At 71.1% G+C, this 55,399-nt stretch carries 58 protein-coding genes and 1 pseudogene (2 of these 59 only partly in view); 27 read left to right on the forward strand and 32 right to left on the reverse strand.

The window, feature by feature from the left end; all coding sequences use genetic code 11:
• On the reverse strand, positions 1-617 hold the 5' portion of the coding sequence (locus BMZ92_RS06245) for a LysR family transcriptional regulator (protein ID WP_091504737.1). It extends 328 nt beyond the left edge of the window; only the first 617 of its 945 coding nucleotides appear in the window; it begins with the start codon at positions 615-617; its stop codon lies off the left edge, out of view.
• Between the two features lie 22 nt (positions 618-639).
• Complete coding sequence (locus BMZ92_RS06250) at positions 640-1,338, reverse strand: AAA family ATPase (protein WP_091504738.1); 699 nt, start codon at positions 1,336-1,338, stop codon at positions 640-642.
• Between the two features lie 15 nt (positions 1,339-1,353).
• Here BMZ92_RS06250 and BMZ92_RS38650 point away from each other — a divergent pair, with 15 nt between their 5' ends.
• Positions 1,354-1,530, forward strand: coding sequence for an alpha/beta fold hydrolase (locus BMZ92_RS38650; RefSeq protein ID WP_342743467.1), 177 nt, complete (start codon positions 1,354-1,356; stop codon positions 1,528-1,530).
• Between the two features lie 74 nt (positions 1,531-1,604).
• The gene (locus BMZ92_RS06255; RefSeq protein WP_342743468.1) at positions 1,605-2,189 is read left to right on the forward strand and encodes an alpha/beta fold hydrolase; all 585 of its coding nucleotides are present in this window, start codon (positions 1,605-1,607) and stop codon (positions 2,187-2,189) included.
• Here BMZ92_RS06255 and BMZ92_RS06260 read toward each other — a convergent pair.
• From BMZ92_RS06260 to BMZ92_RS06280, 5 genes are read right to left on the reverse strand one after another with little or no spacing between them, the layout of a single operon-like run.
• Complete coding sequence (locus BMZ92_RS06260) at positions 2,186-3,154, reverse strand: amidohydrolase family protein (protein ID WP_091504739.1); 969 nt, start codon at positions 3,152-3,154, stop codon at positions 2,186-2,188. The genes BMZ92_RS06255 and BMZ92_RS06260 overlap by 4 nt on opposite strands.
• 25 nt (positions 3,155-3,179) lie before the next feature.
• Complete coding sequence (locus BMZ92_RS06265; protein ID WP_091504740.1) at positions 3,180-4,010, reverse strand: SDR family NAD(P)-dependent oxidoreductase; 831 nt, start codon at positions 4,008-4,010, stop codon at positions 3,180-3,182.
• Entirely contained in the window at positions 4,007-4,237 is a 231-nt protein-coding gene (locus BMZ92_RS06270; RefSeq protein WP_091504741.1) for an ADP-ribosylation factor GTPase-activating family protein, read from the reverse strand. Before BMZ92_RS06270 ends, BMZ92_RS06265 begins: the two co-directional genes overlap by 4 nt.
• Complete coding sequence (locus BMZ92_RS06275; protein ID WP_091504742.1) at positions 4,234-5,277, reverse strand: hypothetical protein; 1,044 nt, start codon at positions 5,275-5,277, stop codon at positions 4,234-4,236. The genes BMZ92_RS06270 and BMZ92_RS06275 overlap by 4 nt, the downstream gene beginning before the upstream one ends.
• Complete coding sequence (locus tag BMZ92_RS06280; RefSeq protein WP_091504743.1) at positions 5,274-5,813, reverse strand: UGSC family (seleno)protein; 540 nt, start codon at positions 5,811-5,813, stop codon at positions 5,274-5,276. The genes BMZ92_RS06275 and BMZ92_RS06280 overlap by 4 nt, the downstream gene beginning before the upstream one ends.
• Before the next feature lie 102 nt (positions 5,814-5,915).
• Between BMZ92_RS06280 and BMZ92_RS06285 the strand changes: the two genes are divergently transcribed.
• The gene (locus BMZ92_RS06285) at positions 5,916-6,308 is read left to right on the forward strand and encodes a DUF2237 family protein (RefSeq protein ID WP_091504744.1); all 393 of its coding nucleotides are present in this window, start codon (positions 5,916-5,918) and stop codon (positions 6,306-6,308) included.
• Here the strand turns inward: BMZ92_RS06285 and BMZ92_RS06290 are convergent.
• On the reverse strand, positions 6,292-6,894 hold the full coding sequence (locus BMZ92_RS06290) for a hypothetical protein (protein WP_091504745.1): 603 nt from the start codon (positions 6,892-6,894) through the stop codon (positions 6,292-6,294). The two genes, BMZ92_RS06285 and BMZ92_RS06290, sit on opposite strands and share 17 nt — an antisense overlap.
• Positions 6,895-6,937: 43 nt before the next feature.
• Here BMZ92_RS06290 and BMZ92_RS06295 point away from each other — a divergent pair, with 43 nt between their 5' ends.
• Positions 6,938-7,981, forward strand: coding sequence for a J domain-containing protein (locus BMZ92_RS06295; protein WP_091504746.1), 1,044 nt, complete (start codon positions 6,938-6,940; stop codon positions 7,979-7,981).
• On the opposite strand, the gene BMZ92_RS06300 is transcribed toward BMZ92_RS06295, so the two are convergent.
• Complete coding sequence (locus BMZ92_RS06300) at positions 7,978-8,586, reverse strand: dihydrofolate reductase family protein (RefSeq protein WP_091504747.1); 609 nt, start codon at positions 8,584-8,586, stop codon at positions 7,978-7,980. The two genes, BMZ92_RS06295 and BMZ92_RS06300, sit on opposite strands and share 4 nt — an antisense overlap.
• A gap of 20 nt (positions 8,587-8,606) precedes the next feature.
• Here BMZ92_RS06300 and BMZ92_RS36775 point away from each other — a divergent pair, with 20 nt between their 5' ends.
• Positions 8,607-8,951 (forward strand): hypothetical protein, encoded by a 345-nt coding sequence (locus tag BMZ92_RS36775; protein ID WP_143249804.1) that lies wholly within the window; start codon positions 8,607-8,609, stop codon positions 8,949-8,951.
• Positions 8,952-9,192: 241 nt separating this feature from the next.
• On the opposite strand, the gene BMZ92_RS06310 is transcribed toward BMZ92_RS36775, so the two are convergent.
• The gene (locus BMZ92_RS06310; RefSeq protein ID WP_091504749.1) at positions 9,193-9,462 is read right to left on the reverse strand and encodes a winged helix-turn-helix domain-containing protein; all 270 of its coding nucleotides are present in this window, start codon (positions 9,460-9,462) and stop codon (positions 9,193-9,195) included.
• Between the two features lie 64 nt (positions 9,463-9,526).
• On the opposite strand from BMZ92_RS06310, the gene BMZ92_RS06315 reads away from it, so the two are divergent.
• Genes BMZ92_RS06315 through BMZ92_RS06325 form a run of 3 tightly spaced genes read left to right on the forward strand, consistent with a single transcriptional unit; the run spans position 9,527 to position 11,695 of the window.
• Positions 9,527-9,811 carry a helix-turn-helix domain-containing protein gene (locus tag BMZ92_RS06315; protein WP_091504750.1) on the forward strand — a complete coding sequence of 95 codons (285 nt, stop codon included), beginning with the start codon at positions 9,527-9,529 and terminating at the stop codon, positions 9,809-9,811.
• Positions 9,812-9,869: 58 nt separating this feature from the next.
• Entirely contained in the window at positions 9,870-10,586 is a 717-nt protein-coding gene (gene pepE / locus BMZ92_RS06320; protein WP_091504859.1) for a dipeptidase PepE, read from the forward strand.
• Entirely contained in the window at positions 10,583-11,695 is a 1,113-nt protein-coding gene (locus BMZ92_RS06325) for a DUF1015 family protein (protein WP_091504751.1), read from the forward strand. Before pepE ends, BMZ92_RS06325 begins: the two co-directional genes overlap by 4 nt.
• Here the strand turns inward: BMZ92_RS06325 and BMZ92_RS06330 are convergent.
• The gene (locus BMZ92_RS06330) at positions 11,692-12,516 is read right to left on the reverse strand and encodes a DUF2127 domain-containing protein (protein ID WP_091504752.1); all 825 of its coding nucleotides are present in this window, start codon (positions 12,514-12,516) and stop codon (positions 11,692-11,694) included. The two genes, BMZ92_RS06325 and BMZ92_RS06330, sit on opposite strands and share 4 nt — an antisense overlap.
• A gap of 477 nt (positions 12,517-12,993) precedes the next feature.
• Here BMZ92_RS06330 and BMZ92_RS06340 point away from each other — a divergent pair, with 477 nt between their 5' ends.
• A complete protein-coding gene (locus tag BMZ92_RS06340) occupies positions 12,994-13,851 on the forward strand; it encodes a PaaX family transcriptional regulator (protein ID WP_091504753.1) in 858 nt (285 codons plus the stop codon).
• Between the two features lie 11 nt (positions 13,852-13,862).
• On the opposite strand, the gene BMZ92_RS06345 is transcribed toward BMZ92_RS06340, so the two are convergent.
• Positions 13,863-14,588, reverse strand: a complete 726-nt coding sequence (locus BMZ92_RS06345) for an IclR family transcriptional regulator (protein ID WP_245782928.1) — start codon at positions 14,586-14,588, stop codon at positions 13,863-13,865.
• A gap of 116 nt (positions 14,589-14,704) precedes the next feature.
• Here BMZ92_RS06345 and styA point away from each other — a divergent pair, with 116 nt between their 5' ends.
• Together styA and BMZ92_RS06355 are read left to right on the forward strand one after the other, a co-directional pair.
• Positions 14,705-15,931 (forward strand): styrene monooxygenase subunit StyA, encoded by a 1,227-nt coding sequence (gene styA, locus BMZ92_RS06350; RefSeq protein ID WP_091504755.1) that lies wholly within the window; start codon positions 14,705-14,707, stop codon positions 15,929-15,931.
• Positions 15,932-15,987: 56 nt separating this feature from the next.
• A complete protein-coding gene (locus tag BMZ92_RS06355; RefSeq protein ID WP_091504861.1) occupies positions 15,988-16,818 on the forward strand; it encodes an alpha/beta fold hydrolase in 831 nt (276 codons plus the stop codon).
• Between the two features lie 36 nt (positions 16,819-16,854).
• Here the strand turns inward: BMZ92_RS06355 and BMZ92_RS06360 are convergent, their stop codons facing one another.
• Complete coding sequence (locus tag BMZ92_RS06360; protein ID WP_091504756.1) at positions 16,855-17,049, reverse strand: DUF2795 domain-containing protein; 195 nt, start codon at positions 17,047-17,049, stop codon at positions 16,855-16,857.
• A 140-nt stretch (positions 17,050-17,189) separates the two neighbouring features.
• On the opposite strand from BMZ92_RS06360, the pseudogene BMZ92_RS38765 reads away from it, so the two are divergent.
• A pseudogene (locus BMZ92_RS38765) lies at positions 17,190-17,285 on the forward strand (VOC family protein); the annotation flags it as partial.
• A 79-nt stretch (positions 17,286-17,364) separates the two neighbouring features.
• The gene (locus BMZ92_RS38770) at positions 17,365-17,610 is read left to right on the forward strand and encodes a VOC family protein (RefSeq protein ID WP_425425791.1); all 246 of its coding nucleotides are present in this window, start codon (positions 17,365-17,367) and stop codon (positions 17,608-17,610) included.
• 4 nt (positions 17,611-17,614) lie between these two features.
• Here the strand turns inward: BMZ92_RS38770 and BMZ92_RS06370 are convergent, their stop codons facing one another.
• The 5 genes from BMZ92_RS06370 to BMZ92_RS06390 all read right to left on the reverse strand — a co-directional run bounded on the left by BMZ92_RS06370 (position 17,615) and on the right by BMZ92_RS06390 (position 22,892).
• Positions 17,615-18,043, reverse strand: coding sequence for a DUF896 domain-containing protein (locus BMZ92_RS06370; RefSeq protein ID WP_091504757.1), 429 nt, complete (start codon positions 18,041-18,043; stop codon positions 17,615-17,617).
• A gap of 74 nt (positions 18,044-18,117) precedes the next feature.
• On the reverse strand, positions 18,118-19,800 hold the full coding sequence (locus tag BMZ92_RS06375; RefSeq protein WP_091504758.1) for an alpha/beta hydrolase: 1,683 nt from the start codon (positions 19,798-19,800) through the stop codon (positions 18,118-18,120).
• A gap of 2 nt (positions 19,801-19,802) precedes the next feature.
• Positions 19,803-20,114 carry a hypothetical protein gene (locus BMZ92_RS06380; protein ID WP_091504759.1) on the reverse strand — a complete coding sequence of 104 codons (312 nt, stop codon included), beginning with the start codon at positions 20,112-20,114 and terminating at the stop codon, positions 19,803-19,805.
• A gap of 89 nt (positions 20,115-20,203) precedes the next feature.
• Positions 20,204-21,838, reverse strand: a complete 1,635-nt coding sequence (locus tag BMZ92_RS06385) for a thiamine pyrophosphate-binding protein (RefSeq protein ID WP_091504760.1) — start codon at positions 21,836-21,838, stop codon at positions 20,204-20,206.
• 52 nt (positions 21,839-21,890) lie between these two features.
• Positions 21,891-22,892: a glutathione S-transferase family protein gene (locus BMZ92_RS06390; RefSeq protein ID WP_091504761.1), complete on the reverse strand. Its 1,002-nt coding sequence runs from the start codon at positions 22,890-22,892 to the stop codon at positions 21,891-21,893.
• An 86-nt stretch (positions 22,893-22,978) separates the two neighbouring features.
• Between BMZ92_RS06390 and BMZ92_RS06395 the strand changes: the two genes are divergently transcribed.
• Positions 22,979-24,337, forward strand: a complete 1,359-nt coding sequence (locus BMZ92_RS06395; protein WP_091504762.1) for a WS/DGAT/MGAT family O-acyltransferase — start codon at positions 22,979-22,981, stop codon at positions 24,335-24,337.
• A 54-nt stretch (positions 24,338-24,391) separates the two neighbouring features.
• Here the strand turns inward: BMZ92_RS06395 and BMZ92_RS06400 are convergent, their stop codons facing one another.
• Positions 24,392-25,600: an MFS transporter gene (locus BMZ92_RS06400; protein ID WP_218153406.1), complete on the reverse strand. Its 1,209-nt coding sequence runs from the start codon at positions 25,598-25,600 to the stop codon at positions 24,392-24,394.
• Positions 25,601-25,658: 58 nt separating this feature from the next.
• On the opposite strand from BMZ92_RS06400, the gene BMZ92_RS06405 reads away from it, so the two are divergent.
• Positions 25,659-26,000 carry an ArsR/SmtB family transcription factor gene (locus BMZ92_RS06405; RefSeq protein WP_091504862.1) on the forward strand — a complete coding sequence of 114 codons (342 nt, stop codon included), beginning with the start codon at positions 25,659-25,661 and terminating at the stop codon, positions 25,998-26,000.
• On the opposite strand, the gene BMZ92_RS06410 is transcribed toward BMZ92_RS06405, so the two are convergent.
• Positions 25,997-26,971, reverse strand: coding sequence for an aldo/keto reductase (locus tag BMZ92_RS06410; protein WP_091504764.1), 975 nt, complete (start codon positions 26,969-26,971; stop codon positions 25,997-25,999). The genes BMZ92_RS06405 and BMZ92_RS06410 overlap by 4 nt on opposite strands.
• Before the next feature lie 80 nt (positions 26,972-27,051).
• On the opposite strand from BMZ92_RS06410, the gene BMZ92_RS06415 reads away from it, so the two are divergent.
• A complete protein-coding gene (locus BMZ92_RS06415) occupies positions 27,052-28,293 on the forward strand; it encodes an MFS transporter (RefSeq protein WP_245782929.1) in 1,242 nt (413 codons plus the stop codon).
• Here the strand turns inward: BMZ92_RS06415 and BMZ92_RS06420 are convergent.
• Together BMZ92_RS06420 and BMZ92_RS06425 are read right to left on the reverse strand one after the other, a co-directional pair.
• Positions 28,271-29,668: an amidase gene (locus tag BMZ92_RS06420; protein ID WP_091504765.1), complete on the reverse strand. Its 1,398-nt coding sequence runs from the start codon at positions 29,666-29,668 to the stop codon at positions 28,271-28,273. The genes BMZ92_RS06415 and BMZ92_RS06420 overlap by 23 nt on opposite strands.
• A 7-nt stretch (positions 29,669-29,675) precedes the next feature.
• Positions 29,676-30,653 carry a D-2-hydroxyacid dehydrogenase gene (locus BMZ92_RS06425; protein WP_091504766.1) on the reverse strand — a complete coding sequence of 326 codons (978 nt, stop codon included), beginning with the start codon at positions 30,651-30,653 and terminating at the stop codon, positions 29,676-29,678.
• Positions 30,654-30,747: 94 nt separating this feature from the next.
• Here BMZ92_RS06425 and BMZ92_RS06430 point away from each other — a divergent pair, with 94 nt between their 5' ends.
• Genes BMZ92_RS06430 through BMZ92_RS06445 form a run of 4 tightly spaced genes read left to right on the forward strand, consistent with a single transcriptional unit; the run spans position 30,748 to position 33,577 of the window.
• Complete coding sequence (locus tag BMZ92_RS06430) at positions 30,748-31,488, forward strand: maleate cis-trans isomerase family protein (protein ID WP_091504767.1); 741 nt, start codon at positions 30,748-30,750, stop codon at positions 31,486-31,488.
• 32 nt (positions 31,489-31,520) lie between these two features.
• Entirely contained in the window at positions 31,521-32,234 is a 714-nt protein-coding gene (locus tag BMZ92_RS06435; RefSeq protein WP_091504768.1) for a maleate cis-trans isomerase family protein, read from the forward strand.
• Complete coding sequence (locus BMZ92_RS06440; protein ID WP_091504769.1) at positions 32,225-32,887, forward strand: GntR family transcriptional regulator; 663 nt, start codon at positions 32,225-32,227, stop codon at positions 32,885-32,887. The genes BMZ92_RS06435 and BMZ92_RS06440 overlap by 10 nt, the downstream gene beginning before the upstream one ends.
• A 30-nt stretch (positions 32,888-32,917) precedes the next feature.
• Positions 32,918-33,577, forward strand: coding sequence for a hypothetical protein (locus tag BMZ92_RS06445; RefSeq protein WP_091504770.1), 660 nt, complete (start codon positions 32,918-32,920; stop codon positions 33,575-33,577).
• Here the strand turns inward: BMZ92_RS06445 and BMZ92_RS06450 are convergent.
• From BMZ92_RS06450 to BMZ92_RS06480, 7 genes are all read right to left on the reverse strand, one after another.
• Positions 33,564-34,457 (reverse strand): UbiA family prenyltransferase, encoded by an 894-nt coding sequence (locus tag BMZ92_RS06450; RefSeq protein WP_091504771.1) that lies wholly within the window; start codon positions 34,455-34,457, stop codon positions 33,564-33,566. The two genes, BMZ92_RS06445 and BMZ92_RS06450, sit on opposite strands and share 14 nt — an antisense overlap.
• Positions 34,448-35,671, reverse strand: coding sequence for an FAD-dependent monooxygenase (locus BMZ92_RS06455; protein ID WP_091504772.1), 1,224 nt, complete (start codon positions 35,669-35,671; stop codon positions 34,448-34,450). The genes BMZ92_RS06450 and BMZ92_RS06455 overlap by 10 nt, the downstream gene beginning before the upstream one ends.
• Entirely contained in the window at positions 35,668-36,246 is a 579-nt protein-coding gene (locus BMZ92_RS06460; RefSeq protein WP_143249805.1) for a hypothetical protein, read from the reverse strand. The genes BMZ92_RS06455 and BMZ92_RS06460 overlap by 4 nt, the downstream gene beginning before the upstream one ends.
• A 72-nt stretch (positions 36,247-36,318) precedes the next feature.
• Positions 36,319-36,564 (reverse strand): hypothetical protein, encoded by a 246-nt coding sequence (locus tag BMZ92_RS06465; RefSeq protein WP_091504774.1) that lies wholly within the window; start codon positions 36,562-36,564, stop codon positions 36,319-36,321.
• A 221-nt stretch (positions 36,565-36,785) separates the two neighbouring features.
• The gene (locus BMZ92_RS06470) at positions 36,786-41,060 is read right to left on the reverse strand and encodes an HAD-IC family P-type ATPase (protein WP_091504864.1); all 4,275 of its coding nucleotides are present in this window, start codon (positions 41,058-41,060) and stop codon (positions 36,786-36,788) included.
• Positions 41,061-41,107: 47 nt separating this feature from the next.
• Positions 41,108-42,169, reverse strand: coding sequence for a tartrate dehydrogenase (locus tag BMZ92_RS06475; protein ID WP_091504775.1), 1,062 nt, complete (start codon positions 42,167-42,169; stop codon positions 41,108-41,110).
• Positions 42,166-43,620 (reverse strand): NAD-dependent succinate-semialdehyde dehydrogenase, encoded by a 1,455-nt coding sequence (locus BMZ92_RS06480; protein ID WP_245782930.1) that lies wholly within the window; start codon positions 43,618-43,620, stop codon positions 42,166-42,168. Before BMZ92_RS06480 ends, BMZ92_RS06475 begins: the two co-directional genes overlap by 4 nt.
• 85 nt (positions 43,621-43,705) lie before the next feature.
• Between BMZ92_RS06480 and BMZ92_RS06485 the strand changes: the two genes are divergently transcribed.
• The 5 genes from BMZ92_RS06485 to BMZ92_RS06505 all read left to right on the forward strand — a co-directional run bounded on the left by BMZ92_RS06485 (position 43,706) and on the right by BMZ92_RS06505 (position 49,866).
• Positions 43,706-44,959 carry an aspartate aminotransferase family protein gene (locus tag BMZ92_RS06485; protein WP_091504777.1) on the forward strand — a complete coding sequence of 418 codons (1,254 nt, stop codon included), beginning with the start codon at positions 43,706-43,708 and terminating at the stop codon, positions 44,957-44,959.
• Positions 44,960-44,968: 9 nt separating this feature from the next.
• Positions 44,969-45,469, forward strand: coding sequence for a DUF3830 family protein (locus tag BMZ92_RS06490; protein ID WP_091504778.1), 501 nt, complete (start codon positions 44,969-44,971; stop codon positions 45,467-45,469).
• A 741-nt stretch (positions 45,470-46,210) separates the two neighbouring features.
• Entirely contained in the window at positions 46,211-47,584 is a 1,374-nt protein-coding gene (locus tag BMZ92_RS06495; RefSeq protein ID WP_091504865.1) for an FAD-binding oxidoreductase, read from the forward strand.
• Between the two features lie 201 nt (positions 47,585-47,785).
• Positions 47,786-49,339, forward strand: coding sequence for an acetolactate synthase large subunit (locus BMZ92_RS06500; RefSeq protein ID WP_091504779.1), 1,554 nt, complete (start codon positions 47,786-47,788; stop codon positions 49,337-49,339).
• 122 nt (positions 49,340-49,461) lie between these two features.
• A complete protein-coding gene (locus BMZ92_RS06505) occupies positions 49,462-49,866 on the forward strand; it encodes a peptidase inhibitor family I36 protein (protein ID WP_143249806.1) in 405 nt (134 codons plus the stop codon).
• Positions 49,867-49,872: 6 nt separating this feature from the next.
• Here the strand turns inward: BMZ92_RS06505 and BMZ92_RS06510 are convergent, their stop codons facing one another.
• Positions 49,873-50,496 (reverse strand): TetR/AcrR family transcriptional regulator, encoded by a 624-nt coding sequence (locus BMZ92_RS06510; RefSeq protein ID WP_091504866.1) that lies wholly within the window; start codon positions 50,494-50,496, stop codon positions 49,873-49,875.
• A gap of 89 nt (positions 50,497-50,585) precedes the next feature.
• On the opposite strand from BMZ92_RS06510, the gene BMZ92_RS06515 reads away from it, so the two are divergent.
• Entirely contained in the window at positions 50,586-51,095 is a 510-nt protein-coding gene (locus BMZ92_RS06515; protein ID WP_091504781.1) for a nitroreductase/quinone reductase family protein, read from the forward strand.
• A 56-nt stretch (positions 51,096-51,151) separates the two neighbouring features.
• Here the strand turns inward: BMZ92_RS06515 and BMZ92_RS06520 are convergent, their stop codons facing one another.
• Together BMZ92_RS06520 and BMZ92_RS06525 are read right to left on the reverse strand one after the other, a co-directional pair.
• Positions 51,152-53,314, reverse strand: a complete 2,163-nt coding sequence (locus BMZ92_RS06520) for a 3-hydroxyacyl-CoA dehydrogenase NAD-binding domain-containing protein (RefSeq protein ID WP_177228555.1) — start codon at positions 53,312-53,314, stop codon at positions 51,152-51,154.
• 2 nt (positions 53,315-53,316) lie between these two features.
• Complete coding sequence (locus BMZ92_RS06525; RefSeq protein WP_091504783.1) at positions 53,317-54,528, reverse strand: acetyl-CoA C-acetyltransferase; 1,212 nt, start codon at positions 54,526-54,528, stop codon at positions 53,317-53,319.
• Between the two features lie 110 nt (positions 54,529-54,638).
• On the opposite strand from BMZ92_RS06525, the gene BMZ92_RS06530 reads away from it, so the two are divergent.
• A protein-coding gene (locus tag BMZ92_RS06530; protein ID WP_091504784.1) for a TetR/AcrR family transcriptional regulator crosses the window boundary here: on the forward strand, positions 54,639-55,399 show its 5' portion. Its footprint extends 424 nt past the window's final position; the window shows 761 of its 1,185 coding nt (coding positions 1-761); the start codon lies at positions 54,639-54,641; its stop codon lies off the right edge, out of view.

Here is a 55,399-nt window from a genome sequence, read left to right on the forward strand (position 1 = left end):
ACCCACGACAGCCGCGAGAGGTCGTCCAGTGTCGGCTCGTCGGTGGTCAGCAGGGCGTTCCCCTCGGCGACCACGCACACCCAGCGGTCGCGGAACAGCTCCGCCGAGCGCAGCCCCGGAAGCCGGAACCGGCCGACGGGCGGGGCGATCATGCCGTCCATGAGGCGGATGTTCTCCTCGACGTCGGCCGCCATCGCCTCGCGGACCAGCCGCAGGTGCAACCGGACGCGCGGCGCCCGCTCGTCGAGCAACCGCGCGAGGTGCTCGCCGAGCACGGCGATCGTGTAGTCCGCGACGAGGAGGGTGAACTCGCGGCGGGACGTGGCGGGTTCGAAGCTCTCCCCCGCGGCGAAGAGCCGTTCGGCGGCGGCGCACACGACCTCGACCTGCTCGGCGAGCTGCGTGGCCAGCGGGGACAGCACGTAACCGCCCTTGCCGCGTACGAGCAGCTCGTCCCCGAAGTGCCGCCGGAGCCGGGACAACGCGGCGCTCGCGGCGGGCTGCGTGACGCCCACCCGTTCGGCGGCACGCGTGACGTTCCGCTCCCGGATCAGCTCGCGCAGGATGACGAGCAGGTTGAGGTCCAGGTTCGCCAGGTGCGCGACGGCTCGTTTCATGACGATCTGGACTTTACGCAGCTCACTCGTCCGCGAGAAGGTGCCGCAGGTAGCGCTCCGGCGCGGCGAGGAAGTCGCGCGTCAACCGCACCGGCAACGCCTGCTTATAGGGGACGGGCACGATCTCGCCCGTCTCGGCGATCTCGTAGATCGTGGCGCCGGGCAGCGCGAGCAGCACCGGGGAGTGGGTGGCCACGACGATCTGGCTGCCCTGTTCCGCGAGTTCGGCGAGACGGGCCATGACGGCCAGGCACCCGCGCACGGAAAGCGCGGCCTCGGGCTCGTCGAGGATGTACAGGCCGCGCGGCCCGAACCGTTGCGTCACGAGGTCCAGGAAGGACTCCCCGTGGGAGCGCTCGTGCGGGGACACGCCACCGTAGGCCGGGAGGAGCGGCGGTCCCGGCTCGCGATCCAGGCGCTCGATCTCCGACGCGACGTTGTAGTAGGACTCGGCGCGGAGGAAGAAACCCGTGCGCGGCTTGGCCACGCCCCAGGTCAGGATCAGCTGATCGCCGAGGGAGGACTCGGTGGCGCGCGTGGCGAACCGGAAGTGCTGGCTGCCGCCCTCCGGGTTGAAGCCCGCGGCGACCGCGAGCGCCTCGATCAGCGTCGACTTCCCGGTACCGTTCTCGCCGACCAGGAACGTCACCCCCGGATCGAGCCGCAGCCCGCCCGAGCGGTCCAGGTGTTTCACCGCGGGCAGGACTGCCGCCACAGCCATGGCAGGATGTCCGTTGTGTCCCCCACTTTCGTGTTCGTCCACGGCTCCAACGGCAACTCCCTCGGCTGGGCCCCGCTCCAGCGCGAACTGGCACTGCGCGGGCACCGCTCGCTCGCCGTCGACCTGCCGGGGCACGGGTTCGGCACCACGTTCCCCGCGCGTACCAGGCGCCGCAGGACCAGGCCGAGCTGAGCAAGACACCCTCCCGGCTGGCCGGCGTCACGTCGGAGGACAACATCGCCCACGTCGTCGACGTCCTGCGCCGGGTGCGCGAACACGGGCCCGCGATCCTCGTCGGGCACAGCCGGGGCGGCTTCACGGTCACCGGCGTCGGCAACGCGGCACCGGACCTGGTCGACCGCCTCGTCTACATCTCCGCGTGGTGCTGCGTCGACGCGACGCCCGCCGAGTACATGACCGGCCCCGAGTACGCGACCAGCGCCCTGCACGAAACCGCGGGCGTGCTCGCGGCCGACCCGGCGGAACTGGGCGCGCTGCGGATGAACTGGCGCACCGCCGACCCGGAACTGCTGACAGCGCTGAAGAACGCCGTGCTCGCCGACGGCACCGAAGACGAGTTCCTGGCGTACCTCAACACGCTGGAGCCCGACGAAATCCTCGACAGCAGCCACAGCCAGGCGCGCGCCGAGACGTGGGGCGCCATCCTCCGCACCTACGTCCGGCTCGCCCAGGACCGGTCGATCCCGTTGGCACTGCAGGACCGCTTCATCCGCGAGGCCGACGCGCTCACCCCCGCGAACCCCTTCACCGTGGAAACACTGGAAAGCAGCCACGCGGGCTTCCTCGTGCACCCCGGCGAGGCGGCGGAGCTGCTCGCCGGAATGGTCTAGGCCAACCGGAGCAGTGCTTCCGCGTTGCCGTGGGCGATGCGCCTGCGGTCGGCCGCTGACAGGGGCAGCGATTCGAGGAACTGCCGCGCCTGCGTCATCGGCTGGTACGGGTGGTCCGCGGAGAACATGATCCGCTCGACACCGACCTGGGTCAGCAGGTTGGTGAAGTTGGGCTCGTAGTTGAAGCCGCTGAACGTGTAGTGCACGTTCTCCCGCAGGTACGCCCCGACCGGGCGGTCCAGCCCCGTGGGCGGCGAGATCTCGTGGCTGCCGAACACCTCCTCCAGCCTCGGCAGCATGAACGACAGCCCCTCGCCCATGTGCCCGATCACCAGCTGCAGCCGCGGGTACCGGTCGAACACGCCGCCCAGCACCATGCGCAGCACGTGGGTGGCGGTCTCGATGTGCCAGCCCCAGCCCGCCGCGGCGAGAGCGAAGGACACCCGCTCCGAGAAGTTCCCCGTGTAGCTCGCTTCGACGACCGGTCCGGGCGGCGGTGTCGGGTGCAGGTAGACCGGCACGCCCAGTTCCTCGGCCTTTCCCAGCACGGGCGCGAAGAACTCGTCGTCCAGGTACCGGCCGCGGATGTGCCCGTTGACGACCGCGCCGACGAAACCGTGCGTCTCGACCATTCGGGACAGTTCGTCCGCCGCGGCCGCCGGATCCGCCATCGGGAGCGCGGCGAAACCGGCGAACCGGTCCGGGTGGCGGCGCACCGCTTCCGCGAGTTCGTCGTTCGTCGTGCGGGCCCAGTCCCGCGCGTCGTCCGCGTCGAGTTGTTCCGTGCCGGGCGCGGTCAGGGACAGGACCTGGACGTCTATCCCGGCCTCGTCCATCTCCGCGAGCCTCAGCTCGTCCAGGTCGCACAACCGGTTGAGGAAATCCCCTTGCCCGACAACGTGCCTGGCCGGCCCTTCGGCGAAGGCACGGGTGGCGAAGTGTTCCTCCAGCGTGATCGTCCGCATGCCCCCATTGTGCTCCCGAAAACGATCACGGGCGCTTCAGCGGGAACGGCGTCAGCCCACCTCCGTCGAGCACGAGCGTTTGCGCCGTGACATAACCGGCGTCTTCGGACGCCAGGTACCGCACCGCGGCCGCGACGTCCTCCGGCTGCCCCACGCGACCGACCGGGATCGCCCGGCCCCGCTGCGCCAGCACCTCCCCCTCGTCCAACGCGGGATCGGGGTTGAGCACCGCACGGCTCGTGCCGACCAGCCCGGGGCAGATCGCGTTCACCGTGACGCCCCAAGGCGCCACGTCCATCGCGAGCGCCCGCGTCAGCCCGATCACCCCGGCCTTCGACGCCGAGTAGGCGGTCGACGACGGCGCCGCCGACAACCCCGCCATGGACGCGATGTTGACGATCCGGCCCCACCGCTGCGCCCGCATCACGGGCACGGCGAACCGCGACATGAGGAACGTGCCACGCAAGTTGACGCGGATGACCTGGTCGAACACGTCCAGCGGGACCTCTTCGACGTCCTGCCGGTCCGGTCCCTGCGGGGCCGCGGCGTTGTTGACCAGCACGTCGAGCCGCCCGTGCCGCTCGACGACCTCGCCGATCATCCGGCGCGCGTCGTCCTCGTCGCCGATGTCGCCGGTGACCGCGGACGCCGTCCCGCCCTCCGCGGTGATCTCCGCGACGAGCGACTCGATGGTCCAGTCGTCGTGGCGGCCCAGGCGTTCCTGCCGCAGGTTCGGGACGCCGCCGGGCACGCGGTCGGACACCACGACGGCCGTCTTCTCCGCCGCCAGCGCCCGCGCGATCGCCTGCCCCATGCCGTCGCGTTTGCCGCAGCCGGTGACGAGTGCGACCTTCATTCGGCGTCGCCCGGGTACGTCAGGTCGATGGACTGCTCGGGCACGCCGAGCGATTTGTGCAGGATGCCGCGCAGGACCGGTTCCGGCGCGAGGCAGTCCGCGCAGGCGTCCGGATCGGCGACGGAGATCCGGACGTCCACCCGCCCGCCGCGTTCGGCGACGTCGAGCGCGTACCCGTCGGCGGCGAGCGTGTCCCGCATCGCCTTGAGCCCGTTCTGGTCGATCATGCCTTTCCTCCCACCGGAACCGCTTTCCCGCGCCAGGCCCCGAAGACCCGCACGACCATCGACATCGCCGCGTTGCGCGCCCCGGCCACCACGACCGGCAGCTGGTCCGGGCTCGACATGAACCGCTCGAACTCCTCGTCGGTGCCGTCGTCCTCGGCCGCGTGACGCACCCAGTTGTCCGTCAGCCCGTTCTTGCCCACGCGCCGCAGGTCGCCGCGCCTGCGGCCGACGTGCTCGACGAGCCACGCCTTGACGTCCGCCTTGCTCATCCCGTCCTTGGCGAACATCTGCGCGTGCTCGGGGCTGAGCACCAGCCCGCACGGTGCTTCGCGGAAGATCACCGCACCCGTGCGCGCCATGGTGTCGGCGATGTCCGCCAGCACCTGCTCCGGGTCCTGCGTGTGCCGGTTGTCGACGTACTCACACGTCCGGAGCAACGTCGCCGACACGGCGCTGACGTCCTCGCCGAGCCCGCACTCCACCGAAAGCGGTTCCCACGGGCTTTCCTCCTCGTTCTCGGCGAGGCAGATCGACCACCGGCCGGGCAGGCCCTGCGTCGCCTGCTCAAGCACGTGCGGCCGGACGCCGAAGGCGTTGCGCACGATGAGCCCGATCGCTCTCGCCACTGTCGCGTTAGGACGGAAGCCGGGGCCGAACACCCCGCCGGTGCTGTTGAAACCCAGCCGCTGCCGCACGGGACCGTTGACGACGATCAACGGCGCCGGACCGCTCGTGCTCTGCCAGCCGCCGCCCGCCGCGGCCCGGTCGGCCATGACCGCCTCGAACGCGGCGAGCACGACCGGGAAGTACTCGGGCTTGCAGCCGGCCATCGCGGCGTTGATCGCGGCCAGTTCCACCGTGCAGTCGCGGCCAAGCTGGGCGAGGCTGCCGAGGACCTCGTCCGGCGCGCGGTCGGTCTCCGCGAGGAACTTGTCGACAAGTGGCTGCGAGGCGGGGACCAGCGGCAGCCCGTCGCTCCAGTCCTGCTCGTAGCAGTACTCGATGGCCGCCTGCGCGACGTCGGGATCGGGCGCCGTCATGACGCTTCCGTCAGGATCGCCACGATCTCCGGCAGCACCTCTTCGGCGCGTTTGCGCACTTCGTCCGGGTTCAGCACCGCGACCGGGTGCGCGGTCTTCGCGTAGTGGTAGCCCTTGGCGCCCCGCAGGTCCGCCATCGCATCGGCGGTGACGACGAACGCGTCGCTGCAGATGACCGCCGCCGGGATGCCACGGCGTTCGAGCGCGACGCCGTCCGCCACGGCCGAAGCGCTGCACGACCCGCAGTCGCCGACGCCCGTGATCACGGCGTCGCAGGTCTCGGCGAGTTCCGACAGCTGTTCCTCGGGCAGCGGCAGGGCGAACGCGGTCTTGACGCTCGGCCGCACGGCCTCGACGCCGTACCGCTCCTGCAGCAGCTTCCCCAGCTCGTCGAGGAACAGCGCCGCGTTCTGCTTGGTGTTGGACAGCAGCCCGACCGTCGCCCCGGCCAGCCGCGCGCGCCGGGGTGTCAGCACGGCCGCGCCCTCCGACACGGCGCGGCGCCCGCCGGTCGGATCCAGGATCGTGTTGGCCATGCCTGGAATCGTCGGCCGCCCGCGCGGGGGAACCAAGAGCGTTTTCGCCTGGCGCAAGCACTGTTACCAGCGCGGCCGCCGGGATCCTGGGAAACTGGGTGCATGGCGAATGATCGCAACGTGCTCGGCGGGGAACTGGAGCCGTGTGGCAGCGACCCCGTCACCGGGTTCTACCGCGAGGGCTGCTGCACCACCGGCCCCGACGATCTCGGCAACCACACCGTCTGCGCGGTCGTCACCAAGGAGTTCCTCGAGTACTCGCTGAAGGTCGGCAACGACCTGCTGACCCCGCGCCCGGAGTACGACTTCCCCGGGCTGCAGGCCGGGGACCGCTGGTGCATCGTCGCGGCGCGCTGGCAGGAGGCCTACGAGGCGGGCGTCGCCCCGCCGGTCGCGCTCGCCTCGACCCACGAGCGGGCGCTGGAGGTCGTGGACCTGGACGCGTTGCGGGAGCACGCGGCGGACGTGCCCGCGGACCCTAGCTCGCTGCTCTGACGCGTGAGCGGGTGAACCGCACGGTCGCGGTCACCAGCGCGACGGCACCGAGGATCGCGACCAGCTCGAAGTACAGGTTGTGCCTGCTCGCGAAGTCGGGTTCGAGGAGGCCGCCGGGATCGTCGAGCACGGCGACCCGCGCGCCCTCCTCCTGGCGGTCCGTGGAGTCGGTGCGGAGGGTGAACGTGCCGCCGCTGGGGCAGTTCAGGGTGTGCACGAAGCCGTAGTGGCGGTAGCGGGAGCTGGTGTCGACCTCCTCGCGGTGCACCACGTCGCACGTCTCCGCCGTGCCGAACACGTGGAGCGCGAGGCCCCGGCCACCGACGGTGAGCGCGGCGAACAGCAGGGCGCCGGACAGCAGCGCGGCGATCAGCGCCCACCACGGACCGCCCGCGTACCGCACCATGCCGAGCCCGAACGCCGCCACCCCGGCGATGCCGAGGACCAGTGCGGCGAGGCTGCTGTGCGGCGGCAGCACGAACACCAGCGCGGCCACGACGACCGCCACCAGCCCGGCCGGGGCGACCACGCGCCCGGTCCGGATCCCGAGTCTTCGAGCCAGTTCACCCGCTGGAGTGCCTGCCATCGCGTAACTCTAGCTACCGGATCCGCCCTTGTATTGTGACCGCGTGCACGAAGCCGGCTACTACGAGCTGCTCGGGGTGGACAGGTCCGCCTCCGTGGCCGAGATCAAGTCGGCGTACCGCGCGAAGGCCCGCGCCAGCCACCCCGACGCGGGCGGTTCGCCCGCGGAGTTCCACCGGCTCCGGCAGGCCTACGAGACCCTGAGCGACCCGCGTCGCCGGGCGGACTACGACCGGGGGCTGGCACCCGCGCCGGTGCGGGTCCGGCGGCGGCCACGCGACTTCGGCGAGGACCCGTCGTTCGTCGCGACGATCCCCCCGCTCGACCCGGAGTCGCTGCCGTGGTGGCACCGGGGCGGCGAGTGCGCGTCGCCCGCGACCCCCGAGCGTCCCGGCCACGCCCCCGCCGCGATCCTGCTCGGCTGGCTGTTGCTGGTGGTGCTGCCCCTGCTGGCGGGCCCGTTGTTGCTGACGATCTGGCTCCTGCTGGCGACGGCGGTGGCAATCTGGCTCGTGCGGCGGCACCTGCTGCTCCGGCAGGCACGTGAGCGCTTCGCGAGCGAGTTCGGCCGGACGGTCGTGTTCGGCAGGCCCGGTGCCGACGCCGACCAGTGGGGTGAGCGGCTGACGGCGGAACTGCTGGAGCGCTACCTGACCCGGCTGCCGTCCGTGCGGATCTTCCACGGGCTGGCGTGGCCGGGTTCGGTGTTCGCCGACGTCGACCACGCCGTGCTGGCCGGGCGGCGGCTGGTGCTGATCGAGTCGAAGACGTGGCTGCCGGGGCACTACGCGGCCGACGAGGACGGCACCCTCTGGCGCGACGACCGCCTCTTCCGCGGCGGCGCGACGCGGCTGCCGGCGGCGATCGAGGCGTACCGGGAGCTGTTGCCGGGCGTGGAGATCCGCGGCGCGCTGGTCGTGTACCCCAGCCGTGCCGGCGAGATCACCACGGAAGAGGACTTCGAGGTGCCGGCCCCGCCGATGACGCCCGAGCAGTTCGTCGAGGAGATCGGCGGCTGGCTGGCCGCCCAACCGTCCACTGTGGACGTGGAGGTGCTGCGGACCGTGCGGCGCCAGGTGGTGGGTTAGCCGACGGTGCCGTACTCCGGCTCACCGGCCGTCTCGTACGCCAGGTGCAGCACCCCGTTGGGGTAGCTGACGGATTCGACCAGCCGCAGCGCGGTGGGCGGGACCCCCTCGCCGAACACCTTCTTGCCGGTGCCGAGCACGATCGGGTCCACCCACAGGTCCAGCCGGTCGACGAGGCCGAAGCGCAGCAGCGACTGCACGAGGTTGAGGCTGCCGATGACGTGCACCTCCTCGTACCGGTCCTTCAGCGCGGCCACGCTCTCCTCGAGGGGCTGACCGAGGACGGTCGAGCCCTGCCAGGACAGGGGCTCGGTGAGCGTGCGGGTCGCCACGTACTTGGGAACATCGTTGAGTACCGCGGTGAAGGGCATCTCCTCGGGCGCGTTGGGCCAGAAGGCGGCGAACACGTCGTAGGTCCGGCGGCCGAGCAGCAGGGCATCCATCGACTGGGCTCCCTCGAGCATGACCTTGCTCGCCTCGAGGTCGAGGAACGGCGCGTGCCACCCGCCGTAGCGGAAGCCGCCGTCGGTGTCCTCGTCGGGCTGTCCCCCCGACTGCGCCACGCCGTCCAGGGTCATGAACTCGGCCACGATCAGCTTGCCCACGGTCGCTTCCTCTCCTCGGTGTGCCTGTCCGCCAGTACGGACCCGGAGGAGACCGGGAACTCATCGCCGCGGGCGATTTCCCGCAAGACCTGGTTGGAGCGGACTACGCCGGAGATCCTGTCCCGCTGCGGCGGGCCGACCGGCATCCGCAAGGTCACCGCCATCGCCACCGGCACGGCAAAAGACTGGTCGCCGACATCTGGACCGCACTGGACGAGCAGACCGCCAGCGTCCCGGACACCACCGGCGCCGACGCCGTCCTGCCCCGACTCGCCGACAGCCTGAAAACCGCGTATCAGCAACGCAGCCAGGTGACCACGGAGGTGGAGGAGATACTCGATGCGCACACTCGCGCCGGGTCCTGACCTAGATGCCCGGCAAGGGCGTCAGGACGCCGCCCGCACCCTGCTCGAGACCCGGCGACGCCTCCCACATCCGCCTCGCCCGCCGCTGCGACGTCGTTTACGCCAGCCCCCACTCCGCAAGCCAGCTCCGACGTCGGCGCGGTATCGCCTCCGGCCTGGCTCGACCGAGCAACCCCCGCACTCTGCGCCGACGCTTCGCCTTACGACTTGAAATCAGCCACCCACCCCGCCCCTCATCGCGTCAAGCCGCGCTCCACAGGCATATCGGTGGCTCACGGTCCCGCTTCGCGACGTACGTGCCCTTCGACTTGATCGTGACCACGAGGCCGCGCTCCCGCAGGAGGCGCGTCGCGTGGCGGGCCGTGCCCAGTGAGACGCCGTACTCGCGGGCGAGCTGGGCTTCGGCGGGCAGCGTCGTGTTCGGGGGCAGCTCTCCGGAGAGGATGCGCGCCGCGAGCTCCGCCGCGACGGCTTCGTACAGGTACCCCGGTGTGGTGCGTTCATGATCCATGCGACAAAAAGTACCATAAGAAGAACAAGCTGTCCTGCGAAACGCCGGGACTAAGCTTCTCCCGATGGCTGAGAAGGAACCGGACGAGTCGCTCGACGACCGCCTGCGCGCGCTCGCGACGCGGGTACGCAGGGCACGCCGCGATCTCGACCTCAGCCAGGAGGACCTCGCCGACCGCGCGGGCGTGTCCCGCTCGGTCGTGGCGGAGCTGGAGCGCTCACGGCTGGACCAGCCGAAGAGCAAGGAGGACCCGCGCCAGCGCCCGCCGCGCAACATCACGCTCGACAGCCTCTTCCGGATGGCCGACGCGCTCGGCATCCACCCCGCGGACCTGCTCGACGACCGCTGACGTGGAGTCCCTCACTCCGGCGGGGCCCCGGGCCGCACCGGCGTGGTAGTCAATGCTGATGCGCCTGCTGTTGCTGTCCAACTCGACCGCCCCTGGCAGGCGGTACCTCGAGCACGCCACCGACGCCCTCGCCGAAACCCTCGACGGCGTGCGCCGCCTGGTCTTCGTCCCGTTCGCGCTCGCCGACCACGACGCCTACACCGCCAAGGCCGCCGAGGCGCTCGCCGCGTTCGGCGTCGAGGTCACCGGAGCCCACCAGGGCGACCCCATCGCGCTGCTCGACGCCGCGCAGGCCGTGTTCGTGGGTGGTGGCAACACGTTCCGGTTGCTGCGCGAGCTGTACGCGCGCGAACTGCTCGCCCCGATCCGCGACCGCGTCGCGCGCGGGACCGTCTACATAGGATCGAGCGCGGGCACGAACGTGGCGTGCCCGTCGATCAGGACCACCAACGACATGCCCATCGTCCAGCCGCCCTCGTTCGACGCGAGCGGGCTGGTCCCGTTCCAGATCAACCCGCACTACCTCGATCCCGTCGAGGGCGATGCGCACATGGGTGAAACGCGGGAGGAACGCATTCTCCAGTTCCTGGAGGAGAACGACGTGCCCGTGCTCGGGATGCGCGAGGGCACGTGGTTGCGCCGCGAGGATTCGTCGCTGACGCTCGGCGGCGTCGAGGCGGGCGCGCGGTTGTTCCGGCGGGACGAAAAACCGGTGGAGATCGAATCCGGTGCGGATCTGAGCGCACTGCTGGAAACGGTGGGCCGTTTCCGGTGAGCTGGGCCCGCGCGATTCCGGCCGCCTGGGTCGTGGACGGTGCGGTCCCCGGTCCCGACGTCGACGAGTTCGGCGAGCCGGCGGAGATCGCGGCGGCGCTCGCCCGCACCCCGTCCCCGAGCCTGCTGGCCGTGCAACACCCGCACCGCACACCGCAGGCGCTCGCCGGCGGGCTGTCGCTCGCGGAGGCGCTGCCCGGTGCCCGCCGCACGCTGGAGCACCTGCTCGCGACCGCCTACACCGGGGTGCACGACGTCGTCGCCGTGTACGAGGTCGCCGGGCGCACGATCGGCGTGCTTTGCCTGATCGACCCGGGCGCGGTGGACGACCAGGTGCGGCACAGCGAGCAGGTGTACCCGGGCATCGTCGCCGAACGCGCGGCGGCGCTGACCGGGCTGGGGCACGCGACCAGCGCCGCGATGCTCGTACCGCTCGGCGACGACGGTTCGCTCACCGCCGAGGCCCAGCGCGCGATCGCGGGCCGGGAGCCGGTGGTGGTGGCCGGTGAGCACCGGCTGTGGCTCGTCGGCGCGGGCCCGGTACAGCAGGCCCTGCTCGCGGCCGTCCAGCGCCGCCCGCTGCTGGTCGCCGACGGCAACCACCGCGTCGCCGCCTCCGCCGCGGCCGGAACCGCCCTCCTCGCACTGGTCACGGCGGGCCCGCACCTGCACCTCGGCGCGATCCACCGCGCGCTGGCCGGCACGGGCCTGACGACGGCCGACCTCGCGGCCGCGTGGCGCCGTGCCGGACTCGTCGTGCGCGAGGTACCCGGCGCCGCGCCGCCGTCGGTGCCCGGGACGGTGACCGTGCCGCCCGGGCTGGTCGTCGAACTCCCCGCGCCCGCGCCGCCGTTGCCGCGCATCGACCACGGTTTCGTCGAGGACGTGCTGATCGCCGGTGCGCTCGGGCTGGATCCGGAGGGCCCGCACGTGCGCGTGGTCCCCGAGGGGCACGATCCGGGCCCGGACGTCGACGCGGTGTTGCAACTGGCCCCCGTGCCGTTCGCGGACGTGCTCGCGGTGCACGACCAGGGCCGTCGCATGCCCCGCAAGGCCACCTACTTCACGCCGAAACCACGCAGTGGACTGCTGATCGCGAAGCTCGGTTAACGACCGGGCAGGACGCGTTCGACCGCGGACCACCCGGTGTCGCTCGTCCGCTCACCACCGCGGATGCCGAACAGGCGCTTGGCGAACAGCAGGTACACCACGACGGCGAGGTTGATCACCAGCGTGAGGACCTTCAGCACCGTCACCCGGTGCGCGAGCTCGTAGCACTCGGGAACCAGCAGCACGGCGGTCGCGACGAAGGTCAGGTACTCGGCCCACCGCCGGGCGAGCCACAGCCCGATCGCCTCGACGCCCTCCAGCAGCCCGTAGGCCAGGATCACCGCGCCCACCAGCCACAACGTCGAACTCCGCGCGTCGAACAGCTTCGTCGCCTCGCCCAGCAGACCGTCGCCGGAACGGCCGGTGCGGCCACCCAGCGCGCCCTGCAGCGCGTCGGTGATCCGGAAGAACGGGGCGGACAACGACTGCCGCTCGCGGGCGAAGGCGAACACCGCGACGGCGAGCACCGTCAGCACGACGAAGTGCAGGAGCCGGTCGAGCGCGATGAGCCGCAGCACGTAGCGGTCCCGCAGCAGCCGCCCGCGCAGCGGCACGTCCACCTCGTGGAGGTCGGGCAGCCGCTCCCGGCTCGGCGCCGCCGGTGGCGGCAGCGGCACCCAGCTGTCGCACCGCAGGCAGCGGTGCCAGCGCAGCCCGTCGTACTCACGCACGACCATCGCGTCCTCGGGGCGGATGCGCGCGGTGTCGCGGCCGAGCAGGTGGTGCCCGTGGCGGGCGCAGCCGAGCAGTTCGTACGTCAGCCATCCCTGCCTCGGCCCGGTTCCGGGCGGGGCGAGAAGCTCCTCCGCGGGCTCGCTCACGACGGCAGGCTAACGCACGCGAGACCACCACGCCGCGTCGCCAACATTCACTCTGCAAATTGCAGAAACGTGCTCGGTTTCAGTGAGCGGATCGGCTGTTTGCTACATTCCGGTGACGACGCTTCAGGGTCCGCCGCGGCCGACTTATGCTGCAGGGAGCCGAGAGAACCGGATGGTAATCATGGCAACTCGCATTGATTTCGGACCCGGGGTCACCTGTTTCGCGTGCCTCGTGCCGCGGGAGCAGACACCGGAAAACGAAGAATGGTGTTTCGACGTCGAGAACCGGCCGTTGTGCGGGCAGTGCGCCCGTGACGAATGCATTATCCACGAGCCGTGGGGCGGGAATTTCCCGCCCGAGGAATTCCTCCCGCGCCCGGGTGCGGAGCTCTCGTATTTCCTGCCCTGACGCACTATCCTTCCGCCGCCGGTATAACGTGGGGAAACCCGGTGCCGGCGACGGGAGGTGAGGAGCCCATGGGGGATACCGCGGCACGTCCGACGGTGAGCAGGCGGCGCGAAGTCAGCCACACGAGCGCCCGCTCGTTGCTGATGACCGTGCTCGGTGAGTTCGCGCTGCCGCGTGGCCGCCCGGTGTGGACGTCCACGCTGGTCGACGTGCTGGCGATGTTCGGCGTCGAGGAGAAGTCGGCCCGCCAGGCGCTCGCGCGCACGGCGGCCGAGGGCTGGCTCGTGAGCGAACGCGTCGGCAGGCGGGTGCGCTGGTCGCTGACACCGCCGGGGCGGCGGCTGCTCACCGAAGGCGCGGAACGCATCTACGGCTTCGGGCGGGACGGCCGCACGTGGGACGGGCGGTGGCTGATGCTGCTCGTGTCGGTGCCGGAGACGAAACGGGACCTGCGGCACAGCCTGCGCACGCGGCTGACGTGGGCCGGTTTCGGTTCGCCGACGCCGGGCGTGTGGATCAGCGCGGACCCGTGCAGGCAGGACGAGGCGGAACGCATCGTGCGTGAACTGGGCCTCGACCGCGAGGCGATGTCGTTCGTCGCCTCCTACGGCCAGATCGGCGACGAGGACGCGATGGTCTCGCGCGCCTGGGACCTGACCGCGCTGGAGGAGCGCTACGAGGGCTTCATCGACGAGTTCACCGGCCTGCACCCGGCGACCGGGGCGGAGGTGCTGCACGCGCAGACGAAGCTCGTGCACGAATGGCGCCGGTTCCCCTTCCTCGACCCGCAGCTGCCGGTGCGGCTGCTGCCCGCGAACTGGAGCGGGGTGCAGGCCGCGGAACTGTTCCACCGGCTGCACGTCGAGTGGCGCCCCACCGCGCGGCAGCACTGGGCCCTGCTCACGGAGGACGAGGAAGCCGCCTGATCGCCCGCCGTTCAGATCTCCCAGACCTCGTCCGCCGGCCGCGTCAACCGGATCGCCGTGCGGCGCACCGCGTCCGCGGCCTTGTCCTCGCTGATCTCGCCCGCGACGAACACCACCGCGACACAGCCCACCGTGCCCTCGGCGAACCGCACCGGCGCGGCGAGTTCGGTCAGCCCGGGGTGCAGCTCGCCGACGGTCCGGACCACTCCGGTCTGCCGCGCCCAGCCGATCTCCGGCCGCTCGTCGGGACGGGCCGGGCTCGCGGACTGGATCGCCAGCCCGCACGCGCCGCGGTCCATCGGCGCCCGCGTCCACGGCCGGTACGCCGCCACACCGGCCCGGTCCCGGTCGGGCTCGACGGTGACCAGCGTGACGACCTGCCCCGCCCTCGGGACCGCGAAGAACGCCGTCGCCCCGACGCTGTTCGCCAGCTCGGCGAGGACGTCGTGCAGCTGTGCCTGGGTCTCGCCGAGCACCGAGCGCGTCAGCACCAGCAGGCCGAGGCCCATGGTGTACCGGCCTTCGGTAGTACGCCGAACGAGTTCCCGATCTTCCAGCGTGCGCAGGATGCGGTAGACAATCGAGCGGTGCAGCCCGGTGGCGGCCGCGAGGTCCTGGCTCGACCGCGCCTGCCCGTCGGCGAGGATGTCGAGGACGTCGAGCGCGCGGTCGAGGGTCTGCGCGCGGACGCCCGGTTTGGTCTCCACCCTGGCTCCCCTCGCTGTTGCCTGCGTCACCCTAACACGGTAGGCTGCTCGGATATCGAGCTGACAGCGTCGTCATCGCTCGATATCCGCGCCGTCCGGGCCGACGCTCAGCATTCCACTTCCCGCACCTCCGACGAAGGAGCGCCATGGACGGAATCGGCATAGTCGGCGCCGGGATCGCCGGCCTGCACCTGGGGTTGCTGCTGCGACGGCACGGCGTACCGGTGACGATCTACAGCGACCGCACCCCGGAACAACTCGCCGCGGGGCGCATGCTCAACAGCGTCGCGCACCACCACGCGACGGTCGAGCGCGAACGCGAGCTGGGCGTCGACCACTGGGATGCCGAGGAGTACTACTACTTCGGGCACCACCACTACCTCGGCGGCCCGCAGCCGCTGGTGTTCCCCGGGTTCTTCACCGCACCGTCCCGCGCGATCGACTACCGCATCTACCTGCCGCGGTTGCTGGAGGACTTCGTCGCCCGCGGCGGGGAGTTCGACGTGCGGCCGGTGCAGGCCGCCGACGTGACCCTGTTGTCGGAGCGGCACGAACTCGTCGTGATCGCCTCCGGGCGCGGCACGATGAGCGCGATGTTCCCGCGCAGAGCGGACAAATCGCCGTACGACACCCCGCAGCGCAAGCTGTGCGTCGGGCTGTACGAAGGTGTCGCGCCGAGCGAACCGCGTGGCGTCACGATGAGCGTCGCGCCGGGGCACGGCGAACTGCTGGAGATCCCGATCTTCTCGGCCGCCGGGCACGTCACGGCGCTGCTGTTCGAAAACGTGCCGGGCGGTGACCTGGAGATGCTCGCCGAACTCAGTTACGACGAGGACCCGGCGGGTTTCGAAAAGGTGGTCCTGGAGAAGGCGCGGCAGCACCACCCGGCGACCTTCGAGCGCATCGATCCGGCGCGGTTCCGCCTGACGGGTCCGCTGGACCTGCTGCAGGGCGGTGTCCTGCCGTCGGTGCGCGAGGACTACGCGCGGCTGCCGAACGGCCGGTACGTGGTGGCGCTGGGCGACGCGCACGTCGTCGTCGACCCGGTGATCGGCCAGGGCGCGAACTGCGCTTCGTACTCGGCGTGGGAACTGGGGCGCACGATCCTGGAGGACCCGAACTTCGACGAGCGCTTCTGCCGCAAGGTCGCCGACCGGCGCCGCAACCGCGTGCACGCCACCGCGGACTGGACCAACCTGATGATCCGCACGCCTCCGCCGCCGCACCTGCTGCGGATGTTCGGCGCGATGGCGCAGCACCGCGAGATCGCCGACGAGTTCACGGAGAACTTCAGCTGGCCCGACCGGCAGTGGGACATCCTCGCGACGCCGGAGCGGGTGGAGCGCTACCTCGCCAGGCACGGCGCGGTCTGACTCCACAGTGGACGCCCTCGCGGAAACTGTCGGTGGCGGTCGCTAGTGTGCGGGTCGTGACCGAGCACCTGAGCATCCCGACCCCCGCAGGCTCCTTCGACGCGATCGCCGCCGGGCCCGCCGACGGGCGGCCCGTCCTGCTGCTGCACGGGTTCCCCGAGGCGGCGATCTCGTGGGAGTACCAGGTGAACGTGCTGGGGCAGCGGGGTTTCCGCGCGATCGCACCGGACCAGCGGGGGTACTCGCCGGACGTGCGGCCGAGCGCCGTGGCGGAGTACGGGATCGACGAGCTGGTGGGTGACGTGCTGGCGATCGCCGACGAGCTGGGCTGGTCCCGGTTCGACCTGGTGGGGCACGACTGGGGCGGTGCGGTCGCGTGGTGGACGGCGGCGGAGCACCCGGAGCGGTTGCGCACGTTGTCCGTGGTGTCCACGCCGCACCCCGGCGCGCTGGGCGAGGCGCTGAGCACGGACGAGGACCAGCAGCTGCGCTCGCAGTACATGCGGGACTGGCGGGACAGCAGCACGGAGCGCCGCATGCTCGCGAACGGCGGCGAGGCGCTGCGGCGCATGTTCGAGTGGCGCGTCGGGCAGAGCCGGGTGGACGAGTACCTGCGGCGGCTCGCCGAGCCGGGCGCGCTGACGGCGGCGCTGAACTGGTACCGCGCGAGCCGTCCCGCGGGGAAGATCGGCAAGGTCTCCGTGCCGACGCTGTACGTGTGGAGCACGGAGGACGTGGCCTTCGGCTCGACGGCCGCGTTCGGCACCGAGCAGTGGGTGACCGGCGCCTACTCGTTCCAGATGCTGGAGGACGTCAGCCACTGGGTGCCCGAGGAGGTACCGGAGGTGCTCACCGGGATGATCCTCGAACACCTGCAGGGCAGGTAGGCTTCCCGCCGCCCGCGGGCGGGAAGCCCACCGCCGTCAGCTGCGCGAGAACTCCTGGCTCACCGCGTTCGGGCCGTCGTAGGTCCGGTCCGGCATCTGTTGCAGGTGCTCCAGCACGTCGTTGTCGGCGCCCTGCGACTTCGCGTGTTCGACGAGGTCGTCGCGGCTGGCCGGGTAGTCGACGCCCGACAGGAACTTCTGCATCTGAATCGGGTTCGGAGTGTCCGCCATGGTGTTTCTCCTTCCTTGCTCCGGCCCCGGACTACCCACCCGCGCGGCCGTCATTCGTGCCGTTCGGGGTCGGTCCTCGAGGACACCCCCTCGGGATGCGATCGGGCGTTTTTGTCGGTGGGTGCGGCTAGCGTGCGGACATGGAATACGACTTCCAAGTGACCGTGGACTGCGCGCACCCGCACGACCTGGCCGACTGGTGGGCGGAGGCGCTGGGCTGGTCGGTCGAGCCCAGCGACGAGGCGTTCATCCGGCGGATGGTCGCCGAGGGCCAGGCGACCGAGGAGGACACGACGACGCACCGGGGGGGTGCTGGTGTGGCGGCTGGGGATCGGGATCCGGCACCCCGAGTCGGGGCGGCGGATCCTGTTCCAGCGCGTGCCGGAGCCGAAGACGGTGAAGAACCGCGTCCACCTGGACGTGTACGTGGGCGAGCAGCGAGAGGCGGAGGCGGCGCGCCTGGTGGGGATGGGCGCGAAGGAGCTGTTCCGGGGGCAGCAGGGCCCGTACAGGTGGATCACACTGGCCGACCCGGAGGGGAACGAACTCTGCCTGCAGTGACGGTTCAGCGGGGCGTGCCGTCAGGCCAGACGCAGGGAGACGAGGCGTCGATCGACAGCCCACCCTGCCGGTTCGCCTGGAGGGACATGGTGAACCCGTCGTCGGGGCGGTAGGCGTGCAGGTACCGGTCCTGGGGGCGGGCGTCCTTGTCCACGGTCCACCCGTGTGCCGGCAACCAGGACTTCAGTGCGTCGAAGTAGCTGTCGTACCGAACCTGGTCAAGGCCACGCACCCAATAGGTCCGCCCGGGCTGCACACGCCCGTCGAAGTTGACGCCGGACGCGTCGGTGCAGGCACCGTCCGCGTCACCGAGTAGTTCGAGGGTCGCTTCGGCGGGGAACGCCGCACGGAAACTCTGCAGGTACTCCTCCACCCGTTCCTTGGCTTGCTCCGCCGTCAGGGTGGGCGTGTTCGGATCGGGGGTGGATCGCATTTGTGCGCCTCCGCAAGCTGACAGGACCAGGGTCAGGAACAGGGCTCCCACGCCGGCGCGGAGTCCGGAGGCCATCACCTGTTCCCCGCGATGATCTCGCCCATGGCCTTCAACGACGAAGAACCACGGTCCCAGTATTGGCTGTGCGAATGCCTCGGGTCGCCGGGGTCGGACTCGAACGTCTGCCCGCCGAACCAGGGAGTCGTGGGATCCGGACCCAACGGGTCCAGCCCGTCGGCGTAGGGAAGATCGAAGTTCGTGAGAGCCGGCACAGGATCGGTGGGAGCGTTGCTCGAGAACACGTGTTTCCCAGCCTCGCCGGGAGGCACGCCGTCGAGCCGCAACTCGTCGGCGTGTTCGACGCCCACTCCGGGGCTTCCGACGAAGACCACGTCGTCCGCGGCCAGCCCCTGGTCCCGGGCGGTCTGGCCCACCGCCGTGCTGCCGTAACTGTGCCCGATCACCGTCGTGTGGGCGGCCGGACCCTGGTGCGCGATCCGAAGGCCGTCCTGGAAGTCGTGGAGAGGCTGTTCGGCTTGGTCGGCGTAGCGCGTACTCGCCGCGTCCGGGATCGTTGCGGGAGCGTCATAGCCGACCCAGGTGATCACGGCGGTCGACGCCGAGCCTGCCCGTCGTGCCTGCTCGAGCATGAGATCCGAGCGTTGGATGTTCCCGCCGATGTCGTCGAGTCCGGAGCCGGTGCCGGGGACGAAGGTGGCGACGTTCTGCGCCGTGTCGGGATTGCCTGCCGCGACGATCGCCTTGCCCGCGACGTCCGCGTCGATCTTGAGAAGATACGCGGGCTGGCCGTTCACCGGGTGGTTGAGCCTGTCGTAGATGGCGTCCACCCCGCGCAGTTTGCCCTCGATGTCGGCCAGCTGCTCGGTCAACCGCTCGTAGGCCGCTCGATCGTTGAGCACGATGTCGCCTCCTGCCGTGCGGCGGAGCCCGTCGATGCGGTGCTGGAGTTCCGTTCGCTGCCCGGCGAGGTTTGCGCGGGTCCGGTCCAGCAGCACGCGGTTCGCGTGATCGCGGGCCTCGGTCGGCAGCCCGTCGCGAGGACCGATCAGTTCCGGGTGGTCCCTGGCCAGCACCGTCCGCTGAGCCGGGCTGAGGGTGGCCCACCAAGCGGCGTTGTCAGCGGGCGCGGCACCGGCGGGAGGCGGCGCCGGAATGGTCAGCGACCCGAGTGACCAGCCCGCGTTACCCGCCGCGGCCAGCGAGGTCCCGTCACCATCGATCACGTGGTTGGACAGGATGCGGTCGAGCACGGCGCAGAAGTCGTTGTCCACGTCGTCGGCCGAGCGCAGCACCTCGTGCACCCGGTCCCGCAGCTCCGCGGCGATCCGCTGCCGCTCCGCGGTCACCAGCGAGCCGTCCGGATCGCTTGGCGTGCACACCGGCGGTGGCCCCTGGTCGACGATGGTGCCGTCGTCAGCGATCAGGAATTCCCGCGCCGCAGCGAGGTTTTCGGCCTCCCGCACTCCATTCAGGACACCCGACACCGCATCCGAGACGTCCCCCGCCGCCCGCCGCAGCATGGCGCCCTCGGCGGCGAGCTCTTCGGCCGCCTCGCCCAGTTCGCGCACCTTCGTCGCCGCCGCGTTCGCCGCGGGCCCGGACCAGCCCTTCGGGACGCCGCTCGCGCGCAGTTCGTCGGCACAGCCCATCAACTGCTGATAGCGCCCGTTGAGCACGCCCACCAGTTCCGCGAGCGGTGCGGGGCTCCACCGGACGACCTCACCCCAGGTGACCACGTTCAGTTCAGTCCCCTCGGCGGCTCGAAGCGCCGCAGCTCGCGCTCGGCGGCCTCCTCGTGGGAGCGGTAGAACGCGACCGCCTGGGCCAGCCGGCCCGCGTAGTCGGTGAAACCATCGACGAGAGGCTTCTCCTTACCGGTCCAGCCCCGCTTGACCGCCGCCAGCCTGTCCACGGCGCGAGCACCCGGCAACCCCAGATCACCGTCGGGAACCGCCCCCGCGAAATCCAACGACCGGAACACGTCCGCGACTCGCTGGGCCGCCCGCCCAGCTTCGACCATCCCGCTGAGAACGACCTCGTAATCCGACACCGCCGGAACCCCCTGCTACCCCGCTACGTGTTCAAGCGGTAACGCTACGGTATGGCCGCGCGAGGCTCAATCAACTCGAGTAGAACTACTCAGGGCGTGCGGTACCACCGCGGCGAGGTGTTGACCGGGGGTTTCAGCGCCGCCCGCACCACGAGGACGTTCGGCTCCTCCGCGCGGACGAACTCCCCCAGCAGGCGGCGGAACGCGCGGCCGAAGCCCTTCACCTCGTCCGCGTGCACGCCGAACGAGCGCGCCAGGCCGACGAAGTTCGGCGTGTGCAGGTCCACCCCGCGGTGCGGCACGCCGGCCCTGTCCTGGTCGAACCGCAGCATCCCGTACCCGCCGTCGTCCACGATGATGACCGTCACCGGCAACGACTCCTGCGCCAGGGTGGCCAGATCCCCGCAGCCGTAGAGGAAACCGCCGTCCCCGCTGACGCACACCACCCGTCCGCCGCCCGCCGCGGCCGCGCCGAGTGACGCCGGGAAGCCGAACCCGAGCGTGCCCCACCCCATCGGGTAGGCGAACCGGCGTGGCGCGCTCACCCGGTGGTACCCGCCCGCCCAGTAGCCCGCCACGCACATGTCCGCGACGACGACCGCGCCCTCGGGCAGCGTCTCCTCCAGCGTGCCCAGGAAGTCCGCGGCCTGCGGCTCCTCCGCCCGCATCCGCCGCCGCACCGTGTCCTCGATCCGCCGCAGCCGCGCCGTCAGCTCCCCCAGCCCCGGCCGCGCCACGAGCCCGCCCACCAGCTGCGCCACGACGTCCCGCGCGTCCCCGACGAGCGTGACGTCCGGCTGGTAGTTCTTCGCCGCGTCCTTGGCGTCCACGTTCACCGCGATCAGCTTCGGCGGCCGCGGCATGCGCCAGTTCTGCGTCATCAACCCGTCGAAGTCGCTGCCCACGCCCAGCACCACGTCGGCCTCGTCCCACAACGCGCCGACCTCGGGGGCGTGCACCGGGGTCGGCGCGAGACACGGGTGCCCCGGCGGCAACAACCCCCGTCCCGCGAAGGTCGTGATCACCGGGGCCGTCAGCTTCTCCGCCAGCTCCCCCACGACCGGCCCGGCCTCCGCCCGCACGGCGCCGCCGCCCGCCCAGATCACCGGCCGTTCGGCGCCGGCCAGCAACGCGAGCGCGTAGTCCAGCTGGTCCAGGTCGACCGCCGTGAACCGCTCGGTGACCTCCGACTCCGGCCTGCGCTCGGTCCCGGCCCGCAGGAAATCCGTCGGGATGCCGACGTACACCGGCCCGCTCTGCGGTTCACGCGCGATGCGGGCGGCCCTGGCGACAGCGGGCGCGAGATCGGCGGGCGACTTCACGGTGATCGCAGCCTTCGTGACCGGCGCGAACATCGCGGCCTGGTCGCTGGTCTCGTGCAGCACGCCCCGCACGGTGCCGGGGCGGCGCAGCGCCGACGGGATGTCCGTGGCCAGCACCAGCACCGGGGACGCCGAGGCCATCGCCTCGCCGACCGCGCCCAGCGTGTTCGCCGCGCCGGGACCGGTGGTGACGACCGCGACGCCGAGCCTGCCCGTCGCCCTGGCGTACCCGTCGGCCGCGTAACCCGCGGTCTGCTCGTGCCGGACGCCGATCAGCCGGATGCCGCTGCCCGCGACCGCCTCCCAGATCGGCAGGTTGTGCACGCCGGGCAGGCCGAACGCCACGTCCGTCCCTAGCTCGGCCAGCACGTCCACGAGATGTTCCGCGCCGGTCTTGTTCACCCGACCAGGTTAGGCCCCCACGGAGCGGAGCCACTCTCGGTGGGTCCCCGCCTCACCACTGGGGCGGCACGGCCTCGGCGGCGGGCGGCGGACCGGGCGGGGTGCCGTCCCCGAACGGCCGCCCGCCGAGCTCCTCGCGCCCGTGCGGTTCCGCCCAGGACCGCAGGTCCGGACCTTTCGGCACGATCCGCGTCGGGTTGACCTGCTCGTGCACCTGGTAGTAGTGCCGCTTGATGTGGTCGAAGTCCACCGTGTCGCCGAAACCGGGCGTCTGGAACAGATCGCGCGCATACGCCCACAACACCGGCATTTCGCTCAGCTTCTGGCGGTTGCACTTGAAATGCCCGTGGTAGACCGGGTCGAAGCGGACCAGCGTGGTGAACAACCGGATGTCCGCCTCGGTGATCGTGTCACCGACGAGAAAGCGCTGTCGGGAAAGCCGGTCCGACAATTGGTCCAACCGGGCGAACAACCGCGAATACGCGTCGTCGTAGGCGGACTGTTTCGTCGCGAAACCCGCCTCGTACACCGCGGCGTTCACGTCGCGGTACACCGCCTGGTTGATTTCGTCGATCTCGTCGCGGTGCTTTTCCGGGTACAGGTCGGGCGCGCCTTCCCGGTGGTACGCCGTCCACTCCGTGGAAAAGTCCAGCGTGATCTGCGGGTAGTCGTTGGTGACGAGCTTGCCGCTGGGGATGTCGACGACGGCGGGCACGCTGATCCCGCCGTCGTACGCCGGGTCCGCCGCGCGGTACGCCTCGGCGAGAAAACGGATGCCCAGCACGGGATCCCGGCCGTCCGGGTCGAGCGTGAAGCGCCAGCTGCGTTCGTCCTGGATGGGGTCGGCGACCGCCACGGAGATCGCCTCCTCCAGCCCCAGCAGCCGCCGCACGACCAGTCCCCGGCTCGCCCACGGGCACGCGCGGCTGACCACGAGCCGGTACCGCCCCGGCTCCACCGGCCAGCCGTCGCGGCCGTCGGCGGTGATGCGCGCGGCGAAGTGGTTGGGGGACCGCACGAACTCCCCGGTTTCCGGATCGGTCGGAATGGTCATACCGACACCCTAGATGGGGTGCGCGGGCCTAGCATTGTGCGAACGACGGCGGCCACGCGTGGCACTGCACGAGAGGTGGACCCGGAATGGCGCTGATGCCCTTCACCGACTCGATGTTCCTCCTGGTCGAAAGCCGCGAGCACCCGATGCACGTCGGCGGCCTCCAGCTGTTCCGCAAACCCGACGGCGCGGGGGAGGACTTCCTCCGTGGGCTGCGGGACGACCTGCTCAAGGCCGACGGCGTGCCGCCGCTGTTCCGCCGCCGCCCCGCGCGGCCGGTGAACACCCTCGGCTACCTGGCGTGGATCCAGGACGAGGACATCGATCTGGACTACCACTTCCGGCATTCCGCGCTGCCGCAGCCCGGCCGGATCCGGGAGTTGCTGGAGCTGACGTCCCGCTGGCACAGCACGCTGCTCGACCGGCACCGCCCGCTGTGGGAGATCCACCTCGTCGAAGGCCTGCGGGACGGCCGGTTCGCGATGTACAGCAAGATCCACCACGCGCTCATGGACGGCGTGTCCGCGCTGCGGCACCTGCAGGGCACGCTGTCCGACGACCCGGACGACCACGACTGCCCGCCGCCGTGGGGTTCCCGGCGCGCGCCGCGGGAGAGGACCCGGGGCACGCGGTCGTTGCTGCACACGGCACGCACGTCGCTGGAGCAGCTCGCGGGAGTCGCCCCGGCCGCGCTGCGCGTCGCGCGGGAGGCGTTCCGCGAGCACACGCTGACGTTGCCGATGCAGGCACCGCGCACGATGCTGAACGTGCCGATCGGCGGTGCGCGCCGGTTCGCCGCGCAGTCCTGGCCGCTGGCGCGCGTCCGCTCGATCGCCGCGCGCACGGGGACGTCACGCAACGACGTGGTGCTCGCGATGTGCGCCGGTGCGCTGCGGGACTACCTGATCGAGCAGAGCGCGCTGCCGGACGCCCCGCTGGTCGCGATGGTGCCGGTGTCGATGCGCAAGCAGACCGAGGTGCAGTCCAGCGGCAACCAGATCGGCGCGCTGCTGTGCAACCTCGCCACCGACAAGTCGGATCCGGCGATCCGGCTCGCGACGATCCACCACTCGATGCGTGAGGCGAAGCGGATCTTCAACGAGCTGACGCCCGTCCAGGCGCTGCTGCTGTCGGGGATCAACGTGGCGCAGCTGGGGATTTCGACGGTGCCGGGTGTCGTGTCCAACACCCGGCCCCCGTTCAACCTCGTGATCTCCAACGTGCCGGGGCCCCGCAAGCAGATGTACTGGAACGGGGCGGCGCTCGACGGGATCTACCCCGCGTCGGTGCTGCTGGACGGGCAGGCGCTCAACATCACGCTGACCAACAACGGCGACAACCTGGACTTCGGGATCACGGGCTGCCGCCGCAGCGTCCCGCACCTGCAGCGGCTGCTCCTCCACCTCGACACCGCTCTTTCGGAGCTGGAGGCGGCGGTGGCCTGAACTCCACTTTGGACGGTGGGGTCAGGGGGCCCGGTGAGCCAGAGTTCGTCGAACTCACCGAGGCGCAGGTGGACCGACATCGAGCTCTCTCCTTCTCCCGGGTTGACGTTGGCGTTCCGGCGCCGTGGCCCAGAGGAACACCAGCGTGACCAGTGCCGCGCCGGCGGCGACGAGGGGCACGAACCCGGGCCCGGCCGCGGCGACGACCCCACCGCCCAGTGCCGATCCCCCTCCGGTGCCGACGTAGATCATCGAGCCGTTCAGCCCGAGCGCCACGGTCGCCGCGGTACCGCTGGCCGCGAAAACCCGGGTCTGCTGCGGGGTGATCTGGAAGGAGCCGACCAGACCGAGCACGGCGAGCGCGGCGATCGCCGGCACGAGGCTCAGCCGGACGAACCACAGCGCGACCAGTGCCAGCGCGCTGACGGTCAGGCCCACGGTGATCACCCGGAGCCCGCCCCACCGGTCGGCGAGGTGGCCGACGAGCCGGTTCCCGGTGAAGAGGGCGACACCGAACACGACCAGCGCGACGAGCACCGACGTGTCCGTCTGCCCCTGCGCGCCGATGATCGGGGCGACGTAGCTGAGAACGGTGTACTGCGGCACGAGCTGGAGCGCGGTGCCGCACAGCAGCAACAGCATGCTAGGGGTACCGAGGAGGCGGAGCCGCTCACGCAGTGACGCGGCGGGCAGCCGCACGCTGGGCAGCACCAGGCACAACGCCGCCGCCACCGCCGCCACGCCGGTAACCAGCCACAGCGCCGCGCGCCAGCCGATCTGCTGCCCGACCAGCACTCCGACCGGCACCCCGACGACCGTGGCCAGGCTCGACCCGGCACCGACCATCGCCAGGGCACGCGCCCGCCGCTCCGGCGCGGCGAGAAACCCGACGACCGCGTACGCGTTCGCCTGGAACCCGGCCGCGCCCAGCGCGGCCAGGACCCGCCCGGCCAGCACCACCCCGTAGGTCGGGCCGAGCGCCTGGCCGACCATGCCGAGCAGGAAGACCGCCATCCCGCCGCCGAGCACGACGCGCCGGTCGAGCCGGCCCGTGGCGGTCGCGATCAGCGGCGATCCGATCGCGTAGGTGAGGGCGAACGCCGTGGTCAGCTGCCCGGCCTGGGCGACGCTGACGTGCAGGTCTTGGGCGACCGCGGGCAGCAGCCCCGCCAGCACGAAGCTGTCGACCCCGAGCACGAACGTGCCGACGGCGAGCAGCACCAGCCGCGCCGACGGATCAGACTTCGATGACAGTCGAACCACGACGGCCACGGTAGGCTGGAATTCGATGAACGTCAAAGTGTCGCGTGGAGGAGGTCCGATGTCGCGAACGCTGCCGGAGCCGTCGATCGACGAACTGGACCTGACGGCGATCCTCGGCGCACTGGTCGACCCGGCCCGCCGCGCGATCATGACCGTGATGTACCGGGGACCGGAGCCGTTCGACTGCAGCGCCAGCACGTGGTGCGCCAACCTCGGGGTCACCCCGCCGACCATCTCGCACCACTTCCGGACGTTGCGCGAGGCCGGCCTGACCCGCACCGTGGTCGACGGCCGCTCGCGCAACGTCCGGGTGCGCAAGGAAGATGTGGAGAAACGCTTCCCCGGCCTCCTCGATGCCGTGCTGGGCCACGACGCGGAGGGGCCGGGGCCGGCCGCCTAGGCCACGCCCTCGGGGCTCGCGCCCTCGACCTGGATGCCGCGGGCGGTGATGCGCTCGATCTCCGCGATCTCGTCGGGGGTCAGTTCGACGTCCGCCGCGCCGAGGCTGTCCTCGATGTTCTTCGCCCGGCGGGCGCCGACGATCGCCACGTGCACGCCCGGCTTGTGCAGCGTCCAGGCGATCGCGAGCTGGCTGACCGTGCATCCCTTGTGCTCGGCGAAAAGCTTCAGCTCCTCGACCACCTCCAGGTTCCGCCGGAGGTTGTCGCCCTGGAACGCGGACGACCTGGCGCGCCAGTCACCGTCTTCGAAGGTCGCGTCCGGCTTCAGCGCGCCGGTGAGCAGCCCGCTGCCGAGCGGGCTGTAGACCAGCACGCCGATCTCGTGCTCGCGGCAGTACGGCAGCGGGTCTTCCTCGATGGCGCGGCGGAACAGGTGGTACGGCGGCTGCAGCGTCTCCACCGGCCGGACGCGGTCGAAGGCCGCGAGCTGCGAAGTGTCGTAGTTGGACACTCCGACGTGCCGGATCTTGCCCTCGTCGACCAGTTCCTGCAACGCGCTCGCGGTCTCCTCGGCCGGGGTGTCCGGGTCCGGCCAGTGCACCTGGTACAGGTCGATGTAGTCGATCTCCAGGTGGCGCAGGCTTTCCTCGACGCCGTGCCGCAGCCACGAGCGGCGCGCGTCCCGCGGCCGGTCGCTGCCGGGGTTGACGCCGCCCTTGGTCGCGATCACCAGGTTTTCGCGGTCCCGCTTGAGTTCCTCGCGCAGCGCCCGGCCGAGCAGGGCCTCCGACTTGCCGAACCCGTAGGCCTGCGCGGTGTCGAAGAAGTTCACGCCCAGCTCCCGGGCGTGCTGGATGGCCCGGACCGCCGCATCCTCGTCGAAGGCGCCCCAGTCGCCGCCGAGCTGCCAGGTGCCGAACGCGATGCGGGAGACCTCCAGCCCGCTCCTGCCCAAAGTCGTCGTACGCATGCTTCCAGCTCAGCACATCCGGCCGTTCGCCGCATCGCCGAGTAGCCCCGCTCACAGCGATGATGGGGCACACTCGTGTCGTGCCACACGAAAACCCGCACGGCGGACACGGCGCGGTGAAGCCGCTGGCGCACAAGGACTTCCGCTGGCTGCTGGCAGGCAGGACGAGTGGCGAACTGGGCAATGCGGTCGCGCCGGTGGCGCTCGCGTTCGCGGTGCTCGACCGCACGGGGTCCGCGGTGGACCTCGGGCTCGTCGTGGGGGCCCGGTCGGTGGCGAGCGTGCTGCTGGTGTTGTTCGGTGGCATGCTCGCCGACCGGCTGCCACGCTCGGTGATCCTCCAGGGCACCGAACTCGCCGCGACGCTCACCCAGGCGGGAATCGCCGCGAGTGTCCTTTTCGGATTCGCCTCCTTGCCGTTGCTGGTCGGGCTGAGTGCGGTCAACGGCGCGGTCGCCGCGGTTTCACTACCGGCGGCGTCGGCGCTGACCCCGCAGACGGTGCCGGAAACCGTGCTGGGACAGGCGAACGCGTACGTCCGGATCGGAGCGAACCTGGGCCGGTTCACGGGAGCGGCACTGGGCGGGGTGCTCGTCGCCGGCCTCGGCGCGGGTGGCGCGATCGCGGTGAACGCGGCTCTGTTCCTGTGTGCGGGCCTCTGCTACCGGGGAATCCGGGTCGGGCTGCGGCCGGCACCGGCGTCCCGGCCGCTGGCCGAACTCGCCGACGGCTGGCGGGAGTTCGCGTCGCGGACGTGGGTGTGGGCGGTCGTGGCGCAGTTCTGCGTCGTCAACGCGGTGAACGCGGGTGCGGTGCAGGTGCTGGGCCCCGTCGTCGCGGACGGGACGATCGGCAGGGCCGCGTGGGGTTTCGTGCTGGCGGCCCAGACGGTCGGCGCGCTGGCGGGCGGGGTGCTCGCGGCGCGGTGGCAGCCGCGGCGCGCGCTGCTGGTCGGTGTGGCGGTCACGTTCGCGGACGCCCTGCCGGTGGTGCTGCTGGCGCAGGCGCCGCTCGTGCCGCCGCTGCTGGTGGCGGGGTTCGTCACGGGCGTCGCGGTGGAGCTGTTCACGGTGGCGTGGGACGTGTCGCTGCAGGAGAACATCCCGCCGGACCGGCTCGCGCGGGTGTACGCCTACGACATCCTCGGCTCGCTCGTCGCGCTGCCGGTGGGCACCGTCGCCGCCGGGCCGCTCGCCGCGCACTTCGGCACGCGGGCGACCCTGCTCGGCGCCGCCGTCCTCCTCACGGCGGCCACGGCGGCGGCGCTGCTGAGCCGGGACATCCGCACCTTGCGGCGGATCAGCCCGCGGCCATCCGGCTGACGCGGATCGGGCGGATCTCCTCCACCAGCTTCGCCACCGCGAGGACCAGGTCGTCCGAGTGCCGCGGGCCCACGATCTGCAGCCCGACCGGCCGCCCGTCCTCCGTCACGCCCGCCGGGACGCTGATCGCCGGCTGCTGGGTCATGTTGAACGGGTACGTGAACGGCGTCCACTCCGGCCAGCTCGACAGGCCGCTGCCCGGCGGCACCTCGTACCCGGCCTCGAACGGCGGGATGCCGACCGTCGGCGTGATGAGCACGTCGTACCGCGTGTGGAACTCGCCCATGAGGATGCCGAGCGCGGCGCGCTCCGCGTTGGCGGCCAGGTAGTCCGCCGCCGAGTACGTCTTCCCCTGCTCCCACACGCGCCGCAGGCCCGGGTCGATCCTCTCCTCGGACCCCGGCGGGAAGGTGTTCAGCCACTGCGCGGCACCCGTGGACCACAGCACGTCGAACGCGTCCTTCGGGTCGCTGAAGCCCGGGTCGGTCTCCTCGATGCGCAACCCCGCGTCTTCCAGCCCGGCCACGGCGGAGCGCACCAGGCTCGCCACTTCCGGATGGACCTCCGCGAAACCCAGCGTCGGCGAGAACGCCGCGATCAAGCCCCGCACGTCACGCCGGACGGCCTCGCGGTACGCGCTGATCGGCGGCGGCAGCGCGTTGGGGTCGCGGTGGTCGGGCAAGGCCAGCACGTCCAGCATCAACGCGACGTCGTCCACCGAACGCGCCATCGGTCCGGCGTGCGAGAGCGCGCCGAACGGGCTCGCCGGGTACAGCGGCACGCGGCCGTACGTCGGCTTCAGCCCGACAATGCCGCAGAACGCGGCGGGAATCCGGATGGACCCGCCGCCGTCGGTGCCGACGGACAGCTCCCCCATCCCGGCCGCGACCGCCGCCGCGCTGCCGCCGCTCGACCCGCCGGCGGTCAGCGCCGTGTCCCACGGGTTGCGCGTGATGCCGCAGAGCGCGCTGTCGGTGACCCCCTTCCACGCCAGTTCCGGCGTGGTCGTCTTGCCGAGCAGCACCAGCCCGTTCTCCCGCAACCGCGCGGCGACCGGGCTGTCCACGTCCCACGGCTGGTTCGGGTCGACGCACGTCGAGCCGCGCAACGTCGGCCAGCCCGCGGTGAGGAACATGTCCTTGATCGACGTGGGCACCCCGTCGAGCCAGCCGATGGGGTTGCCCTCCCGCCAGCGGGTTTCGGACGCCTTCGCACCCTCCAGCGCGACCTCGCGGTCGACGAGGCAGTAGGCGTTGACCTCGCCGTCGCGTTCCTCGATGGCGTTCAGCGCGGACTCGGTGGCCTCCACGGGCGACAGCTCGCCGGTGGAGTACGCGGCGACCAGCTCGCTGGCCGTCAACAGGGTGCTCATCATGCTCCTTTTAATGCCCCGACGGCACGTAGCCCAACTGTTTGTCGACGACATTACGAAGCGGGCGGCCATCGCGCCACCGTGCGAAGTTGTCGGCGAACACCTCGACGAGCGTGTTCCGCCAGCCGACGAAGTCCCCCGACATGTGCGGGGAGATCACCACGTTGTCCAACGTCCACAGTGGATGATCGACCGGCAACGGCTCGGTGTCGAACACGTCGAGCGCGGCCCCGGCGATCTCTCCCGCACGCAAGGCCGTGACCAGCTCGTCCGTCACCACCAGCTCACCCCGGCCGACGTTGACGAACCGGGCGGACGGCTTCATCGCGGCGAAGGCCGCGGCGTCGAACATGCCCTTGGTCTCGTCGGTCAGCGGCGCCACGGCGATCACGTAGTCGAACCCGGCCGCCACCCGGACGAGGTCCGCCGAGGCGTGCACGGTGCCGAAGTCCGGATCTTCCCCGCGGGCGCGGCGGCCCATGCCGGAGACGTCGAGCCCGGCGGCACGCAGCAGCCGCGCGATGGCGCGGCCGATCGGCCCGGTGCCGACGACGAGCGCGCGTCGCCCGGCGACCCGCTCGCTCTCGCGGTGCTGCCAGCGACGCTGCCGTTGCAGCTCGAGCGAGCGCGGCAGGTCCTTGGCGAACGCGATGACCACGCCGAGCACGTACTCGGCGATGGAGTCGTCGAACACGCCCCGCGAATTGGTCAGGACCACGTCGCTTTCGCGCAGTTCGGGGAACATCACCGGGTCCACGCCGGCGCTCGCGATGTGCACCCAGCGGATGCGGTCGGCGGCGTGCCAGGCGCCCGGCACGGCGGTCGAGAGGAAGTCGTAGACGAACAGCGCGTCGGCGCCCCGAAGCGCGTCCGGGAGCCCTTTTTCGTCCGTGTAACGGATTTCCGCCGCCGCCTCGACCGCGTCCATGTCCGGGGGGCGCCGATCACCGCAGAGCACCGCCAGCACCGGGATTTCCGTGCCGATCATCGTTGACACGGTAGGAGCCGGTCGTATGATTGTCAACAATCCGAGGAGCCACCCCGGAGGCCTTCGTCCAGAGCGTCACCTTCGGAGCCGAGCCTTGGATTTGGACTTCCCTGCCTTCGACGGCCCACTGGCACAGCGGGGGATCGGCGTCATCGCGCCGTTCGACCTCGCGCTGGAACGCGAGCTGTGGCGCTGGGTGCCGATGGAGGTGTCACTGCACCTCGCGCGCACCCCGTACGAACCCGTGCCGGTGAGCATGGAGATGGCGCAGCTCGTCAGCAACAGCGCACACCTCGCGGCGGCCACCCGCGACGTCCTGCACGTCGAGCCCGAGGTCGTCGCATACCTGTGCACGTCGGGCAGCTTCGTCAACGGCATCGACTACGAACGCTCGCTGTGCAAGGCGATCTGCGACGCCGGCGCGCCGGACGCGGTGACCACGTCGGGCGCGCTCGCCGAGGTGCTGGACCAGCTGGACGTGCACCGGGTCGCCGTGATCACGCCCTACGACGCCGACCTCACCGGGAAGCTGCACGACTTCCTCGCCGAGATGAACGTCGAGACCGTGGCGAGCGAGCACCTCGGCCTGGGCGGCGGGATCTGGAAGGTCAGCTACCGCACGATCGCGGAGCGCATCTTCGCCGCGGACCACGCCGACGCGGAGGCGATCTTCGTGAGCTGCACGAACCTGCCCACGTACGACCTGATCGAGCCGCTGGAGGTCGCGCTGGGCAAGCCGGTGCTGACCGCCAACCAGCTGACGATGTGGGCGTGCCTGAAGCGGATGCAGCTGCCGATCGTCGGGCCCGGGAAGTGGTTGAAGGAAGTATCGTAGGATTGTCGACAACCTTCCTGGAGGTGCCGCCCATGCCGACAGTCGGCTTCATCTACCCGGACCACGCCGCCGAGGACGACTACCCGTTCGCCGAGCGGCTGCTGGGCCCGGGGTTCTCGCTGCCGGTCGAGCACATCTACGGCACCGACCTGCACGCCGTGCCCGAGCTGCTCGACCTCGGCAGCGAGCAGCGCCTCGCCGAGGGGGCGGCGCTGCTGGCCGAGCACGAGCCGGACGCCGTGGTGTGGGCGTGCACGAGCGGCAGCTTCGTCTACCGCTGGGACGGGGCGCACGAGCAGGTGGACAAGCTCGCCGCCGCCGCGGGTAAACCGGCGTCGAGCACGTCTTTCGCGTTCGTGCGGGCGGCGGAGAAGCTGGGCCTCAAGCGCGTCGCGGTCGCGGCGAGCTACCCCGAGGACGTGGCGAAGCTGTTCGTGGAGTTCCTCGGCCAGGGCGGTGTGGAGATCGTGTCGATGACCAGCGAAGGCATCGACACCGCGGCCGAGGTCGGCAGGCTCTCCCCCGAGGCGGTCGTCGACCTCGCGGTGAGCCACGACCACCCCGACGCCGACGCGGTGCTGATCCCGGACACGGCTATGCGCACACTCGGGGTGCTCACTACGATCGAAGCCCGGCTCGGCAAGCCCGTGCTCACGGCCAACCAGGTGACCGTCTGGGAGGGCCTGCGCCTCACGGGTGAGATCCCCGGGTCGACTGAACTGGGGGAGCTCTTCCGATGCCATTAGCCGAAATCGAACCGGTCAGCCGCGAGTCCACCGCTGCGATCATCGCGCGCCAGCTGCGTGAGGCGATCATGAACGGGTCGCTGCCGCCGGGTACGCAGCTCGCGGAAACCGAACTCGCCGCGCAGTTCCAGGTGTCGCGCGGGCCGCTGCGCGAGGCGATGCAGCGGCTGGTGTCCGAGGGACTGTTGCGCAGCGAACGGCACCGGGGGCTGTTCGTGATCGACCTCGAACCGGAGGACGTGCACGACATCTACTCGGCGCGGATGGCCATCGAGCGGCAGGCGCTGATCCGCGTCGCGCAGGGAGCCGACCGCGAGGCGGTGGCGGACGCGCTCGACGAGACCGTGCGGGAGATGGCCGCCGCGACGGCCGCCAAGGACTGGGCGGCGGTGTCCGAAGCGGACACCCGGTTCCACGAGGTGCTCGTCGCGGGCTCGGGGAGCAAGCGCTTGCAGCGGATGTCGCGCACGCTGCTGGTCGAGACCCGCATGTGCCTGTCCGCGTTGCGCCTCAAGTACAACGACGACGAGGAGCGCGTGACCGAACACGAGCAGATCGCGGAAGCCGTCCGCCGCGGTGACGCGAAAAAGGCGGCGGCGTTGCTGGAGGACCACATGGACGACGCCGTGCGCCGGCTGACCGCGGGCACGTAACGTTCTCCGGCGCGATCTCGATCCCGCTGTGTGCGCAAGCTCTGGTTGTTCCTGGTCGCGGCGGGTCTGCTCGCGGCGTGCTCCTCGTCGCCCGCGCCGGTAGCTGCGCCGCCTCCCCTGTCGCCCGCCCCGGAGGTGAGCGATCAGCAGCGGCTGGTCGCCGCGCTGCCGAGCGAGGACGAGGCCGAGCGCTACGGACTGGAACCAACGGGCACAGCCGCTCCTCTGCTGCCGAGCGAAACGACGCGGGTCTCGCTCGGCAAGCCTTGCGACCGCACGTTGCCTTCGGACGTGCGGATTGCGGGAGCCGCTCAGGCGATCTGGTACCTGACCAACAACAACCCGCGCCTCCAGGTGCGCCAAGTGCTGGCCCGCTACAGCCGCACCGCGGGAGCAACGGTCGTCCAGGAGGTCGAGCAGTCCTTGACCTGCCGGACCGGCACCGACGAGGACGAGGTTCCCTACGCCTTCGACGGCAAGCTGGCACTGCCGCCCATATCGGGTGCGGACCGCCAGGTCGCCTACTGCGTGCACAGCACCGGGCTGAACTACCGGGACTGCTACGTGTATGCCGCCCGGGGTGAGTTCGCCATGATGCTCGACTTCCGGACCTACGGAGACAAGGACTCCGCCAACCAGGTCGTACCGACCCTGACCGCCCAGCTGGCCACCGCCCTCACGCGGACGTGAACACCACCGTCACGAGCAGGATCACCGGCGGGTGGAAGCTGGCCCGGTTGAACGCGGCCAACGCACCAGCCGCGTCGGGACGGCGGAGCAACCGCCGCGCGGGCACGAACACCGTGTACCCCAAGGCGAGCACCGCACCGGCGATCCCCAGTGGACCGATCTCGGCGTAGCACAGCAACGCGAGAACGGCCGCGGCGGCGACCGTCAGCGCGGCAGCGGCGACCGCAGCAGCGGTGCGGGCGCCGAACACCACCGGCACGGTCCGGATGCCGAGCCGGGCGTCCTCGTCGACGTCGGCGAGGTCGTTCGGGATGTTGCGCCCGCCGATTTCCCAAGAGGCCAGCCACAACGCGACGAGACCCAGCCGCAGCGGGTCGAACTCGCCCGTCATCGCGAACCAGCCCACCCATCCGCCGCCCGCGACCATGATCCCGCTGACCACGGTCTTGCCGCAGGTGGCGGTGGCCAGCAGGCAGTAGGCCACCTCCAGCACCGCAGCGACGAGGAACAACGCCACGCACACCCGGCCCAGCAGCGCGAGCAACACCACGGTCAGCAGGCCCAGCGCGGCCACCCACGCCACTCCGGCCCGCAGGGACAACCGCCCCTGCGCCAACGGATGCCTGCCACCCGCGCTTTCGATGTCCGGCAGGTCGAGTTCGCCGCGGCGTTGCCGGTCGAGGCCGGTGTCGAGCAGGTCGTTGAGCGCGATGACCGACGCGAACGCCGCCAGCGACGCGAACGCCAGCACGACGAAACGCCAGACCGGCGGATGACCGGGCGCGAGGAGCGCCACGGTCAGCGGCTGGGCCACGCTGAGCAGCGCCTGCGTGCCCCGGGAAAACCCGTAGAACGTGACGAGCCGCTCCCTCACCGCCATGCCGCACCACCCGCGACCAACTGGCCACGCAGGGGCTCGCGGACGTCGGGATGCCGCCCGGATCCGGCGTACCGGTGGGCGAAGGCCGTGGCGCTCGGCCCCGGCCGGGACAGGCTCGCGACGCGTTCGAGTTTCAACCGCAGCCGGAAATCCGGGTCGGTGGCGTCGTGTGGAGGCACGTGCAGCAGGTGCAGCAGCCAGTCGGAGAACTCCTGGGTCAGCCAGGCGTCCCGTTCCCGGCGCGCCGCGTACCCGGTCACGGCTGTCCGGTCCCCGTCGTGGAACCACCGGATCAGCGAGTGCGCCGCGTCGGCGGCGTCGGCGATGGCGAGGTTCATCCCCTTGGCACCGCTGGGAGTCAGCACGTGTGCCGCGTCGCCCGCGACGAGCAGCCTGCCGTGGCGCACCGGCGTGAGCACACTGCTGCGCATGCGCAGCATCCCGACCTCGTCGATGCTCTCGATCGAGGGCAGCAGCGAAGCGGTGTCGGCCATGCGGTGCGCGAACTCGGTACGGACACGTCGTTCGCTCCACGACTCCGGGTGTTCCCCGACCGCCGTCTGCAGGTAGAGGCGCGCGGTGTGTCCGGCACGCGGCATCATCCCCGCGAAACCGCGAGGGTGGATCCCGTACGTCACCCCGGCCACCGGACTGTCCACTGTGGCCAGAACGGTGAGCCAGTCGTAGGGGTAGCGGCTGGCGGACGGCCGGGCTCCCGCCGAGGTGAGGGCGGCCCCGCCGACGCCTCGCGGTCCGTCACAGGCGAGCACGAACTCGCACGCGATCTCCAGTCCAGGGCACTCGACGACCGGCGCGGTGGCCGGGTCGCGGAGGCCGAGCGCGGGGCTCGCGAAATGCGGTTCCAGTCCGGCGAGCAGGTCGCGGACCAGGAACTGTTGCGGGTACACCCAGTGCGCGGCGCCGCCGGACAGCGCCGCGTAGTCCACCCGGACCCGTGTGCCCGCACAGGAGAAGTCGCACCAGCCGCGCCTGCTCCCCTCGGTCGTCAGCCGGTCGGCCAGCCCGTGCTCGCGCAGGTACCGCACCACCCGGTGTTCGAGCAGCCCGGCCCTGGGCCGCCGCTCGAGTTCCTCCGGGGTGGCCTTTTCGACCACGCACACGTCGATTCCGGCGCGCAGCAACACGTGTGCCGCGACGAGTCCCGCCGGTCCGGCGCCGATGATGCCCACCTGGGTGGAGATCCGCCGGGTCATCCTGCGACCTCCGACCGGGCGTACGCGGCATCGACCACCTCGGGGTTGAACGTCTCGCACACGACCGCGAGCGGCCGCGCCGCGTGCCACAGCACGTAAGCGCGGAACGCCGCCGGCCCGGACCCGAGGGGCCAGGGCCTGCGACCGACCGCCATGAGCGTGCGGCTGTGCGCGATTCCCACGGAGCGCAGCGCAGCGCCGACGGGAGCGCCGCCGGTCAGGCTCTGGCGCACGGGCTCCGGCACGTCCGCGCGTGCCACCACCTGGTTGACCGACCAGACCCGCTCACCTGGACCGACCAGTGCCGAACACCGAACCAGCAAAGGCTCTTTCCCCAGCACGTCGAGGATTTCACGTGGTACCCGTGACGCGGGCACCTGATCGCGGACTTCGCGGAGTACGCGCAACGGGCCGTCCGCCATCGCGACGAGGGAGGTGGTGGTCAATCCGCGGCCGCCCAACAGCCCGCGAGTGGACGAACAACGGAACCGGGCGATCGCGGCCGCGATATCAGCCTGGTTCCGCACGGTGAACTCCCCGTCCGGGAAGTCCACCGGAATCCGCGTCGAAGTCATTTCCCGTTCCATTCCAGCCGGGCGCCAGGTGGAGCGGACCGCTTTTCCGGCCCGCTCCACCTGCCGAACAGGTCAATGACGGACTTGCTTCATCGCATCGACGAGCGTCGCCGGGGCGGTCACGATGCCGGTGGTGGCGCTGGCCACCAGTGCGGCCGCCCCTTCGCCGGCCGCCCCGCCACCGTTGATGAAGTTCGTGAAGGCGGTCGCGAAGGTGGGCTTGGGGTGCTCGTCATTGGTCGCCGCCGACGCGGCGGCCGCTCCACCGAACGAGAACAACGCGGCGAGAGCGAGGACGACAGGAATCTTTTTCAACATGTGCACTCCCTGAAGCGGGCTATCGGAACACGACGCGGCACAGCAAACCACCCGTTTCCGGACCACGCCATTCGCGGTCACGCTAATGAGTGGCCGCCGTTCATTTCCGAACCCGCGACGGGGAATTCGGCTACTCCTCTTCCGCGGCCTCCGCGCGGCGGTCGAAAAGCGCGCCGACCAGCGTCGCCAGGCACACGCCGGGGCCTGCCGCGAGAGTCCGACTACTCCTCTTCCGAGGCCTCCGCGCGACGGTCGAAAAGCGTGCCGAGCAGCGTCGCCGACGTGGCGGAGCCCAGTGCGATCGTCCAGCCGACCGGGCCCAGCGGGGTGCAGCCGAAGAACCGGCTCACCCCGGGCGTCTGGATCACCAGCGCCAGCGCCGCGGCCGAACCCAGCGAGGCGGCCAAAGTGGACACATCGACACCGCCGGTCACGAGCGTCTGCCCCAGCTGCGTCCCGACGAGGCTCGCCAGCGCGACCGTGCTCGCCCGCCTGCCGCGGCCGGTGAAACGCGCCAGCGTCCACGCCGTCGTCGCGCCGAGGGTCGTCACCCCGGCCCGGACGCCGATGTCCCGCTGCAATGCCTTGCCCAGCGAGCTTTCCGGGCCCTCGCTGAGCAGCTCGGTGCCCCCGGTCGGCCTGCGTAGCGCGATCGCGAGCGCGGGGGCCAGGTCTGTCAGCAGGTTGACCAGCAGCAGCTGCCGCGCGGTGAGCGGGGACCTGCCGGTGAGTGCCGCACCCAGCACGCTGAACGCGATCTCCCCCAGGTTGCCGCCCAGCAGGATCGCCAGCGCCTCACGCACCGAAGCCCACATCGCCCGGCCCTCGATCAGCGCCGCGATGATCGTTTCCAGCCGGTCGTCGGTCACCACCAGGTCGGCGGCGGCCTTCGCGGCGGGCGTGCCGTGACCGCCGAGCGCGATGCCGACGTCCGCGAGCCGGATCGCCGGGGCGTCGTTCGCCCCGTCGCCCGTCATCGCGACCGTGCGCCCGATCCGCTGGTACGCCTTGATGATGCGCACCTTCTGCATCGGGCTGCACCGCGCCACGACGTCGACGGTGCGCAGCGTCTCGGCGAGCTGCTCCTCGTCCAGCTCCTCCAGCTGCGCCCCCGTCACGACGTGCAGGTCGGCGTCGTCCTCGGTGACCTCGTTCGCGATGGCCTCACCGGTGTCGGGGTGGTCGCCGGTGATCATCACGATCTGCACGCCCGCCGCCCGCAACTGGGCCGCCGCCTCCGCCGCGCTGCCGCGCACCGGGTCCGCGATCCCGACGAAGCCGCGGAACTCCAGGTCCCGCACCGCATCCTCGTCCACTGTGGACGTTTCGAGCGGCCGTTCCGCCACGGCCAGCACGCGCTGCCCCGCCTGCGCGAGCTTCCGCATCCGGCTGGACATCTTCCGCCGCGCCGCCTTGTCGAGCGAGCAACGTGGCAACACCGCCTCCGGTGCCCCCTTGACGCTCAGCACGACCTGACCGTCGGCACGCCCCGCCACCGCGTGGTACCCGCGGGACGGCTCGAACGGCACCGAGTCCAGCGGCTCCCACTCGCCGGGTTCCGCGTGCTCCGCGCTCGCCAGCACCGCTCGGTCGGTGGCGTGCGGCAGCTCGGCCGGGTCGTCGGCGTGCGGGGTCGCCCGCACCGCGACGGCGAGCACCTTCCGCAGCTCCGGGGTCAGGTCGTCCACGCGGCGCCGGGAGCGCCCGTCGTCGATCTCGTTGACGGTCAGCTTGCCCTCGGTCAGGGTGCCGGTCTTGTCGAAGCACAGCACGTCGACGCGGCCCAGCGCCTCGATGCTGCGGGGGTTGCGCACGAGCGCGTTGTGCTCGGCGAGGCGCCGGGCGGCGGCCAGTTGCGCCGCGTTCACCAGGAACGGCAAGCCCTCCGGCACGGACGCGACCGCGAGGTTGACGGCCGCGGACATGCTCTCCCGCAAGGGAATTCCCCGGACGAGTCCGGCACCGGCGACGGCGACCGCCGAGCCCAGCGCGGCCGGCATGCTCTTGCGCGTCAGCTCCGACAGCCGGTGCTCCACGCCGGTGGTCGGCGCGTTCTCGCGTGCCAGCGCCATGCTGCGACCCGCTTCGGTGCCGTCCCCGGTCGCGACGACGACCGCCGTCGCACGGCCCGCGGCGACCGTCGTGCCCTCGTACAGCATCGACGTGCGCTCGGCGACGTCCGCGGCGACGACGGGCGACGGGTCCTTGGCGATCGGCAGCGATTCGCCCGTCAACGACGATTCGTCCATCTCCAGCGCGTCGGCGGTCAGCAACCGGCAGTCGGCGGGAACGACGTCCCCCGAGTCGAGCAGCACGATGTCGCCCCGCACGAGTTCGTCGGCGCTGAGGGTGCGCTCCTCGCCGTCCCGCAGCACCGTCGCCGTGGTCGCCGACCGCCGAAGCAGGTCGGCGAGCTGCCGTTCGGTGCGCACCTGCTGCACGCTGCCGACGACGGCGGACAACGCGGTGATCCCGGCGACCAGCAGCGCGTCCGACGGGGAACCCACGGACGCGGAAAGCGCCGCGCCGCCGAGCAGCACGGGGGTCAGCGGGTTCGACAGCTCGGCGAGGAAGGCGTTGGCGAAGCTGGTGCGTTCGGCCACCCCGTCCGGCGCGATACGCTTGCGCGCCTCCGTTGTGGACAGTCCTTTGTGGTCGGTCTTGAGCCGTTCCAGCACGACGTCCGCCGGCATCAGGTGCCAGGGCGCGACGGCCGCGTCGAGCACGGGCGGGCGCAGGCGCCCGGCACGCCGGTGCGCGTTGGCCAGCGCGATCCCGGCGCCCACGTTCACCGCGCGCAGGCTCCGGCTCGCCGGGCTCGTCCGGCCCCGCTGCAACGCGCTCACCGCGCCGACCCCGCTCGCCCCGGCGGCGAGGCGGATGCCGTCGCGGTCGATGTCCCGCGCGACGCACACCGCCTCGATCACCAGGCCCGCCACCGCGACGTCGTCACCGACCAGCAGGTGCGCACCCCACGGCGGCGCCTCGCCCTCGCCGTGCACGCCGATCCCGCAGTCCGACGCACCCAGCGCCTGCCGGTCGCCCGACACGAGCAGCACGACGCGTCCTTCGCCCTGCAGCTCCCGAACGGACGCGACGAGCCGGTTGCCGCCGGGCACCGTGCGGTCGGCGTCGAACGACGGTTCGTCACCGTTGGCGCTGATGATCGGCAGGTTGGCGCGGCGCGCGGCGGCGACGAGCGTGGCGATGCCCGGCGGGGTCTCGCGCTTCAGCCCCAGCACGGCACGCAGTTCGTCCCCGCACCACACGCCCAGCACGGCGGCCGCGCCACCCCGCAGCAGCTCCCCCGCCTCAGGCGAATCCGGGTCCAGCGGGGCCAGCCGCCAGCCGTCGGCGCTGCGCTCCTCCTTGGGGCGCTTGGGGTCGAACAGCTGCCAGATTCGGTCGACGACCCCTTCGCTGTCAGAAAGCGTTTTCAGCTCACTCGGCGCCATCCGGCCCGTGTCGAGCGCGGCCTCGTCCACCACGACGGTGTCGATGACGTCGAGCCGCCGCAGCACGGAGCGGTCCATCACGAGCGTGCCGTGCCGGGCGAGCACCCGGCCGAGGTGCGCGCCGAACGCCGACCGCCCCGCCTCCGCGGCCTTCGGCAGCGACGCGAGCCCGATGCCGAGCGCGCGGCGCGGGCCGAACGGCAGCATCACGCCCGCGGCCAGCGCACCGGCCGCCAGCGCCTTGCGTTCGTAGTCCTCGACGGGACCGTCGGGCAGCGGGCGCGGACGTTCGACCACGACCGGATCGGCGGCCGCGTCCTCCGGTCCGGTGATCAGCTTGCTTTCGGCGGCACACCAGGCCTTCGAGTAGGCCTTCGCCTCCCGCCACTGCTCGACGCGCTGCGCGGTGTCGAGCAGCGTGCCCTCGCCCCCGGCGGCGAGACCGTGTGCGAGGGCGCCGGCGATCGAAGTCGCCGAGTCGGCACGTTCCCCGCTTCCCGCGCGTTTCGCCGCCAGCTCCCGGAGCTTCGGGTGCAGGTCGAAGACGCTCGGCAGCGCGGCGACCTCGGCGGGCAGCGGCGCCCACGGCGCGACCCGGGTGATCGCCGACAGCCCGAGCCCCACGGCGTTCGCGGCGAGGGTGGGCAGCAGGCGCGTGCCGCGGATGCCGTCGGCGGGGTGGTGCAGTTCGTCCTCGGCGGCCTGTTCCTCCTCGGTTTCCGGTGCGGCCTCGGCACGCTCGACGGCCCGCACGAGCTCCTCGGTCGCGGGCGCGGGATCGCCGACGGCGATGATCACGCGGGAGGAGGGCGCGTTGACCCGCGCCCAGTGCACCCCCTCGTACTTCTCCAGCTCACGCTCGATGCGGCGGGCGACGCGTTCGCCGCCCGCCCCGTGCACGCCGTGCGCCTCGATGTGCAGCCGCCCCGGGCACGACCACACCTGCCGCCGCTGCCGTCCACCCAGCACGTCGCGGACCACGCCGGCGACCGCGCCCATCGTGGACAACGGTCCCGGCACCCGTACACCCAGCAGCCGCATCGGCACCTCCCTCTCCCGTGGAAGAAGGTGCCCAGTCCGGCCCGGGTTTATGCCTCGACCGAGTCGGCGATCGCGTCGCCCAGCTCCGCCGTGGTGGCCTTGCCGCCGAGATCGGGCGTCGCGACCTCGCCCATCGCGAGCACCTGCTCGACCGCCGCGTACACCGCGCGCGCCGCCTCGGCCTCGCCGAGGTGCTCCAGCATCATCGTGCCCGCGAGGATCTGCGCGACGGGGTTGGCGATGCCCTTGCCCGCGATGTCGGGCGCGCTGCCGTGCACGGCCTCGAACATCGACGGGTGCTCGCGCTCCGGGTTGATGTTGCCCGACGGCGCCATGCCCAGCCCGCCGGTGACCGCGGCCGCGAGGTCGCTCAGGATGTCGCCGAACAGGTTCGAGGCCACCACCACGTCGATCCGCTCCGGCTGCTGCACCATGCGGGCGGCCAGCGCGTCGATGTGGCACTGTTCACTGTGGACGGTCGGGAAGTCGGCGGCGACCTCGGCGAAGATCTCGTCCCAGAACGGCATCGTGTGGATGATCCCGTTGGACTTGGTGGCCGAGACGACGCGCCCGGTGCGGGTCTGCGCCAGCTCGAACGCGTAGCGGATGATCCGCTCCACGCCCACGCGCGTGAACACCGACTCCTGCAGCGCGAACTCGCCGGGCAGCCCGCGGTTCTGGCGGCCGCCCAGCTCGGAGTACTCGCCCTCGGAGTTCTCCCGGACGATCACCATCTCCAGCTCGTCGGCCGTGCGGTCCTTCAGCACCGACGTGGTGCCCGGCAGCAACCGCACCGGACGCAGGTTCACGTACTGCGAGAACGCGCGCCGCACCGGGATGAGCAGGCCCCACAGCGAAACGTGGTCCGGCACGCCGGGAAAACCCACGGCACCGAGCAGGATCTGGTCGAACCCGGACAGCTGCTCGATCCCGTCCTCCGGCATCATCCGGCCGGTCTCGGCGTAACGCTCGCAGCTCCAGTCGAACTCGGTCCACTCCAGTGTGAACCCGAACCGCTTCGCCGCGCGGTCGAGCACCTTGCGGGCCTCGGCCTGCACGTCCACGCCGATGCCGTCACCGGGGATGCTCGCGATGCGGTAGGAGCTCACAGAGCGACCGCCACGTACTTGATCTCCAGGAACTCGTCGATGCCGACGGCGCCGCCCTCGCGGCCGAGCCCCGACTGCTTGACGCCGCCGAACGGCGCCGCCGGGTTGGACACGATGCCCTGGTTGAGCCCGATCATCCCGGCCTCCAGGTTTTCCGAGACCCGCAGCGCGCGCTTGAGGTCGTTGGTGAACACGTAGCTCACCAGACCGTACTCGGTGTCGTTGGCGGCGGCGACCGCTTCGTCCTCGGTGTCGAACACCGTGATCGGCGCCACCGGGCCGAAGATCTCCTCGGTGGCCATGCGCGCGTCGCGGGGCACGCCGGTGAGCACGGTGGCCTGGTAGAAGTTGCCGGGCCCGTCGACGGTGGCGCCGCCGGTGAGCACCCGCGCGCCCCGGTCGGTCGCGTCCCGCACCAGCTCGCTGACCTTGCGCACGGCGTCGGAGTCGATCAGCGGGCCGACGACGACGCCGGGCTCGGTGCCGCGCCCCATCGGCAGCGCGGACATGCGCTCGGTGAGGCGGCGGGCGAACTCGTCGGCGACCCCGCGCTGCACGTAGAAGCGGTTCGCGGCGGTGCAGGCCTCGCCGATGTTGCGCATCTTCGCCTGCATCGCGCCGTCCACCGCCGCGTCGAGATCGGCGTCGTCGAACACCAGGAACGGCGCGTTGCCACCCAGCTCCATCGACGTGCGCAGCACCTTGTCGGCGCACTGCTCCAGCAGCTTCCGGCCCACCGCGGTCGAACCGGTGAAGGACAGCTTGCGCGCGCGGCCGTCGCGGATCAGCGGTTCCATCACGCCGCCGGGGTCGGTGGTCGTGACGACGTTGAGCACACCCGCGGGCAGCCCGGCCTCGGTGAGGATCGCCGCGAGCGCGAGCATCGACAGCGGGGTCTGCTCGGCCGGCTTGATCACCATCGTGCAGCCCGCCGCGATCGCCGGGCCGATCTTGCGCCCGCCCATCGCCATCGGGAAGTTCCACGGCGTGATCAGCAGCGTCGGGCCGACCGGCTGCTTGGTGACGAGGAAGCGGCCGGCGCCGTTGGGCGCGACCTGGTAGCCGCCGTCGATGCGCACGGCCTCCTCGGAGAACCAGCGGAAGAACTCGGCGGCGTAAGCGATTTCGCCCTTCGCCTCGGCCAGCGGCTTGCCCATCTCGAGCGTCATGAGCAGGCCGAGCTCGTCGGTGCGGGCGAGCAGCAGTTCGTACGCGCGGCGCAGGATCTCGCTGCGCTCGCGCGGGGCGGTGCGGGCCCAGTCGGCCTGCGCGGCGACCGCCGCGTCGAGCGCGGCCAGCCCGTCCTGGGGCGTCGCGTCGGCGACCTCGCACAGCACCTCGCCGGTGGCCGGGTCCTCCACGGCGAACGTGCGGCCGCCGGTCGCGGGCACCCACTTCCCGCCGACGAACAGCTCCTTGTGCACGCCCTCGACCACGCTGGTCTCGCTCACATCCGCCTCCGTGTGGATTGCACCAGTTCACCGGCCATGCTATGCATATTGTCAACAATCTACAACCCGGTCGAGGAGTGCCGACATGGCTCAGCTGTCCCCCCTGCTCAAACAAGCCACGCCCGTCGTCGTCGACCGGGGTGAAGGGGTCTACCTCTACGACGTGGACGGCAGGCGCCACCTGGACTTCACGGCCGGGATCGGCGTCACCAGCACCGGCCACTGCCACCCGAAGGTCGTCGCGGCGGCGCAGGAGCAGATCGGCAAGCTGATCCACGGGCAGTACACGACGGTCATGCACCAGCCGCTGCTCAAGCTGACCGAGCGGCTCGGCGACGTGCTGCCCGCCGGCCTGGACTCGCTGTTCTTCGCCAACTCCGGCAGTGAGGCGGTCGAAGCCGCGCTCCGGCTGTCCCGGCAGGCGACCGGGCGCCCCAACGTGATCGTGTTCCAGGGCGGCTTCCACGGCCGGACCGTCGCGGCGGCGACGATGACCACCTCGGGCACGCGCTTCAGCGCCGGGATCTCCCCGCTCATGGGCGGCGTGCACGTCGCGCCGTTCCCGTACGCCTACCACTACGGCTGGGACGAGCAGACCGCGACGGAGTTCTGCCTGCGGGAACTCGACTACCTGTTCGCCACCGTCAGTGCGCCGAACGAGACCGCGGCCTTCTTCATCGAGCCGGTGCTCGGCGAGGGCGGTTACGTCCCCGCGAACACGGCGTTCATGCAGGGCCTGCGGGCGCGCGCGGACGAGCACGGCATCCTGCTGGTCCTCGACGAGATCCAGACCGGTTTCGGGCGCACCGGGAAGTTCTGGGGGCACGACCACTTCGGCGTGCGGCCGGACGTGGTGACGATCGCGAAGGGCCTGGCCAGCGGTTTCCCGCTGTCCGGCATCGCGGCGTCCAAGGAGCTGATGGCCAAGGCGTTCCCCGGTTCGCAAGGCGGCACCTACGGCGGCAACGCGGTGTCGTGCGCGGCCGCGCTGGCGACGCTGGACGTCATCGAGGAGGAGGGCCTGGTCGCGAACGCGGCGGCCCGCGGGCGGCAGCTGCTCGAAGGCGCGCGGCTGGTCGGCGACAAGACGCCGGGCATCGGCGAGGTGCGCGGGCTCGGCCTGCTGGTGGGCTCCGAGTTCACCACCGCCGACGGCAAGCCCGACACCGCGACCGCGCAGGCCGCGCAGCAGGAGGCCGCCCGGCGCGGACTGCTGCTGCTCACGTGCGGCGCGTACTCCAACGTCGTCCGGATGATCCCGCCGCTGGTGGTGAGCGCCGAGCAGATCGACGAGGCGCTCGGCATCTGGGGCGAGACCGTCGCGGCCGTGACCAAGTAGAGGAGAGACGTGGCCCGCTACATCACCATCACCCTCGACAAGCGCGGGGTGTCCTGCCGCGCGGTGCTGCTCGACCGGGAGGCCCCGCGCACGTGCGAAGCGGTGTGGAACGCGCTGCCGCAGAGCGGTTCGGCCTACCACGCGAAATACGCGCGGAACGAGGTGTACACGCTGGTCCCGCCGTTCGCGGACCCGAAACCGGGGCGGGAGAACCCGACCATCACCCCCATTCCGGGCGACGTGGTGTATTTCGGCTTCGAGGCGTGGGAAATCGGCAATCCGGCCTACGGTTACGAGGATTCCAGCGAAGCGCACAGCGACCGGGGTGCGACGGATCTGGCCATCTTCTACGGGCGGAACAACCTGCTCATCAACGGCGACGCCGGCTGGGTGCCCGGAAACGTGTTCGCCACGATCGTCGAGGGCCTGCCGGAAATGGCGGCCGCCGCGCAGGACCTGTGGCTGCGCGGGGTGGAGGGCGAGACCCTCTCGTTCGCCAGGGCGGAGTAGGCGCGAGCACAGCGGGTGAAGGGCGCCGGACCTCCGGCGCCCTTCACCCGTTCGCATGAAAGTAGCGAAATCACGGGGCGTGCCTTGACCTTCACCCGTTCGAGAGACATCCATCCCGGCTTGCCGCATCAAGATCGCCATTACCGCACGTCACCGTTTCGAGTGGGGCTACCAACCGTGCAGCACCCCGTACGGGGGACCCCCGGCGCAAAACCCGAACGTGTTACACGTTTAACCTGTGAGGCTTTCAGCGCCGAACGGCAGCCGCTTTCCCCCGGCGCGGGGGCGCGTTGACAGCGGGCCCGCACGGGTGGAAATCTCCTCCTCGCTTTCGAAAGCAAGGGCACATTCGAAAAACAGTTGAGGAGCTTTTCCATGCACGCGTTCGGAGCACACTTCCACTACTGCCACGACGTTCTCACCCACGTCGTCGCCGGGCTGGTCCACTTCGTGGGCTGGCTGGTCTGATTCCGAACCCACCGACGGAATGAGCGCGGGGCCGGCACGAATTGGCGCGGGTCGGCCCCGTGTTTTCCGCGAAAAGGGAAATCCCTGACATGAGACCCGGACGTGCTCGCCTGCTCGCGGGGTTCCCGTGGCGGGCACGTCCGGCCCAGCGCCGGTGCGCGTTCACGCGGCGGCCGTTCCACCCACACCGCCGCTTCCACCGAGATCACCGGGAAGTTACCCGCCCGTACTAGGCTGCGACCAGCAACGCGTACGGGAAGGCGGGTGCACGTCATGGGTGACGCGGCAGCACGGTTCGCCGAGATCGTCGGCAGGACCCATCTGCTGGCCGGGGACCAGGTCAGCGAGGACTACGCGCACGACGAGTCCCTGACCACGGAACCCCGCAAGCCGGCCTTCGTGGCCAAACCCGCCACCGCCGAGGAAGTCGCGGCGCTGCTCGTCGCGGCCGGGGAGCACGGCGTCCCCGTCACCGCGCGCGGAGCGGGCAGCGGCATGTCCGGCGCGGCGCGGCCCCGCGAGGACGGGCTGCTGATCTCCTTCGAGCGCATGAACTCCGTGCTCGAGATCGACACCGGTAACCAGGTCGCCGTCGTCCAGCCCGGCGTCAGCCTCGCGGAGCTCGACGAGCGGGCCGCCGAGGCCGGGCTGTCCTACCCCGTCTACCCCGGCGAGCTGAGCGCGTCCGTCGGCGGCACGGTCGGCACGAACGCGGGCGGGATGCGGGCCGTCAAGTACGGCGTGACGCGCCACAACGTGCTGGGGTTGCAGGCGGTGCTGCCGACCGGCGAGATCATCCGCACCGGCGGCCGCACCTCGAAGATCTCCACGGGCTACGACCTCACGCAGCTGATCATCGGCTCCGAGGGCACTCTCGCACTGGCCACCGAGGTCGTCGTCAAGCTCGCACCCCGGCTGGCGCACTCCGCGACGCTGCTTGCCCCGTTCGGGGACCTGGACCAGGTGATGCGGGCCGTGCCGCGGATACTGGAGGCCGGGCTCGCGCCGCACATCCTGGAGTACATCGACAACCTGACGATGGCGGCGATCACCTACAACGAGAAGCTGTCGCTCGGCATCCCGGACGAGGTGCGGGACGCCACGCAGGCGTACCTGGTGGTGGGGCTGGAAAACCGGGAGGCCGACCGCCTGGACGGCGACGTCGAGCGGGCCGGTGAGCTGCTCGGCGAGCTCGGGGCGAGCGACGTGTACGTGCTGGAAGGCGGGTCGGCGCGCAAGCTGATCGAGGCGCGGGAAAAGGCTTTCTGGACGGCGAAGGCCGCCGGGGCCGACGAGATCATCGACGTGGTCGTGCCCCGCACGGAGATGCCCGGTTTCCTCGCGGAGGTGCGGGAACTGGCGACGGCGGCCGAGGCGGGCGCGGTCGGTTGCGGGCACGCCGGGGACGGCAACCTGCACCTGGGGATCTTCTGCAAGGACCAGGAGAAGCGGTACCGGCTGCTGCACGACGTCTTCGCGGCCGCGATAGCCCGCGGCGGCGCGATCTCCGGGGAACACGGCATCGGGCACGCGAAGAAGCGGCACTACCTGGAGCTGGAGGACCCGGCGAAGGTCGCGCTGCTCCGGCGCCTCAAACAAGCCTTCGATCCCCAAGGCATCCTCAACCCCGGCGTCCTTTTCGATTAGGTTGTCCTTTCGGAGCGGCGGAGCCGCTTCCACCACCCGAGCAACCGACACCGCCGCGGGTTCTGAGGCGGTTCCTCGCGAGGACAGCGCCTCCGTGGTGACCTGGCGGTCATGAGGAGGCGATCCCGGAGCGAGGGGCCGCCTCAGGTTCCGCCACCCGCACCGCTACGCAAGCCGCAACCAACAGGTTTTAGGAGCAACATGAACGGCGCGCAGTCACTGATCCGGACACTGGTCGACGCGGGTGTCGACGTGTGCTTCGCCAATCCCGGCACTTCCGAGATGCACTTCGTCGCGGCGCTGGATTCCGTGCCGGAGATGCGGGGCGTGCTCGGCCTGTTCGAAGGGGTCGTCACGGGGGCGGCCGACGGGTACGCGCGCATCGCGGGGAAGCCCGCCGCCACCTTGCTGCACCTCGGGCCGGGGCTGGGCAACGGCCTGGCGAACCTGCACAACGCTCGCCGCGCGCACACGCCGGTCGTCAACGTCGTCGGTGATCACGCCACGCACCACAAGAAGTACGACGCGCCGCTGGAATCGGACATCCTCGCGGTCGCCGGCTCGTTGCAGGGCTGGGTCCGCGAGTCGCACAGCACCGCGGACGTCGGGGCGGACGCCGCGGCCGCCGTCGCCGCGTCGATGGACCCGCCGGGCCGGGTGGCGACGCTGATCCTGCCCGCCGACGTCTCGTGGGGCGACGGCGGGACAGCCGTGGCGCCCATCCCGCCACGCAAGCCGCACGCCGTGGCGCCCGGCAAGGTGCAGGCCGTGGCCGAGGTGCTGCGGTCCGGTGAGCCGGTCGCCGTGCTGATCGGTGGTGCCGCGTGCCGCGAGGCCGGGCTGCGCGCGGTCAGCCGCATCACCGCGGCGACGGGGGCGAAGGCCTTCATCGAGACGTTCCCGGCGCGGCTGGAGCGGGGCGCGGGGCTGCCGACCATCGAGCGGCTGGGGTACCTCGCCGAGCAGGCGACCTACCAGCTCAGCGGCATCAAGCACCTGATCGTCGCCGGCACGAAGTCCCCGGTGTCGTTCTTCGCGTACCCGGGCAAGCCCAGCGACCTCGTGCCGGAGGGCGCGCAGGTGCACACGCTCGCCGAGCTGGACCACGACGTGGTCGGCGCGCTCGAAGCACTCGCGGACGAGGTCGCGGCCGGGGTCGAGCCCGTGCTGCAGGAGGCGCGGCGGCCGGAGCTCCCGTCCGGTCCGCTGACGGCGCAGAACTGGGTCGAGGTGATCGGCGCGCTGCTGCCGGAGAACGCGATCATCTCGGACGAAACGAACACTTCCGGCGTCCTGCTGCCGAACGCCACGGCGGGCGCGCCCCGGCACGACGTGCTCACCCTGACCGGTGGCGCGATCGGGCAGGGTCTCCCGGTCGCGACGGGTGCCGCGGTGGCCGCCCCGGACCGCCCGGTGATCGCACTGCAGGCCGACGGCAGTGCGCTGTACACGATTTCGGCGCTGTGGACGCACGCAAGGGAAAACCTCGATGTCACGACGGTCATCCTGAACAACAGCGCTTACGCCATCCTGCGCATGGAGCTGCAGCGGGTGGGCGCGGAAAGCAGTGGCCCCAAGGCGAACGCGCTGCTCGATCTGTCCAAACCGGACATGGACTTCGCGAAGATCGCCGAGGGCATGGGAGTCCCCGCCACCAGGGCGACGACCGCCGAGGAACTGGCGGAGCAGTTCCGGGCCGCGCAGGCGGAGCCGGGGCCGCACTTGATCGATGCGGTCGTGCCCCCGTTGTTGTGACGGGCAGAAAGCGCTTCCCCATCATTCCGACGAGCAATCGGACAGCTCATCCGCGTGCTCGCCGGAGGTACCGTCGCCGTGTCATCTCAGTAGCACTCCACGACTACGAACGGGAGTAACTGTTGAAGATCACGACGCGCACGAGACGGATGGCTTCGGCCGGTATCGCACTGGCGACCGCGGCCGCCGCGACGGTCGCGATGGCCACGCCCGCTTCCGCCAGCTACGACCAGTGCCCCGACGGCTGGTTCTGCATGTGGGAGAACAACGCCTACACCGGCTACTTCTACGGCCTGCTCAACGCGGACTCGCCGAACTTCGGCAACGATTTCAACGACAAGATGACCTCGTACTGGAACCGCTCGCCGGACCGGTGGCTCGTCTTCTCCGACTCCAGCTACGGGGGCGTCTGCATGACGATCGAACCCGGTCAGTCGAGTTCCGCGGTGAAGCCGGAGATCAACGACACCGCGACGTCGGCACGGCGCTGGGTACCCTCGGACGTGAACAAGTTCTGCCAGTTCTGACCGTCCTCAGTGGACCGACACGTCATCGTCGGGAAGTGGTTCGCCGCGATCGGCACGCAGGCCGTCGAGGGAGATGTGCAGCAGTCTGCGCCACATCCGCGGGCGGCACTCGTCGGTGACCTGGACGGCGTGCCCCAGTGAGACCAGCAGGAGCAGCAGGTCGTCGGTGGTCACGCCGGGGCGCAGCAGGCCCGCGGCCTGGGCGCGGGCGCACAGTTCCTCGATGACGAGGCGAAGCTGCTGGATGCCCTCCAGGTCGGGATCCGACCAGGTCAGCGCGAGGTTCTCCACGATGGCGCGGTGACGGGCGTAGCCGGTCAGGGCCTGCTCGTAGAAGTCGGCGATCGCCGCCCAGGGGTCCTCGGCGGCGATCGCCGCCTGGCGGGCGGACTCGGCCCACCTGGAGAAGTCCTGCCGCAGGACCGTCCGGACGAGGTCCTCCTTCTTCGGGAAGTGCCGGTAGAGGGTGCCCATCCCCACCCCGCTGCGCCGGGCGATCTCGCGCACGTCCACCGCGGCGCCCTGCTCGGCCAGCACTTCGGCGGCGGCCCGCACGATCGCTTCCCGGTTGCGGATCGCGTCCACGCGCGGCGCGCGCCGCGCGGCGTTGTCCGGTTCGGCCACTGCCATGGTGACCAGCATACCGCTTTATCCGGAGCACGTGCTCCACATCTGTGCTAACGTGCGGAGCACGTGCTCCGGTTAGCAGAGGAGATGTCATGTCCGATCCATCCACGGTTCCCGCGGACGAGACCAAGGCCGTCTGGAACGACCGGATCATCGCCGAGTTCCGGGCGAACGGCGACGGGTACGTGCCGTGGAGCAGCGAGGCGGAGTTCGCCGCGGGACGTCCCATCCCGCCCCGGTTCTCCGGGTTCGACGAGCGGGGGATGCCGCTGATCCTGGTGCACCACATCGGAGCCAGAACGGGGCGCGAACGGATCAGCCCGTTGTTCTACCAACCGGTCGACAACGGGTGGGCCGTCTTCGCGACTCACGGCGGCAGCCCGAAAAACCCGGCGTGGTACCGCAACCTCGTGGCGCGCCCGCGAACCACGGTCGAGGTGGGAGCGGAAACGGTGCCGGTCGTGGCCAGGGTCGCGGAGGGCGCGGAGCGCGAGCGGATCTGGGCGAAGGAGATAGCGCTCGTCCCGAAGTTCGCCGAGTTCGAGGCGGCCTCCGGCAGGCAGATCCCCGTCGTCGTGCTGGAACGCGTCCGGGAACCCTAGTGGCAAGGGAAAAGGCGCCCTCCCCCGACCGGGAGAGAGCGCCTTTTCCCTTGCCCTTACTCGAAGATCTCGCCGTTCTCGGCCTTCTTCACGAGGCTCTCCGGCGGCTGGAAGTGGTCACCGTACCGCTCGGCCAGCTCGCGGGCCCTCGCGACGAAGCCCTTCAGCCCGCCCTCGTACTGGTTGATGTACTGGATCACACCCCCGGTCCACGCCGGGAAGCCGATGCCGAAGATCGACCCGATGTTGGCGTCCTGCACCGAAGTCAGCACCCCCTCGTCGAAGCACTTCACGGTTTCCAGCGCCTCGGCGAACAGCATCCGCTCCTGCAGGTCCTTGAAGGGGACCTGCGCGCTGCCCGACTTGAACGCGTCCCGCAGGCCCGGCCACAGCCCCGCCCGCTTGCCGTTCTCGTCGTAGGAGTAGAAGCCCGCGCCCGACGAGCGGCCCTTGCGGTCGAACTCGTCGATCATGCGGTCGATCACGGCCTCCGACGCGTGCGGCGTCCAGGTGCCGCCCGCGGCCTCGATCGCCGAACGCGTCTCCTGCCGGATCTTCCTCGGCAGCGTCAGGGTCAGCTCGTCCATCAGCTGCAGCGGCGGCGCCGGGTACCCGGCCTGCGCACCCGCCTGCTCGATCGACGCCGGCTCGACGCCCTCACCGACCGCGGCGACCGCCTCGTTGATGAACGTGCCGATCACCCGCGAGGTGAAGAACCCGCGGCTGTCGTTCACCACGATGGGCGTCTTCTTGATCTGCAGCGTGAAGTCGAAGACCTTGGCGAGCGTCGCGTCCGACGTCTTCTCCCCGCGGATGATCTCCACGAGCGGCATCTTGTCCACCGGCGAGAAGAAGTGGATGCCGATGAAGTCCTCCTGGCGCCGCACGCCCTGCGCGAGACCGGTGATCGGCAGCGTCGAGGTGTTGGAGCCGAGCACCGCGTCCGGGTTGACGATGTTCTCGATCTCGCCGAACACCTTGTGCTTCAGTTCCTGGCTCTCGAACACGGCCTCGATCACGAAGTCGACGCCCTTGAAGTCCTCGGGGTCGGCCGTCGGCTTGATGCGCGCCAGCAACGCGTCCGAGCGCTCCTTCGTGGTCTTGCCGCGAGAAAGCGCTTTCTCCTCCAGCTTGACCGCGTAGCCCTTGCCCTTCTCGGCCGCCTCCAGCGAGACGTCCTTGAGCACCACGTCGATCCCGGCCTTCGCCGAGACGTACGCGATCGCGGCACCCATCATGCCGGCGCCGAGCACGCCGACCTTCTTCGCCGTGTACTTCTCGTAGCCGTCGGGCCGCGAGCCACCGGAGTTGATGTGCTGCAGGTCGAAGAAGAACGCCTTCGTCATGTTCTTCGCGACCTGGCCGGTCGCCAGGCTCACGAAGTAGCGCGTCTCGATCTTCGTCGCGGTGTCGATGTCCACCTGCGCGCCCTCGACCGCCGCGGCGAGGATCGCGCGCGGTGCGGGCATCGGCGCGCCCTTGAGCTGCTTGCGCAGGTTCGCCGGGAACGCGGGCAGGTTCGCCGCGAACGACGGGTTCGACGGCGTGCCACCGGGGATCTTGAAGCCCTTGACGTCCCACGGCTGCTGCGCCCCGGGGTTGGCCTTGATCCACTCCTTGGCCTTCGGCAGCAGTTCGTCCACAGAGGACACGACCTCGTGGGCGAGGCCCAGCTCGACGGCCTTGGCCGGCTTGTGCCGCTGGCCCTGCACGAGCCAGTTCATCACCGCGTTCTGGATGCCCACCAGCCGCACGGTGCGCGCCACGCCGCCACCGCCGGGCAGCAGACCCAGCGTCACCTCGGGGAACCCGAGCACGGTCCCCTTCACGTCGGCGACGATGCGGTGGTGCGCGGCGAGCGCGAGCTCCAGGCCACCACCGAGCGCGGCGCCGTTGATGGCGGCGACGACCGGCTTGCCCAGCGTCTCCAGCCGGCGCATCTGCGCCTTCATCTCGTCGGTGCTGCGGGTGAACTCCGCCGCGTGCTCCGGCGTCGCCTGGATCAGGTCCCTGAGGTCACCACCCGCGAAGAACGTCTTCTTCGCCGAGGTGAGCACGACACCGGTGATCGAGTCCTTTTCGGACTCCAGCCGGTCGACGGTCTTCGCGAAGGACTCGCGGAAGTCCGCGTTCATCGTGTTCGCCGACTGGTTCGGGTCGTCCAGGGTCAGCACGACGATGCCGTCGGAGTCGGAGTCCCACTGAATCGTGTTGGTCATGCTCACACCCGCTCAATGATCGTCGCGATACCCATGCCGCCGCCGATGCACAGCGACAGCAGCGCGCGGCGGGCCTGGCGCCGCTCCAGTTCGTCCACCATCGTGCCGAGGATCATGGCACCGGTCGCGCCCAGCGGGTGCCCCATCGCGATGGCGCCGCCGTTGACGTTGACCTTCTCCTCCGGCAGCTTCAGGTCCTTCATCCACTTCAGCACGACCGACGCGAACGCCTCGTTCAGCTCGAACAGGTCGATGTCGTCCGTGGTCAGGCCCGCCTTCGCGAGCACCTTCTGCGTCGCGGGCGTCGGGCCCGTCAGCATGATCGTCGGGTCGGAGCCGGTGATCGCGGTGGCCACGACGCGCGCCCGCGGCGTGAGCCCGAGGTCCTTGCCGACCTGCTCGTCACCGAGCAGCACCAGCGCGGCGCCGTCGACGATGCCCGACGAGTTGCCGCCGGTGTGCACGTGGTCGATCTTCTCCACCCAGTGGTACTTCTGCAGCGCCACCGCGTCGAACCCGCCGAACTCGCCGATGCCCTCGAACGCGGGCTTGAGCTTGGCGAGGCTCTCCAGCGTGGTCCCGGGGCGGCGGTGCTCGTCGTGGTCGAGGATCGTCACGCCGTTGATGTCCTTGACCGGTACGACGGACTTGGCGAAGTAGCCGCCCGACCACGCCGCCTCGGCCTTCTCCTGCGAGCGGACCGCGAACCGGTCGACGTCCTCGCGCGAGAAGCCCTCGATGGTGGCGATCAGGTCGGCGCCGATGCCCTGCGGCACGAAGTACGTGTCGTAGTTCGTGGCGGGGTCGGTGAACATCGGGCCGCCGTCGGACCCCATCGGCACGCGCGACATCGACTCGACGCCACCGGCGAGGATCAGGCTCTCCCAGCCCGAGCGCACGCGGGCCGCGGCCTGGTTGACGGCCTCCAGCCCGGACGAGCAGAACCGGTTGAGCTGCACGCCGGCGACGGTGTCGGGCAGGCCGGCGGCCATCGCCGCGGCCCGCGCGATGTCGGCGCCCTGGTCACCGACCGGGGACACGACGCCCAGGACGATGTCCTCGATCCTGGCCGGGTCCAGACCGGGGTGGCGCGCCTTGAGCTCGTCGATCAGACCGACCACCAGGTCGATCGGCTTGGTCCCGTGCAGGGACCCGCCCTTGTTCTTGCCACGAGGCGTGCGGATGGCCTCGTAGATGTATGCCTCGTTGCTCACGCGTGCGGCCTTTCCTCGGGTTCACGCTAATCCTCATTAACATAATCCGCCTGAATCCCCAGGTGTCAACCGGTTGCCGTGTGATCCGCGCGAGCTAGAGTTGTCTCACCATGACGACCCCCAGAAGCCGTCGCGCCGCGGACCGCCGCAACCAGCTCGCCGCCTGTGCGGCCGAGCTGTTCCGCGCCCGCGGCTACCACGGGGTGGGCATCAACGACATCGCCGCGGCGGCCGGCGTGACCGGCCCCGCGCTGTACCGGCACTTCGCCGACAAGCAGGCCGTGCTCGCGTACGTGCTCCTCTCCGCCGTACGCGACATGGAGACGGAGACCACCCGGGCCCTGAGCACGCTGGACAAGCCGGACGCCGAGCAGGTGGACCGCCTGCTCGGCGGCATCGCCGCCGCGTCGGTCGAGCGGCGCGACGTGGCGGCCCTGTGGCGCTGGGAGGGCAAGCACCTCTCGCCCGAGGACCAGCGGGAGATCGGCCGCCGCTCCAGCGCGATCCTCACGTCCTGGGCGAAGGTGCTGATGGAGCAGCGGCCGGAGCTGTCCGCGTCGGACGCGGAGCTGCTGTGCTGGGCGGCGCTGAGCGTGTTCGGCAGTGTCTCCGTCCACCACACGACGGTGGCCAAACGCCGGTTCGTGCAGTTGCTCACGGAACTCGCCAAACGCGTGCTGCAGGCCGACCTGCCCGAGGCGGGTGAGGCCGCGCCACCGGTTCCGGTGAGCAACCTCGGCACGTCCTCCCGCCGCGAGCAGCTGCTCGCCGCGGCCGCCGAGCTGTTCCACCGCCGCGGCTTCCACGACGTGAGCATGGAGGACATCGGCGCGGCAGCGGGCATCGCGGGACCGAGCGTGTACCGGCACTT

Source organism: Amycolatopsis sacchari (genome assembly GCF_900114035.1).
GTDB classification, from domain to species: domain Bacteria; phylum Actinomycetota; class Actinomycetes; order Mycobacteriales; family Pseudonocardiaceae; genus Amycolatopsis_E; species Amycolatopsis_E sacchari.

Coding starts and splice junctions, on each gene's coding strand:
- BMZ92_RS06250 (WP_091504738.1), bottom strand. CDS start 1,338: ATGGCTGTGGCGGCAGTCCTGCCCGCGGTGAAACACCTGGACCGCTCG.
- BMZ92_RS06260 (WP_091504739.1), bottom strand. CDS start 3,154: ATGCGGACGATCACGCTGGAGGAACACTTCGCCACCCGTGCCTTCGCC.
- BMZ92_RS06265 (WP_091504740.1), bottom strand. CDS start 4,010: ATGAAGGTCGCACTCGTCACCGGCTGCGGCAAACGCGACGGCATGGGG.
- BMZ92_RS06270 (WP_091504741.1), bottom strand. CDS start 4,237: ATGATCGACCAGAACGGGCTCAAGGCGATGCGGGACACGCTCGCCGCC.
- BMZ92_RS06275 (WP_091504742.1), bottom strand. CDS start 5,277: ATGACGGCGCCCGATCCCGACGTCGCGCAGGCGGCCATCGAGTACTGC.
- BMZ92_RS06280 (WP_091504743.1), bottom strand. CDS start 5,813: ATGGCCAACACGATCCTGGATCCGACCGGCGGGCGCCGCGCCGTGTCG.
- BMZ92_RS06285 (WP_091504744.1), top strand. CDS start 5,916: ATGGCGAATGATCGCAACGTGCTCGGCGGGGAACTGGAGCCGTGTGGC.
- BMZ92_RS06290 (WP_091504745.1), bottom strand. CDS start 6,894: ATGGCAGGCACTCCAGCGGGTGAACTGGCTCGAAGACTCGGGATCCGG.
- BMZ92_RS06310 (WP_091504749.1), bottom strand. CDS start 9,462: ATGGATCATGAACGCACCACACCGGGGTACCTGTACGAAGCCGTCGCG.
- BMZ92_RS06315 (WP_091504750.1), top strand. CDS start 9,527: ATGGCTGAGAAGGAACCGGACGAGTCGCTCGACGACCGCCTGCGCGCG.
- pepE (WP_091504859.1), top strand. CDS start 9,870: ATGCGCCTGCTGTTGCTGTCCAACTCGACCGCCCCTGGCAGGCGGTAC.
- BMZ92_RS06340 (WP_091504753.1), top strand. CDS start 12,994: ATGGGGGATACCGCGGCACGTCCGACGGTGAGCAGGCGGCGCGAAGTC.
- styA (WP_091504755.1), top strand. CDS start 14,705: ATGGACGGAATCGGCATAGTCGGCGCCGGGATCGCCGGCCTGCACCTG.
- BMZ92_RS06360 (WP_091504756.1), bottom strand. CDS start 17,049: ATGGCGGACACTCCGAACCCGATTCAGATGCAGAAGTTCCTGTCGGGC.
- BMZ92_RS06370 (WP_091504757.1), bottom strand. CDS start 18,043: ATGCGATCCACCCCCGATCCGAACACGCCCACCCTGACGGCGGAGCAA.
- BMZ92_RS06390 (WP_091504761.1), bottom strand. CDS start 22,892: ATGACCATTCCGACCGATCCGGAAACCGGGGAGTTCGTGCGGTCCCCC.
- BMZ92_RS06395 (WP_091504762.1), top strand. CDS start 22,979: ATGGCGCTGATGCCCTTCACCGACTCGATGTTCCTCCTGGTCGAAAGC.
- BMZ92_RS06405 (WP_091504862.1), top strand. CDS start 25,659: ATGTCGCGAACGCTGCCGGAGCCGTCGATCGACGAACTGGACCTGACG.
- BMZ92_RS06410 (WP_091504764.1), bottom strand. CDS start 26,971: ATGCGTACGACGACTTTGGGCAGGAGCGGGCTGGAGGTCTCCCGCATC.
- BMZ92_RS06420 (WP_091504765.1), bottom strand. CDS start 29,668: ATGATGAGCACCCTGTTGACGGCCAGCGAGCTGGTCGCCGCGTACTCC.
- BMZ92_RS06425 (WP_091504766.1), bottom strand. CDS start 30,653: ATGATCGGCACGGAAATCCCGGTGCTGGCGGTGCTCTGCGGTGATCGG.
- BMZ92_RS06435 (WP_091504768.1), top strand. CDS start 31,521: ATGCCGACAGTCGGCTTCATCTACCCGGACCACGCCGCCGAGGACGAC.
- BMZ92_RS06440 (WP_091504769.1), top strand. CDS start 32,225: ATGCCATTAGCCGAAATCGAACCGGTCAGCCGCGAGTCCACCGCTGCG.
- BMZ92_RS06450 (WP_091504771.1), bottom strand. CDS start 34,457: ATGGCGGTGAGGGAGCGGCTCGTCACGTTCTACGGGTTTTCCCGGGGC.
- BMZ92_RS06455 (WP_091504772.1), bottom strand. CDS start 35,671: ATGACCCGGCGGATCTCCACCCAGGTGGGCATCATCGGCGCCGGACCG.
- BMZ92_RS06460 (WP_143249805.1), bottom strand. CDS start 36,246: ATGACTTCGACGCGGATTCCGGTGGACTTCCCGGACGGGGAGTTCACC.
- BMZ92_RS06465 (WP_091504774.1), bottom strand. CDS start 36,564: ATGTTGAAAAAGATTCCTGTCGTCCTCGCTCTCGCCGCGTTGTTCTCG.
- BMZ92_RS06470 (WP_091504864.1), bottom strand. CDS start 41,060: ATGCGGCTGCTGGGTGTACGGGTGCCGGGACCGTTGTCCACGATGGGC.
- BMZ92_RS06485 (WP_091504777.1), top strand. CDS start 43,706: ATGGCTCAGCTGTCCCCCCTGCTCAAACAAGCCACGCCCGTCGTCGTC.
- BMZ92_RS06495 (WP_091504865.1), top strand. CDS start 46,211: ATGGGTGACGCGGCAGCACGGTTCGCCGAGATCGTCGGCAGGACCCAT.
- BMZ92_RS06500 (WP_091504779.1), top strand. CDS start 47,786: ATGAACGGCGCGCAGTCACTGATCCGGACACTGGTCGACGCGGGTGTC.
- BMZ92_RS06510 (WP_091504866.1), bottom strand. CDS start 50,496: ATGGCAGTGGCCGAACCGGACAACGCCGCGCGGCGCGCGCCGCGCGTG.
- BMZ92_RS06515 (WP_091504781.1), top strand. CDS start 50,586: ATGTCCGATCCATCCACGGTTCCCGCGGACGAGACCAAGGCCGTCTGG.
- BMZ92_RS06520 (WP_177228555.1), bottom strand. CDS start 53,314: ATGACCAACACGATTCAGTGGGACTCCGACTCCGACGGCATCGTCGTG.